Annotated in this window: 38 protein-coding genes and 2 pseudogenes (2 of these 40 running past the window's edge); 30 read left to right on the forward strand and 10 right to left on the reverse strand. The window is 39.9% G+C overall.

Going from position 1 to position 57,671, the window contains the following annotated elements:
- From NSTC745_RS28075 to NSTC745_RS28100, 6 genes are all read left to right on the forward strand, one after another.
- Positions 1-1,071 carry the 3' portion of a M24 family metallopeptidase gene (locus tag NSTC745_RS28075; protein WP_445633917.1) on the forward strand. 18 nt of this gene lie to the left of the window's left edge, so 1,071 of the gene's 1,089 nt are visible here — the last part of the coding sequence; its start codon lies beyond the left edge, outside the window; the stop codon is at positions 1,069-1,071.
- 5 nt (positions 1,072-1,076) lie between these two features.
- The gene (gene galK / locus NSTC745_RS28080; protein WP_445633918.1) at positions 1,077-2,159 is read left to right on the forward strand and encodes a galactokinase; all 1,083 of its coding nucleotides are present in this window, start codon (positions 1,077-1,079) and stop codon (positions 2,157-2,159) included.
- Positions 2,149-2,526 (forward strand): signal peptidase I, encoded by a 378-nt coding sequence (locus tag NSTC745_RS28085; RefSeq protein WP_445633919.1) that lies wholly within the window; start codon positions 2,149-2,151, stop codon positions 2,524-2,526. The genes galK and NSTC745_RS28085 overlap by 11 nt, the downstream gene beginning before the upstream one ends.
- Before the next feature lie 238 nt (positions 2,527-2,764).
- Positions 2,765-3,574 carry a phytanoyl-CoA dioxygenase family protein gene (locus NSTC745_RS28090; protein WP_445633920.1) on the forward strand — a complete coding sequence of 270 codons (810 nt, stop codon included), beginning with the start codon at positions 2,765-2,767 and terminating at the stop codon, positions 3,572-3,574.
- A 505-nt stretch (positions 3,575-4,079) separates the two neighbouring features.
- The gene (locus tag NSTC745_RS28095) at positions 4,080-4,319 is read left to right on the forward strand and encodes a hypothetical protein (RefSeq protein ID WP_445633921.1); all 240 of its coding nucleotides are present in this window, start codon (positions 4,080-4,082) and stop codon (positions 4,317-4,319) included.
- A 263-nt stretch (positions 4,320-4,582) separates the two neighbouring features.
- Complete coding sequence (locus NSTC745_RS28100) at positions 4,583-5,596, forward strand: glycoside hydrolase family 43 protein (RefSeq protein WP_445633922.1); 1,014 nt, start codon at positions 4,583-4,585, stop codon at positions 5,594-5,596.
- Positions 5,597-5,607: 11 nt separating this feature from the next.
- On the opposite strand, the pseudogene NSTC745_RS28105 reads toward NSTC745_RS28100, so the two are convergent.
- Positions 5,608-6,087 (reverse strand): annotated as a pseudogene (locus NSTC745_RS28105) (DUF4383 domain-containing protein).
- 1,270 nt (positions 6,088-7,357) lie between these two features.
- On the opposite strand from NSTC745_RS28105, the gene glf reads away from it, so the two are divergent.
- From glf to NSTC745_RS28140, 7 genes are all read left to right on the forward strand, one after another.
- Entirely contained in the window at positions 7,358-9,796 is a 2,439-nt protein-coding gene (gene glf / locus NSTC745_RS28110) for a UDP-galactopyranose mutase (protein WP_445633923.1), read from the forward strand.
- 217 nt (positions 9,797-10,013) lie between these two features.
- Positions 10,014-12,248: a family 1 glycosylhydrolase gene (locus NSTC745_RS28115; RefSeq protein ID WP_445633924.1), complete on the forward strand. Its 2,235-nt coding sequence runs from the start codon at positions 10,014-10,016 to the stop codon at positions 12,246-12,248.
- A 412-nt stretch (positions 12,249-12,660) separates the two neighbouring features.
- A complete protein-coding gene (gene galE / locus NSTC745_RS28120) occupies positions 12,661-13,650 on the forward strand; it encodes a UDP-glucose 4-epimerase GalE (protein ID WP_445633925.1) in 990 nt (329 codons plus the stop codon).
- A gap of 371 nt (positions 13,651-14,021) precedes the next feature.
- Positions 14,022-15,710 carry a GTPase HflX gene (hflX, locus tag NSTC745_RS28125; RefSeq protein WP_445633926.1) on the forward strand — a complete coding sequence of 563 codons (1,689 nt, stop codon included), beginning with the start codon at positions 14,022-14,024 and terminating at the stop codon, positions 15,708-15,710.
- Between the two features lie 14 nt (positions 15,711-15,724).
- A complete protein-coding gene (locus NSTC745_RS28130; RefSeq protein WP_445633927.1) occupies positions 15,725-16,597 on the forward strand; it encodes an isoaspartyl peptidase/L-asparaginase family protein in 873 nt (290 codons plus the stop codon).
- Positions 16,598-16,787: 190 nt separating this feature from the next.
- Positions 16,788-18,059, forward strand: coding sequence for an ATP-grasp domain-containing protein (locus NSTC745_RS28135; protein WP_445633928.1), 1,272 nt, complete (start codon positions 16,788-16,790; stop codon positions 18,057-18,059).
- Positions 18,060-18,380: 321 nt separating this feature from the next.
- Positions 18,381-18,593 (forward strand): hypothetical protein, encoded by a 213-nt coding sequence (locus tag NSTC745_RS28140; RefSeq protein ID WP_445633929.1) that lies wholly within the window; start codon positions 18,381-18,383, stop codon positions 18,591-18,593.
- A gap of 503 nt (positions 18,594-19,096) precedes the next feature.
- Here the strand turns inward: NSTC745_RS28140 and NSTC745_RS28145 are convergent.
- Positions 19,097-20,554, reverse strand: a complete 1,458-nt coding sequence (locus tag NSTC745_RS28145; RefSeq protein ID WP_445633930.1) for an MFS transporter — start codon at positions 20,552-20,554, stop codon at positions 19,097-19,099.
- 751 nt (positions 20,555-21,305) lie between these two features.
- On the opposite strand from NSTC745_RS28145, the gene NSTC745_RS28150 reads away from it, so the two are divergent.
- The 10 genes and pseudogenes from NSTC745_RS28150 (at position 21,306) to cas5 (ending at position 36,606) form a co-directional block, all read left to right on the forward strand.
- Positions 21,306-21,494 carry a hypothetical protein gene (locus tag NSTC745_RS28150; RefSeq protein WP_445633931.1) on the forward strand — a complete coding sequence of 63 codons (189 nt, stop codon included), beginning with the start codon at positions 21,306-21,308 and terminating at the stop codon, positions 21,492-21,494.
- Positions 21,495-21,725: 231 nt separating this feature from the next.
- Positions 21,726-23,426 carry a beta-carotene ketolase CrtO gene (crtO, locus tag NSTC745_RS28155; protein WP_445633932.1) on the forward strand — a complete coding sequence of 567 codons (1,701 nt, stop codon included), beginning with the start codon at positions 21,726-21,728 and terminating at the stop codon, positions 23,424-23,426.
- A gap of 145 nt (positions 23,427-23,571) precedes the next feature.
- Positions 23,572-23,781, forward strand: coding sequence for a chlorophyll a/b-binding protein (locus tag NSTC745_RS28160; protein ID WP_445633933.1), 210 nt, complete (start codon positions 23,572-23,574; stop codon positions 23,779-23,781).
- A 144-nt stretch (positions 23,782-23,925) separates the two neighbouring features.
- Positions 23,926-24,495, forward strand: a complete 570-nt coding sequence (locus tag NSTC745_RS28165; protein WP_445633934.1) for a hypothetical protein — start codon at positions 23,926-23,928, stop codon at positions 24,493-24,495.
- Between the two features lie 512 nt (positions 24,496-25,007).
- Positions 25,008-25,181 (forward strand): hypothetical protein, encoded by a 174-nt coding sequence (locus tag NSTC745_RS28170; protein WP_445633935.1) that lies wholly within the window; start codon positions 25,008-25,010, stop codon positions 25,179-25,181.
- A gap of 917 nt (positions 25,182-26,098) precedes the next feature.
- Positions 26,099-31,921: pseudogene (locus NSTC745_RS28175) on the forward strand (AAA family ATPase).
- Positions 31,922-32,779: 858 nt separating this feature from the next.
- A complete protein-coding gene (gene cas6 / locus NSTC745_RS28180) occupies positions 32,780-33,442 on the forward strand; it encodes a type I-MYXAN CRISPR-associated protein Cas6/Cmx6 (protein ID WP_445633936.1) in 663 nt (220 codons plus the stop codon).
- Between the two features lie 2 nt (positions 33,443-33,444).
- Positions 33,445-35,022: a type I-MYXAN CRISPR-associated Cas8a1/Cmx1 gene (cas8a1, locus tag NSTC745_RS28185; RefSeq protein WP_445633937.1), complete on the forward strand. Its 1,578-nt coding sequence runs from the start codon at positions 33,445-33,447 to the stop codon at positions 35,020-35,022.
- Entirely contained in the window at positions 35,003-35,971 is a 969-nt protein-coding gene (locus tag NSTC745_RS28190) for a CRISPR-associated protein (protein ID WP_445633938.1), read from the forward strand. The genes cas8a1 and NSTC745_RS28190 overlap by 20 nt, the downstream gene beginning before the upstream one ends.
- Complete coding sequence (gene cas5 / locus NSTC745_RS28195) at positions 35,968-36,606, forward strand: type I-MYXAN CRISPR-associated protein Cas5/Cmx5/DevS (RefSeq protein ID WP_445633939.1); 639 nt, start codon at positions 35,968-35,970, stop codon at positions 36,604-36,606. Before NSTC745_RS28190 ends, cas5 begins: the two co-directional genes overlap by 4 nt.
- 733 nt (positions 36,607-37,339) lie before the next feature.
- Here cas5 and NSTC745_RS28200 read toward each other — a convergent pair.
- The 5 genes from NSTC745_RS28200 to NSTC745_RS28220 all read right to left on the reverse strand — a co-directional run bounded on the left by NSTC745_RS28200 (position 37,340) and on the right by NSTC745_RS28220 (position 48,582).
- On the reverse strand, positions 37,340-40,240 hold the full coding sequence (locus NSTC745_RS28200) for an ATP-binding protein (protein ID WP_445633940.1): 2,901 nt from the start codon (positions 40,238-40,240) through the stop codon (positions 37,340-37,342).
- A gap of 78 nt (positions 40,241-40,318) precedes the next feature.
- A complete protein-coding gene (locus tag NSTC745_RS28205) occupies positions 40,319-43,186 on the reverse strand; it encodes a DUF1156 domain-containing protein (protein ID WP_445633941.1) in 2,868 nt (955 codons plus the stop codon).
- Positions 43,187-43,212: 26 nt separating this feature from the next.
- The gene (locus tag NSTC745_RS28210; protein ID WP_445633942.1) at positions 43,213-43,833 is read right to left on the reverse strand and encodes a hypothetical protein; all 621 of its coding nucleotides are present in this window, start codon (positions 43,831-43,833) and stop codon (positions 43,213-43,215) included.
- A gap of 60 nt (positions 43,834-43,893) precedes the next feature.
- Positions 43,894-45,105, reverse strand: a complete 1,212-nt coding sequence (locus NSTC745_RS28215) for a pentapeptide repeat-containing protein (RefSeq protein WP_445633943.1) — start codon at positions 45,103-45,105, stop codon at positions 43,894-43,896.
- 48 nt (positions 45,106-45,153) lie between these two features.
- Positions 45,154-48,582: a helicase-related protein gene (locus NSTC745_RS28220; protein ID WP_445633944.1), complete on the reverse strand. Its 3,429-nt coding sequence runs from the start codon at positions 48,580-48,582 to the stop codon at positions 45,154-45,156.
- A 191-nt stretch (positions 48,583-48,773) separates the two neighbouring features.
- Between NSTC745_RS28220 and NSTC745_RS28225 the strand changes: the two genes are divergently transcribed.
- The 4 genes from NSTC745_RS28225 to NSTC745_RS28240 all read left to right on the forward strand — a co-directional run bounded on the left by NSTC745_RS28225 (position 48,774) and on the right by NSTC745_RS28240 (position 51,308).
- Entirely contained in the window at positions 48,774-49,148 is a 375-nt protein-coding gene (locus NSTC745_RS28225; protein WP_445633945.1) for a hypothetical protein, read from the forward strand.
- A 120-nt stretch (positions 49,149-49,268) separates the two neighbouring features.
- Positions 49,269-49,580: a hypothetical protein gene (locus NSTC745_RS28230; RefSeq protein ID WP_445633946.1), complete on the forward strand. Its 312-nt coding sequence runs from the start codon at positions 49,269-49,271 to the stop codon at positions 49,578-49,580.
- Positions 49,573-49,857: a helix-turn-helix domain-containing protein gene (locus NSTC745_RS28235; RefSeq protein WP_445633947.1), complete on the forward strand. Its 285-nt coding sequence runs from the start codon at positions 49,573-49,575 to the stop codon at positions 49,855-49,857. Before NSTC745_RS28230 ends, NSTC745_RS28235 begins: the two co-directional genes overlap by 8 nt.
- Positions 49,858-49,961: 104 nt before the next feature.
- Positions 49,962-51,308 (forward strand): hypothetical protein, encoded by a 1,347-nt coding sequence (locus NSTC745_RS28240; protein WP_445633948.1) that lies wholly within the window; start codon positions 49,962-49,964, stop codon positions 51,306-51,308.
- Here the strand turns inward: NSTC745_RS28240 and NSTC745_RS28245 are convergent.
- Positions 51,297-51,521: a hypothetical protein gene (locus tag NSTC745_RS28245; RefSeq protein ID WP_445633949.1), complete on the reverse strand. Its 225-nt coding sequence runs from the start codon at positions 51,519-51,521 to the stop codon at positions 51,297-51,299. The genes NSTC745_RS28240 and NSTC745_RS28245 overlap by 12 nt on opposite strands.
- Before the next feature lie 198 nt (positions 51,522-51,719).
- Here NSTC745_RS28245 and NSTC745_RS28250 point away from each other — a divergent pair, with 198 nt between their 5' ends.
- The gene (locus NSTC745_RS28250) at positions 51,720-53,099 is read left to right on the forward strand and encodes a hypothetical protein (RefSeq protein WP_445633950.1); all 1,380 of its coding nucleotides are present in this window, start codon (positions 51,720-51,722) and stop codon (positions 53,097-53,099) included.
- 50 nt (positions 53,100-53,149) lie between these two features.
- The gene (locus NSTC745_RS28255; protein ID WP_445633951.1) at positions 53,150-53,341 is read left to right on the forward strand and encodes a hypothetical protein; all 192 of its coding nucleotides are present in this window, start codon (positions 53,150-53,152) and stop codon (positions 53,339-53,341) included.
- A 285-nt stretch (positions 53,342-53,626) separates the two neighbouring features.
- On the opposite strand, the gene NSTC745_RS28260 is transcribed toward NSTC745_RS28255, so the two are convergent.
- Positions 53,627-54,616: a TniQ family protein gene (locus NSTC745_RS28260; RefSeq protein ID WP_445633952.1), complete on the reverse strand. Its 990-nt coding sequence runs from the start codon at positions 54,614-54,616 to the stop codon at positions 53,627-53,629.
- A gap of 50 nt (positions 54,617-54,666) precedes the next feature.
- On the reverse strand, positions 54,667-54,927 hold the full coding sequence (locus NSTC745_RS28265) for a helix-turn-helix domain-containing protein (RefSeq protein WP_445633953.1): 261 nt from the start codon (positions 54,925-54,927) through the stop codon (positions 54,667-54,669).
- 173 nt (positions 54,928-55,100) lie between these two features.
- Here NSTC745_RS28265 and NSTC745_RS28270 point away from each other — a divergent pair, with 173 nt between their 5' ends.
- Positions 55,101-57,671, forward strand: the 5' portion of a protein-coding gene (locus tag NSTC745_RS28270; protein WP_445633954.1) for a TnsA endonuclease N-terminal domain-containing protein. 132 nt of this gene lie beyond the right edge of the window; the window shows 2,571 of its 2,703 coding nt (coding positions 1-2,571); its start codon is at positions 55,101-55,103; the stop codon falls past the right edge of the window.

Genomic DNA, 57,671 nt, shown 5'->3' on the forward strand with positions numbered 1-57,671 from the left:
AGGAAGTTGGAGTTAATCGGGGAAACGTTGCGTGAAAACGAAGCCCAAGGGGTGCGCTTGCGGGGGACAGACTGGTTTGCTTGGGCGACGGCTGGCGCTTCTAATACCGTGCTGCTGACTGCTGAAACTGGCGTAGCAGAAGTATTAGTAACTACTGAAGATGCTTGGGTATTAACGGATGAAATTGAAGCCCAGCGTCTTATAGATGAAGAACTGCCTGCTAATTTTAAGGTGTACGTCAACCCTTGGGCTGATTATGCTGCGCGTGAGTCTTTCGTTCGCGATGTAACTGGCGGTGGAAAAGTAATTAGCGATCGCCCCATCTCCAATTTAGAAAACCCTTTACCCCCAAGTCTACAAACTCATAAACGGGTAATGGTGCCAAGCGAGCTAGAGCGATATCGTCAAGTCGGGCAAAAAGCTAGCCTTGCAATGACAGAGGTACTCAAAGCCGCCAAACCAACTTGGACGGAATATCAATTAGCGGGTGCAGGTGCAGAGGCGTTATGGGCGAAAGGCTTACATCCCGCCCTGACATTGGTAGCAGGTGAAAGGCGTTTACCTTTATACCGTCACGCTACAGCTACCAAAGAACAGATTGGACGGCAAGCGATGTTGGTTTTTTGCGCTAGAGGTTACGGTTTGTATGCAAATCTAACTCGATTTGTTTGTTTTAGCCAGCTTTCAGGCGAAGAAGCCGAATTGCATCGCCACGTGCGCGAAGTAGAAGCAGTAGTTTTGAATTTGTCCCAACCCGGAACGACTCTCGACAAAGCTTATCATGCGCTAGGCCAGGCTTACGAACAGCATGGATTTGCCAATGCCATCGGCGAACATCATCAGGGAGGAACCACCGGATATTTAGCGCGAGAAGTTGTGGCAAATCCAACTACTACTGATACTTTGACACAAGGCATTGCTGTTGCGTGGAATCCCAGTTTACCAGGGGCAAAGGTGGAAGATACTTTTGCGATCCTCAAGGATGGAAAGCTGGAAAATCTAACTTTCGATCCAAATTTTCCTCATGTCGAGGTCGAAGGAAGATTGCGCCCTGTACCTTTGTACAATTAAAAATTATGGATTTTCAACAAATATTCAATAAACCATCTGAAACTCAAGCTACCGCACCAGGAAGAGTAAATTTACTAGGCGAACATACAGATTACAACGATGGTTTCGTTCTGCCAACTGCGATTCCTCAATCTACGACGGTACAGCTGGGTTTTAGTAGCGATCGCCACCATCACTTTTACTCGGAAAATCTCAACGAGCAAGTCGCCATTTTAGATATCAATCATACACCGTCTGGATTTGCCAGTTATATTTTTGGCTGTCTTGAGGTTTTGCAAAAAGCAGGATACACAATACCATCGCTTTGTGTATACGTCCAATCATCGGTTCCTATGGGTTCCGGCTTGTCTAGTAGCGCAGCTTTGGAAGTAGCAACGCTACGGGCGGTGCGCCAACTTTTAGACCTTCCCATTGATGATGTTGAAATCGCCAAATTAGCCCAGCAAGCAGAAATTCACTATGCTGGGGTGCAGTGCGGCATCATGGATCAGATGGCTTCTAGCTTGGCGGATACCGAGCATATTTTGTTTTTAGATACCCGTACTTTAGAACGCCGTGTCATGCTTTTGCCTGAGAAAGCAGAGATTTTGGTGATTGATAGCGGCGTACCCCGCACCCTTGCAAGTAGTGGATATAACCAGCGGCGTGCTGAGTGTGAAGAAGCGGCGCGATCGCTAGGAGTTAAGGCACTGCGAGATATTACCGATCCGAAAGTAACAGAAAAACTACCCGAACCTCTACGACGGCGTGCCCGTCATGTGATTACAGAAAATAACCGCGTCTTGGAAGTATTGCAGGGAGTATCATCTCAACGCTTTGGCGAATTGATGAACGCATCCCACGCTAGTTTGAGAGACGATTACGAAGTATCAGTACCCGCACTAGATATTTTAGTAGAACTATTGCAAAAAACTTCCGGAGTTTATGGTGCAAGACTCACAGGTGCCGGTTTTGGCGGTGCTTGTGTGGCTTTGGTTGCGGCTGGTGAAGCCAGAAGAATCGCAACCCATGTCCTCGAACAATACAACCAAGCAGATTACAACGGACGAATTTTGGTTCCTTCTTTGGAGTTAAGCGATGCAGCCTAAAGTTGTTTATGGAAATGCAGCCGTTGAAGGTGTAAATCGTTGGGGCTGGTTCATCGGTCACTTTATCACTCCTGAAGACGATCCGCGTTCCACAGAAATGTTAGAAGTAAAATGGGCTGTTCATAAAGCAGGTGAAAGCAGAACTGATTGGGCAGTCAATAACCAAGCTGCTACGCTTTCAATCCTCATTAACGGAGAATTTCGCCTGCAATTTGAAGATAGAGAAATTTTATTAACTCGTGAAGGCGATTACGTTCTTTGGTGTGCAGGTGTACCCCATTGGTGGGTTGCTGAGTCCGACTGCACGATTGTCACTGTCAGATGGCCTTCAAGACCAGGGGATAGTGTTGCATTGCCTGGGATTTAAGGGCTAATAGGCAAAAAGGGAACAGGTTTAAAGCTAGGTTTTTGTCTGTATTTTAGGCTCAGTTCATTTTATAAATTATGGCTTAACTGCCATAAATAATTTTAATTATTTGTTACGAAGAATTAGTAGAAACCACTCATTTGGAAAATAGTGCGCTACCATCGACGAGCAATAAAAAAATCTCCTAGAGGTCTGATATTAATACGCCTCTAGTTATAAGTTAAAGAGGATAACAAAGATGGTTCAAAGTATAGGCGGTATAGCGAAATATTCGGCTACCGACCTAGACCGCTTAGCTCAAAAACTAAATCAAGACGGAATTTGTATCATTCCCGGTCTTTTTGAGCGAAAATTAATTGAAGAGTGGGCACAAGCTTTTGAAAAGTTATTTAGAGAGCGTCAAAATCAACCAGGTGGTTTAGCTCCTCGTGAAGTTGCCCGCTATTATTTGACATTACCTTGGGTTCCTCCATTCGCTAATGAATTGGTTTTTGCGAACCCAGTAATTATGGGTCTTTTAGAGCGCGTTTTCTATCAAGAATACGTAATGGTTCAGTTGGGAGTTGATGTCCCATTTCAGGGTTCGGATTATCAAGAAACCCATCGAGACTTTCGTCCGTTGTTTAGCGACCAAATAGTAACGCCTCTCTACGCTTTAGCGGTCAATTTCCCATTGGTGGAAGTAACCGCAGAAAACGGCCCGTTCCAAATGGCACGCGGTACCCATGTATTACCGCGTGAAGAGGGATTAAAGAAGGTTGCCAGTGGTGAAATTCCGATGGAATCATTTTATATGCAGCCTGGTGACGTGATGGTGCGATCGCCTTTAGCATTGCACAGAGGTTCCCCAAATCGCACGAATCAGCCAAGACCGATGGTAGTGATGGGCTATGCGATGCATTGGTTACACACACCAAAAGTAGAATTGACTCTCCAACAAGACTACTATGAAAGCCTATCAGTGGAGATAAAACAAATGCTGCGGTGTCAGGTAGTTGAACAGTTGCCTAAAGAAAAAGCTGAAACTTACGTAAATTTCAAGTATTAGGAATTCGCTTTAGTCACTAAGACAGTGTTTTTAAGGTAAATGAGGCACACAGGTAGGGGCAAAACAGCTCTACATTGGTGTCAACTTAACACGAAACCCTGGTGAAAACGTGATGAGCGAGTTCTACTCACTTAGCATCAAGATCCGCGTTACCCCACCCCGGTTTTGCTGGCGCAAAACCTCCCCTCCCCTTGCTAAGGGGAGGGGTTGGGGGTGGGGTAAAATGCCTGTGGGATAAGCGTTTGAGCTTAAGTTGACACCAATGACAGCTGTTTTGCCCCTACGATAACCTGTACCTTCACACATTCCCTTTGTTTATAACAATAGTGAAGTTATATAAATATTAAGCTAAATTGTGTTTTTTATTACTAATTATCAACATTTTATTTAAAAACTTTTCCTAAAAAAGTTATACAAATAGTTCTATCTGAGGGTAGGAAATCTATCAAAAACTGAAAGTTAAAATTGTATCGCAACAACTTTTTAAATAAGGTACAAATTTTTTATGCCGTCAGAAATTCCTGAAGATAATCGCAAAGAAGAAGGTAAATACGATCCTCAAGATAACCCTGGAACCCAAACAACCGTACCAACTACAGAAGAAGGTGATACTCCTCTTGATGAAAGATATCGGATGACTGGTCAAGAATCAGGTACAGACGTTCGTCAAGGTGCTGAACCTGAAGCTGCTGGTGGTACTGTTACCACGCCTGGTCTTCCTAATCAAGGAACGGAATCTCGTTAAAAAGATTCTTGAATTTAATCAAGATAAATCTTCATCTTTGCCATTACAACACTTACTTTTTCTGAAAGTTGCCGCAACTTAACTTAATACTTAGGATCGACCTCTCCAGCTTAAAATTTAACTAAGAATTTTAAGCTGGTCTGCTTGATTTGATAAAACTTTGCTCCCTGAATATATATTTAATTAAGTTTATTTAAGTTAACTTTACTAGTCTAAAATTTATTAGCTTTACTTGTAGCGATCGCAATATTTACGGAATTAAAATGCAAACATATACTAATCCGGTTTACAAAGGTTATTTTGCCGATCCTTTCGTTTGGCAGTACGAAGGAGTATATTATGCGATCGGAACTGGTGCAGCAGAAGCAGAAGGAATGGTAGATGAAATAGCGGACGCAGCAAATATTAAATCCAGTAACAAATGCGTCTTTCCGCTGTTACGTTCTTTTGACTTTGCGAATTGGGATTTTGTTGGTAACGCACTACTGCGGCCAGATCCCGCCCTTGGTGATAATTTTTGGGCGCCGGAAGTTGCTTACTGTGATGGACAGTTTTATCTCTACTACTCTGTAGGACACGAAGACAAGAATCATCAGTTACGTGTGGCTACAAGCGATACGCCGTTAGGGCCTTATCAAGATGTTGGCGAACCGCTTGTAGATCCAAAGTCGTGTCCTTTTGCGATCGATCCCCACCCATTTTGCGATGATGATGGACAGTGGTATTTGTTTTACGCCCACGATTTTCTGGATACGCCGGATGGAGTGCGTGCTGGTACAGCATTAGTTGTAGACAAACTCCAAACCATGACTAAGCTTGCTGGTGAGGGGAAAGTTGTTTTGCGGGCGCGGTCTGATTGGCAAAGGTTTTTAGCCAACCGCTTGATGTACGGTGATATCTATGATTGGCATACTTTAGAAGGCCCCTGCGTCCGCAAGCATGGAGGTAAATATTACTGCTTTTATAGTGGTGGACGCTGGGAAACTGAGAACTACGGAGTCGATTATGGCGTTGCTGATAACGTGATGGGGCCTTACTCCGATGCAGGTAACGAAAACGGCCCGCGGGTGTTAAAGTCTGTTGCGAATTTTGTTAGAGGGCCGGGACATAATTCTATTGTTCTTGGGCCTGATGGTCGCACTGAGTATCTTGTCTACCATGCTTGGACGCAAAATATGGATATGCGGCAAATCTGCTTAGATATACTGATTTGGACGCCAGAAGGGCCCATTTGCCAAGGCCCTAGCTGGACGCCGCAGAACATCACCAACGATTGAATATAGGAATATTAAAGATTTTGCGATACATTAACATTGCTCACTTTTGCTGGTATGACGATACTATAGTAGCCAGCAGCGATCGCTGCTAATGCATTAAGCAAAACATTGGCACCAAACAATGGCATTAAACTGAAAAATGTCTTACCCAATGGCAACAATCCGATGATGGCTAGCAACGCATAAGCAACTGTAAAACCACGATTGAATAAACGTGCAGTGCTACTATTGTTGTAAGAAGTAATTCTTAACAATCCTACAGCGCAGCGTACAAGGTTATGCAAAAAGTTCGTGGGAATTGCACCAAAAATATAACCAAAGCCCGCAGAATAAGCGCCAACGGACTCATCCAGTGGAACAAAAGATTCGTTCGTTCCTGGCAATGAAACCAAAGCTGGTACAAATCCAGCTAAACCTTAAAGTAAATAAATGATGCCGATCGCTAAAGCAATGTAACGCTCTATGATTTTTTCCTGGTTAATGTTTTCCATCTTTTTTATTCTGTGAAATCTGAGATATTTACAAACTATTAGCTGAATCTATTTTTAATATCTAAAAATAGATTGCCTCTAGCTATTTAACTGTCTAAGTACAATATTTCTAATTAACCTTTGACGTTCAATTGCACTTTATAAATAACGTTGATAGTCAAGTTATAGCTAACAGGAAGATCGCGATCCTCTGTCACAAGTTTGAATGTATTATCTGTCAATAATTTTAAGTCTAAGTTTAAGTTTTTTTACCTAAAATCACAATCTAACTTAAAAATTGAATAAGAATACAGAATTCAGCAATCTTGACGCTCGTTCGCACTTGGCGTGCCGTAGGCAAGACTCGGCGAATCGCTGCTCTATCCGCTATTCTGACGCCAATATTGCTGTTCGATAATAAAAAACTTCTTTCTTTTTTCCTATTGCAAAAAGTTAAATATCAATACCTAAATTGAATACATTGCCTATTTTATTTGAGTAATTTTCACAGAAAAGCGATCGCTTCTCTGAGTGTCATCATCAGAAGCGATCGAACGGAGTTTATTAATGCGATAAAAGTATTTTATGCATTATCAAAAGCTTTTTCACCTACCTAAGGCATATCACTGGATTGAAATTTATAATACTTTTTTGCAAAAACACAAAAATTAAATGAAATTACTTTATTTACTACTATGGTTAGTAAAATAATTATTACAAAATTATATATATTAAGTAAGAAATTAACCTAATTTTTTTTATAAACAGGACTTACGCAAAAGATAACGAAAGTAGCGGTAATTCATCAATTACCGCTACACAAGAATAAGCTTTTTGCTCGCATCTTGCGTAAGTTCTAAGAAAGAGAAGGCGGTTTGATAGTTTTCATAACTCAAATAGGATTGCTATATTAATTATTTAAATTTATTATGTATGAAAACGAACAGACAAGAAAGAATTATACTTATAAAATTTCGCTAAAAATAAAAATTTTTGTTACATTACTTAATATTTTTTTGATTTAATTTAGATAAGAATCTAGTACTCAGGACTTAATAAAGAAAGTAATTTTATATTTATTTGGATAGATGATAGAGTAATAAATAAAACAGTATTTTACTGTTAATGCAGCTGCAACAAACGTATTGATTTTAACGATTTGATATAAAAAGACGCCGAAAAAAATATCTTGCAAGCTTTCATCTGGAAGTGAATTTTACCCTGCCTTGAAAATAAAACGTATTAGCGATTGGCTAGTTCAGAATTAAGAATCTAAATAAAGAGTGTATATATGGCAAGTGAAAAAGCGAAAGTCAAAAACAACGGTACCAGCAATATTATTTCGCCAAAGCAGCGTAAAACAAAGCGATCGCAGCTAGACGAAATGCAATCATCAAGTGCATCGCTGCTGAATTTAACTTCGTCTCCTAAAAAAGCTCAATCAACAGAAACCTTTAAAGATACGCCTGATATAGTTTGCTTATCTCACCTGCGTTGGAATTTCGTTTATCAAAGGCCACAACATCTACTTAGTCGTTGCGCTCAAGGAAAGCGAGTCTTTTTTATTGAGGAGCCAATATTCTCAGAAGAACCCTTGAAAAGATTGGATATCAGCGAAGATTCTAGTGGAGTAGTTGTAGTTGTGCCACATCTACCGCAAGGACTGGGTGAAGAAACCATTAACGCAGATTTACAACTACTAATTAATAATTTATTTGCAGAGCATAACATCGAAAAATACATTTGTTGGTATTACACACCAATGGCGATCGCTTTTACCCGCCACTTGCAACCCCAAGCTGTCGTGTACGATTGCATGGATGAGTTGTCTGCATTCAAAGGAGCATCGCCCACTTTAAAAAATTACGAAGCCGAACTATTCCGGCGTGCAGACTTAGTATTTACAGGAGGGCAAAGCCTTTACGAGAGTAAAGTTAACCAACACCCCAACGTTTATGCCTTCCCCAGCAGTGTAGATGTCCCCCACTTCGGCCAAGCCAGACATCTTCAAGAACCAGCAGATCAAGCTCATATTCCCCATCCTCGCCTGGGATTCTTTGGCGTAATTGACGAACGCATGGATATCGAACTGCTTGCTGGTATTGCCGAAGCACGTCCCGACTGGCATTTAGTAATTATTGGGCCAGTTGTCAAAATCGATCCGGCAGCTTTACCACAGCATCAAAATATCCATTATCTCGGTGGCAGAGATTATAAACAGCTACCTGCATATTTAGCCGGGTGGGACTTAGCAATGTTGCCGTTTGCGCGTAATGAGTCAACACGCTTTATTAGCCCTACCAAAACTCCAGAGTATCTTGCCGCAGGAAGGCCTGTAGTATCTACCTCAATTCGCGATGTGGTGCGTCCTTACGGAGAGTCCAAGCTGGTACGAATTGCAGACACGGTTTCTGAATTTGTTGTCGCTGCCGAACAGGCAATGCAAGAAGACATCCCAGCCTCAGAATGGTTGAGTCGAGTAGATAGCTTTTTAGAAAAAATTTCTTGGGATCGTACTTGGGCATCAATGATGAAGTTGATTGACTCCGCCATTGCAGCCCGCGATAGTGAAGACAAAGCTCATTCCAAAGGTGCGGTAGGTAAGCAAGCACCAAATATAATCACTAGAGATTATGTCTTCGATTATTTAGTCGTCGGTGCTGGTTTCTCTGGTAGCGTCATTGCCGAACGTTTGGCAAGTCAGTCTGGTAAGAAAGTGCTGATTGTAGACAAACGCAACCATATCGGCGGCAATGCCTACGACCATTATGACGAACATGGCATTCTCGTTCATAGATACGGCCCCCACATCTTTCACACCAACTCCCGCGAAGTCTTTGAATATCTCTCGCGTTTTACTAAGTGGCGGTCTTACGAACATCGCGTCCTTGCAAGTGTAGACGGGCAACTCGTTCCCATTCCTATCAACCTCGACACGATTAACAAGCTGTATGGGATGAACCTCAATTCATTTGAGGTCGAAGAGTTTTACAAATCCCTTGCCGAACCAGTAGAAAACATCCGCACTAGTGAGGATGTGGTAATAAGTAAAGTTGGTCGAGTACTGTATGAAAAATTTTTCCGAGGTTACACGCGCAAGCAATGGGGACTCGACCCATCGGAACTTGATAGATCGGTAATTGCCAGAATACCTACTCGCACCAATCGCGACGATCGCTATTTTACCGATACTTACCAGGCAATGCCACTGCACGGCTTTACCCGGATGTTCGAGAATATGCTTAATCATCCGAACATCAAGGTAATGCTTAATACCGATTATCAGGAAATTCAAAAAGCCATACCTTGCCGCGAGATGGTTTATACCGGGCCTGTTGACGAATTCTTTGATTATCGTTATGGGAAACTACCATATCGTTCCCTCGATTTCAAGCATGAGACACACAACACCAGCGTGTTTCAACCAGCGCCAGTAATCAATTATCCCAACGAACATCTTTATACTCGCGTGACGGAGTTTAAATACTTAACCGGTCAGGAACACTCTAAAACGAGTATTGTTTACGAGTTTCCGAAAGCTGAGGGAGATCCTTATTATCCCGTACCGCGTCCTGAAAATAACGAAATGTACAAGCAGTATAAGGCATTATCTGATACAACACCAGGAGTATATTTTGTGGGACGGCTAGCAACCTACAAGTACTACAACATGGATCAATGTGTTGCTCAAGCTCTCTCTGTGTACAAACAAATTGGGGTTAAGGCTTAAAGAGAAGAATTCAGAATTCAGAATTCTGAATTCAGTAGTAGCGTATCAAGGCTAAAATAATGCATTAGTAAACTCTTGTGGGGTGGGCAGGAAAGCCCGCCCGGAGGGGTGAGGACACCCATCCTACAACAAAATCTATTGCAACATTTTAGCTTTGACACACCCTACAAAACTCTGTCTTTCTTGATAAATAAAATATCAGCTTGAGTTGTAAATTATGACTTCCGCTTTCAACTCGATGCTCAACACTCCTGAATCAAAACTTCCTTTAGAAGTGTGGGCTGGTGTAGAGTGTACGGTAAATCGTGTGGGCAAAGAGTATTTTGACCAGTTGGAACGCAATGGTCATGCAAGGCGCTTGGATGACCTAGATCTATTCGCACAACTTGGCATACACGCCATCCGTTATCCAGTGCTGTGGGAACGGACAGCGCCGGACGGTTTGGAGAATGCTGATTGGTCGTGGATAGATGAACGGCTGGAACGTTTGCGCGAACTTGGTATTCGTCCGATTGTGGGATTAGTGCATCACGGCAGCGGGCCGCGCGATACTAGCTTGGTAGACCCGGAATTTCCTGAGAAACTAGCGGTGTTTGCTGGTGCGGTTGCAAAACGATATCCTTGGATAACACATTACACACCGATAAACGAGCCACTAACTACAGCACGATTCAGTGGGATGTACGGTCACTGGTATCCTCACGGCCGGGACGATTTGACTTTTGCCCGTGCTTTGTTAGGAGAGTGTAAAGCGATCGCTCTTTCGATGCAAGCAATCCGCCAAGTCAACCCCAACGCTTTGCTGGTACAAACAGAGGATTTAGCCAAGATTTACAGTACGCCCAAACTAGCTTATCAAGCAGAATTTGAAAACGAGCGCCGCTGGTTGAGTTTTGATTTATTATGCGGTCGAGTCAACCCAACTCATTTCATCTGGGATTACTTGCTAAGGTGTGGCATTGATGAGGCTGAATTTGAATTCTTTTTGCAAAATCCTTGTCCGCCTGACATTATCGGTGTCAACCATTATCTGACGAGCGATCGCTTTTTAGATGAAAACCTAGAAAACTATCCCGCTTGGACGCATGGTGGTAATGGTCGGGACAAATATGCAGACGTAGAAGCTGTACGAGTTTGTGCTGAGGGTTTGGCAGGGCCGCGGGCATTGCTCAAAGAGACATGGGAACGCTATAAATTGCCCATTGCCGTCACTGAAGTTCACCTGAGTTGCACCCGTGAGGAGCAGCTACGCTGGCTCAATGAAGTGTGGAATGCAGCCCAAGAATTACGAGACGAGGGTGCAGACATTCGTGCTGTAACTGCTTGGTCGCTTCTGGGCAGCTACGATTGGAATAGTTTAGTCACTCGCTGGGCGGGATATTACGAGCCAGGCGTATTTGATTTACGGTCTCCACGTCCGAGACAAACAGCGATCGCCAAGATGGTGCGAGATTTAGCCACTGGGCATAAACCCAATCATCCATTACTTGACATACCAGGATGGTGGCATAGAAAAGAGCGCCTATTATACCCAGCCGTCAGTTGTCCCTCATCTTCCCCTGCTTCCCCGTTTACTGAGCGCAGTCGAAGTATGCTCCCCCGCCCCCCTGCCTCTTCTCGTCCCTTGGCAATTGTTGGAGCCACGGGAACTTTAGGCAGGGCTTTTGCTCGGTTGTGTCAACTGCGAGGAATTCCATATCGCTTGCTCACACGCAAAGATATGGACATTGCCGATTCTGCTTCCGTCAATAAAGTACTTGCCGAGTTGCGACCGTGGGCAGTTGTGAACGCAGCGGGATACGTGCGGGTGGATGATGCAGAACGCGAACCCGATATTTGCTTAAAGGCGAACGCTGAAGGGCCAGCGATTTTAGCTACTGCTTGCGCTCAACATAACGTCGGACTGCTAACTTTTTCTTCAGATTTGGTATTCGATGGTGCTGAATCTAATCCTTATGTGGAAACTGATACCGTTGCGCCCCTCAACGTATATGGATGTAGCAAAGTTTTGGCCGAAAAACTGGTATTGCGGGCTAATCCGGCATCGCTAGTGATTCGCACCAGCGCATTTTTCGGGCCGTGGGATGACTATAACTTTGTCACCATCGCCCTACGCGAGATGAGTGCTGGAAATACTTTTGTCGCGGCCGAGGATGCGATCGTTTCGCCTACTTATGTACCAGATCTTGTCCACGCCAGCCTCGATTTATTGATTGATGGCGAGAACGGTTTGTGGCATTTGGCAAACAAAAGTGCTGTTGCTTGGGCTGACTTAGCGCGATTGGCAGCAAAAAAAGCAGGTGTGAGTGTGAAAAGTTTGGTTTCTCTACCTACGCAAGAACTTGGTTGGATTGCTACCCGCCCAGTTTACAGCGTTCTCGGTAGCGATCGCGGTGAATTAATGCCACATCTTGACAGTGCTATTTCTCGCTATTTGAAAGAGAGAAGTTAGTACTTATCTGCCCCAGCTACCAATCCACAATCCTTGGCCGCTATGGCGTATTTTCAAATTACTCGTTTAGCTTCCTAATTTTTTAGATCCTCCCAACCCCCCTTAAAAAGCTACCGCGTACACACAAGTTATGAAATCGCTACCAGTCATTGAATTACCCCTCCCTAACCCTAACGCCACTTGCTTCAAGTCGGCAGAGCCGCCCAACGCAGTGGCTCCCCCTTGTAAAGGGGAGGGAACTAGATTTTCCGGTTTCCCCCCTTTATAAGGGGGGATTAAGGGGGGTAATTCAGCTTGTGTGTACGCGGTAGCCTTAAAAAGCAGGGCTAAGAACTCTTAAAGTCCCCTTTAAAAAGGGGGATTTAGGGGGATCTAGACTTTTAAAACACCCCCCAATCCCCAGTCCCCTATTATGTCAACGATTTTAGTAACGGGAGGAGCTGGATACATTGGCTCTCATGCTGTATTAGCTCTGAAAAACGCAGGTTATGAAGTAATTGTTTTAGATAATCTGTCGAACGGACATCGAGAACTTGTAGAAGAAGTTTTGCAAGTTAAATTAATTATTGGAGATATGAGCGATCGCTCTCTTCTCGATGACATCTTTTCAAGTAACAATATAACTGCGGTTATGCATTTTGCTGCTTATATTGCAGTGGGTGAATCTGTTACTGACCCAGCTAAATATTACCAAAATAATGTTGGAGGTACTCTGACACTTTTACAAGCGATGCTTGCAGCTTCAGTTAACAAATTCATCTTTTCTTCTACTTGCGCTCTTTATGGTGTACCAAAGTTTGTTCCTCTGACTGAAGAACACCCGCAAGATCCCATTAGTCCCTATGCTACTAGCAAGTGGATGGTAGAAAGAATTCTATCTGATTTTGATACAGCCTATAATTTCAAATCTGTACGTTTTCGTTACTTTAACGCCGCTGGTGCTGACCCCAATGGATTGCTTGGTGAAGACCACGAACCTGAAACTCATCTCATACCATTAGTATTGTTAGCTGCTTTGGGTAAGCGGGATTCCATTTTGATTTTTGGCACTGATTACCCTACAGAAGATGGTACTTGTATCCGAGATTATATTCACGTTACTGACTTGGCACAAGCCCATATTTTAGGTTTGGAATATTTATTAAAAGGCGGAGAAAGCGAAGTATTTAATCTTGGAAATGGCAACGGTTTTTCAGTCAGAGAAGTAATAGAAACTGCTAAACAAGTAACAGGCAAAGAAATTAAAATAGAAGAACGCGATCGCCGACCAGGTGACCCCCCTATTTTAGTAGGCAGCAGCGACAAAGCAACTAAAGTTTTGCGTTGGCATCCACAATATCCCGACCTGAAAGAAATTATCGCCCATGCTTGGCAGTGGCATCAACAAAGACATAAATTTTGAATTCTGAATTCAGAATTCAGAATTCAGAATTCAAAATCAAGACGCTCGTTCGCCCTTGGTGTGCCGTAGACAAGACACGGCGAATCGCGGCTCTATCCGCCAGTCGTACAAAATACCCAACTGAATTCTGACGACTGACTCCTGAATTCTGTTTGGTAACAATTCTAAATAACTCGATTTAGATATCCGACTCCTTAAAGAAGTCGGATATCTGGATTTTAGGAAAAAATTGTATATCTAAAAACTTGGAATATTAAAACAAGCATTATATAAAAACTAATGTGCTTATTTCGCTTGGTAGATTAAATAAAAATTAAAGGTAGGAGAATATAAAGTACAGAATTAAAATTAGAGTTTGAATTATTAGTGCTATGCAAAATATTTATGGCAACATTCAGGGCATAAAAGCTAGCCAAATCAAACAATTACAACGGCTTTACGAGCAACGGCAACCAGGAGATAGATTAATTACGCCGGAATTTGCCCAAGTTTTAGCCAAGATTAGTACAGACATCCATCACCCAATTTGTTGTTATATCAATCGGCGTGGGGAAGTTATCCGAATTGCTGTAGGAACGCCAAACCAAACTCAAATTCCACCTGAAGAATTACCCCGCCGTAGTGCAGAACGTTTGAGCGGCATTCGTTGTATTGCTACTCAATTTAAATCGGAGTCACCCGATGAAGCGGCGTTGATTGCAATGGTGCGTCAGCGGTTAGATGCTCTTGTAATGTTAAGCGTAATTGATAGCGAAGTAAAAGAAGCTTTTCTAACTTATCTTTTCCCCGATCCAGAAAGTCCTTGGGTAATTTCGCCTCCTTTAAGTTTGGATGACTTAACCGAACAAGAATTTGATGAGTTAGTAATAGAATGGGAAGAACAAATCGTTGATGCGGGAGATGGAATATTTCTATTTCAAGAATTTGTCTCCCAACAAGACAGAGTGCTGTTGGTAGGAGTGCAAACAGAAGACGCATCCGTTCAACGATTTGAAGATGGACTTGCAGAACTGGTGCGTTTAGTCGAAAGTGCTGGAGGAATTGTACTCGATACGATGCGGCAAAAGCGGGAGCGACCCCATCCCCAAACAGTCGTTGGTAAGGGAAAAGTTGAAGAAATCGCTCTTTTAGCTCAAAAACTCAGAGCAAATCTCATTGTTTTTGACCGAGATATTTCTGCATCCCAAGTACGCAATTTAGAACAAGAGATTGGCATCCGAGTTGTAGACCGCACAGAGGTAATTTTAGATATTTTCGCTCAACGCGCCCGCACTCAAGAAGGTAAATTACAAGTAGAACTGGCGCAACTCGAATATATGTTACCTCGCCTACGCGGTCGCGGTCAGGAGATGTCTAGATTAGGTGCGGGGATTGGTACGCGAGGCCCTGGTGAAACAAAACTAGAGACGGAACGACGCACAATTCAACGGCGAATCAATCAGTTACAGCAGGAAGTTAATCAATTACAGGCACATCGCACGCGCATTAGGCAACAACGACAACAGCAAGAAATTCCAGTTGTGGCATTAGTTGGTTATACGAATGCTGGTAAATCGACTTTGTTAAATGTATTAACTAATGCTGAAGTTTACACCGCAGATCAACTATTTGCTACCCTCGACCCAACAACCCGGAAGGTAGTAATTACAGAACCAGAAACACAAGAACGCAGGTCGATTTTGCTTACGGATACTGTAGGGTTTATTCACGAACTCCCACCGCCACTGATGGATGCGTTTCGCGCCACATTGGAGGAAGTCGTTGAGGCAGACGCGATGATTCATGTGGTGGATTTGTCCCATCCAGCTTGGGAAAGCCATATTGCCAGCGTGCTGAAAATACTCGAACAAATGCCTGAAATTCCAGAAGAGAGTTTGATTGCTTTTAACAAAGTTGATCGAGTAGATAGTGAAACATTATCTCAAGTTCAACAACAGTATCCCCAAGCTGTATTTATTTCTGCAACTGAAAGCTTGGGTTTAGAAACTTTAAAAGTGCGATCGCTGCAACTAATTGACGAAAGATTTGAGCCTGTTGCAGTCCCACAAAATTCATACTAACTAAAGGAATTTTTATGACACCAGTAATTATTGTTCATGGCGGAGCAAAAACCATCACAGACGAAAAAGTTGCAGCCAATCATGCAGGTTGCACAGCAGCAGCAGAGGCTGGCTGGGCAGTATTAATCGGTGGAGGTGGTGCCGCAGAAGCTGTTGAAGCAGCAATTCGAGTTCTGGAAGCTGACCCGACATTTAACGCCAGTCTCGGCGCAACTCTCAACAGCGATGGAGAGGTGGAGTTAGACGCAGCAATCATGGAAGGCTCTTTAAGTTGGGGAGCTGTTGCAGCAGTTCAAGGCATACGTCATCCAATCTCGGTTGCACGAAAAATTATGGATGACAAACCCAGGCTCCTAGTAGCGCGGGGTGCAGAACGATTCGCCGCAGACAGCAAAGCTGAGATGTGTAAAAAAGAAGACTTGATAGCCGAGGAGCAATGGCAGCAGTGGAAAGAGGATCGGGACGTGATTGACCGCCCCAACACTGTGGGGTGTGTAGCTTTAGATGCTAGCGGTATCTTAGCTGCCGGCACGTCAACTGGCGGCACTACAAAGCAGCAACAAGGTCGCGTCGGGGACACTGCGGTTGTTGGCTCTGGCTTGTACGCTGATAATAAAATCGGCGCTTGCTCTACAACTGGTGATGGCGAGTCGATTATCCCGGTGGTTTTGGCTAAAACTGCGATCGATTTCTTGAGTGAAGACCGACATCCAAATCAAGCAGCACAGATGGCAATTGACACTCTGATATCTAAGGTTAAAGGCGAAGCTGGGTGCATTCTCTTAGACCCTCAAGGAAGGATTGGCTGGGCGTATAATTCATCACACATGGCAGTTGCTTATATGACCGCAGTACAAGACAAAGTAGCTGCTTTTACTCAAAAATAATTCAGGCCAATTCGTAATACTCGCCTCTAGGGAGAAGCAAGCTAAGCAATTGAGAAAGTAACATCTCATTTGGGTTTTCAACTTTAAATGTGTAGCTTTATTTTTCAAATTGGTGTTACTCAGAAAACCAGGAGACTTGTTACTACTAATAACTGCACTCTCTTATGGATGCGGTTTCTCGGAGGTGTAAATGGATTTAAAATATAACTTTCAATACTTTCAAGGAAATTCTCTTTCTGACCTTTTTGCTGAAGATATCAAAGATGCCTCTTATGGGTTTATTCTAAATTACCCTGCAACTGCTAGTTGGGCTGCTTATCCCAACCAAAAAAAATATTTTCTTCAAGATGGTAGTAGTGAAGCCAGCAAAACCTCCTTTGACAAGATTTGTCAGAAAGAACCTTGGAAAAATCTGGCTGTGTTAGGCGATCGCATTCCAGGAATTGTTATTATTTCGCCGCCAAAGTCGCTAATTGGCTACTGGCAAGAGCATCTCGACTTCAAGCACTCCAATATTGAAATGATGGATTGCTCGACTTATTTGGACGATCTCAGCCAGAGCGATGGCTTTGATAAACTCATCACTCTATTTCCCTTCGATCGCCTTAAACCGGAAAAACACGCTATTGATTCAGACACTCATTACCGCTTACTCAGCAAAGCAACTTTAGACGAATTAGGGGTGCAATGTCCAAAATACAAAACTTACAATCTGCACGCCTATAGTATTGAAGACATTGAGTTACCAGAATTTCCTTACTTAATAAAAACATCCCACGGACTCTCAGGAGAAGGCACTTATATAATCAAAAGTCGTAGCGATTTGAACTACTGCCTTGAGGAAATCAGGAAATATCTCAATATTAAATCCCTCGATACGATTATTGTCTCGGAGTTTGTCAAGAATGAGGTGCAGAATTACTGCGTACAATTTTATGTTAATAAGGCGGGAGAGATAACCCTCATCGGTACTACCAGCCAACTAGTTACTCCAGAAGGTAACTATTTAGGAGGGCTAATTGACTACCGCAATACTGACATGAGCAAGTTCTTTGAAATGATTGCCGCCATTGGTCAATATGCTCACAAACAAGGTTATTTCGGCGTAATTGGGTTCGATGTTTTGGAAGATCGAGACGGACAGTTATATGCGATCGATGCTAATTTCCGAGTCAATGGATCGACTCCTCTATGTTTGCAGCGTCATACCCTACTAGGACTGGGAAAGGAAGTAGCTAAATATTCCAGCGGTTACCGTATGGAAGGAACATTGGATTCGATTTTAGTGACCTTAAAACCAGAACTAGATCGCAAAGACTTGATTATCCTGTCGGCTTTAGAAAAGGTCAAATACGGAAAAATCTACACCGAAATTTATGCGATCGCTACTGGAGAATCTCTACCAGAAATGCAGCATATCGAGCAGAAACTACACGATAAGGGATTACAATGGGCTGCTTAACAACCATCATTGTTCGTATCTGGACTTAAAAACTTTTATTTATTGCCAAAATTTGAGTTAATTGCTTAAATCCTAAGCAACTAACTTATTTTCATCAAATTGAGAAAATATGACAATAAATAACTGAGAATATTACGATTTAAATGTAGATAAATGGTAGAAAGAAAACTAGGTTTTATATATATCCAACCATCTTAACAAGTCAAGATTCGATTTATCAATATATACTTCCTTGTATAGATGTAAAGTCTTAACCAATTTTAAATAATAAAAAATATATAGTTTCAGCTTATTTAAATTTTTTTAATCAGGAGAAGAAGCATGAAATTTCAAATAGAATGCAATGCAGACACAATTAGCCAAATATGTTTAATTTGCCAGGAAAACTTTCAAACCAATGCAGCTAGGTTAATTGTATGCAATGACCAAGGCGAAGGTTATGGAGATTTATGCTCTCAATGTATCGCTAAAGGCGGTAGTTGGGTTCAACATCAACTCCAAAAATTTAGCCAAAAAATACTAGCTTTAAAATGATTTGAAAAAAATTCAAAGAATGATTACATGGTAGGGGCGTACAAATGTGCATTGGTGTCAACTTAAGCTTAAATGCTTGTCCCACAATCGTTTTACCCCACCCCCAACCCCTCCCCTTGCCAAGGGGAGGGGCGGTTTTGCGTCAGCAAAGCCGGGGTGGGGTAACGCGGATCTTGATGGTAAGTGAGATAGCTGAATATCACATTTTTACAAGGGTTTGACGTTAAGTTGACACCAATGACAAATGTGCGCCCCTACTAATTGTCTGTATTCCACGCGTAAAGCCCTAAAAATTTTCAGGAGAATAATATATAGCAGTAGTGACATAGTTTAGGGCATAATGACAAGCTTGAATGCTAGGGATAGTAATACTTTTACCTCCTGCCTTCGGTTCAACTGCTATACATACTGGAAAATTTATAGCCGATTTCAAGTTAATAAACTACATAAAGTAAGTTCTAAAGTTATTTATTAACCTTGTTTTACTCCTAAATTCTGCTGTATTATTCTGCTTCAATCAAATTAGTTGGCTGCTTCATTGGGAATAGGAATCGCATTAGCTGACCCAGTGGTATGGAGCGTTTTTCTTGAACAAAAACCAAGGGTATAAGTGCAGTCATCCGCAGTAAGCCTGAGAGAACAAACAGCCCCAGCAAACCAGCAGCGCTAGGCAGAGTTGCTAAAAAGCCAGCGACAGTAATACCCATTGCTCCAGTGATACCAGCAATTGCACCTGCGATCGCAAAGTAAGTTGATTGATAGCGTAGCGGTGCTATTCCCATCATCATATTGTTGGTACACAAATCAATTGCCGCCCACGTCCCGCCAGATAGTATGTGCAACAACGGTAACCATATCCAAAAAGAAATCTCATCGCTTCTAACCCCCAGCCACAGCAGAGGTGTTATTGCTACTAAGACTCCCACTAATAACAGTAATGGGCGATTTCCAATCCGGTCTGCCAATTTGCCCCACAAAAGCAGCATTAGCATGTTTGCACCAGTTCCTAACCCGTGATAAATCGTTACCACACTAATATCTATATTTAGGTTATCCAGCATATAGAGGTTAAAGAAGGGAGCGCTGACATTAACAGCAAAACACCAGATACTCAGGTAAAGCACAAACCTCAAAAAATTACCATCTTTAAACAAGCTAAAATCTATCCCTTGAGGCTGCGATGCGTCTGAGCGAGCAACTTTTAAAATCTGCGGGTTTATATCACTCATCCATAACTGACAGCCCACGCTGATTAACCCTAGCATGATTCCTAGAACCAACATTACACCGTAACCTTGAAGCTTTCCACCAGGCCAAGCCGATACCGCAAAACCTAGCAACGGCACTCCAACAAGGTTAGTCAAGCCGAGAATGCTATTGCGAAACCCGAAATATCGCCCCCGTAACCGCTGAGGTACTAACACAGCTGACCATCCAAGCCAAGGCGCACGACCAAAAGCTTCAATAATATTAGCTACTAAGAGAATTATCAATGCCAACTGTACTACTTGGCGTCCTGGGATTCGAGATGAACTAACCAACACAATCGCCGGTACGAGAATCAACCACAGCAGCCGCGATGTAACAAAAATACATGCGAAATACCAACGGAAGCTGGTATTCCGGTTTACCAAATACGCTCCCAGTGGTTGAAGCAGATTCACCATCTGAGGGATAGCGGCAAGCAAACCAATTTCAGCCGGCCCAGCGCCTAACTCCAGCAAGAAATTACTGAGCAACGCGCCGCCGATAATACTATAGAAAACGGCAGCAAAGACACTCTCAAAAGTTAATGCCCTGAGACTTTGGCGAATTTCTAGCTTAGGAATTTTTACAGACAGTTTTGGAGTTGGGAAAAGTACCGTCTCCGTTAATGCTCTATCTTCTGAGATTTCTTGAATCGGGACAGGAGGAAGAGAACCAGCTTCTACTGAAATTTCATCTTCTTGATGCTCAACCATATTACCTAATCAATATTAAAGAGTTAATTTGTTATAGCTTCTATAGAAATCTGCTTTGGTTTCTAATTTATCTGCACAGGCAAGCTATAAGCAGCGAGCAACGAAAAAACAGACTTTTTGAGTTCTATTTGGCTTTTAAGAATCAAATATGAATCTTAATATTACCTACTATTAGTAAAACTTATGCAATATTTTTTAATAAGCTCTAATGCTTACAATTCCTTAATTATCGGCAAGGTTAGCCCATAGTAGATATTGGCTATAGGCTGTTTTAGCAAAAAACTAGGATATAGCTCAGTTACATTTCCAATCAAATAAGCCAATCAATTGACATAAACTGAATTCTATATAGGCTTTCCTAGAAGCTTTCTTAATAATAAATATTTTTAGTAATGAATTATATTCTCTTACAAAATAATATTGACAATATCTCAAAATCATTCTTGAGAAATAATACCTTTATATAGGAAGGTTGCAATTTAGTTGATACTAGTACACATAGACATAAATAATTTTGCATTTATATAACCAGTAGTTAGGCTTGGTATTGAAGTTGAACTCCTTTGAGTAGACTTATTTATATAATGTGAAGAGAATTATTAAAATGTGCTATTTGTCTGTTGAACCTGCTAATCTCATACCAATTGCATAAGCCTATAAAGAATTATTTTACTCAAAAGTTCTATCGTTAGGTATCATTTCTTATTTTACTAAATGTGCAACGCTCGCTAGCCGTTGTATCTCACAATTCTTGTGTCGTATTGATGAGCGATCGCGCTTCGATCTGCTAAAAAAAGCAATTACTCAAAATAAAGCATTAGCAGTAATCGATCGTCAAATTGAAACACTAAAAGAGCAACAAAGTCAATATAGCGCAGATAAATATAACGATGAAGAAGAATATCTTTTGAACGTACAGCATCTCAAAGAGCTACAATAAATGGTTACTATAACCCAGGTAAAAAGTGATACTAGCTATAAATAAAACAAAATCTGCAATTGTTTATGGCGGTTCTCGGTTGAATACAATAAAGTGAGTTAAAAAAAATTGCTTCTTGGCTATAAAAATACTACTACTAGATATATAAATATTCTATAACCCACGAAAGATTTAGATATCTTCAGCACTTTTTAATATCAGGGAATATACTTTACTCTCCACGTTGCAGTTATGGAATCGTATGACGTTGTAATAATTGGCGCTGGTCATAATGGCTTAGTTTGTGCAGGTTACCTACTGAAAGCTGGTTACAGCGTCCTGTTATTAGAAGGGCGATCGCTCCCTGGTGGCGGTTGTACAACTGAAGAACTGATGCCAAATGAAGCGCCTGGTTTTAAATTTAATCCTTGCGCGATTAACCATCTGTTTATTTTTTTAGGCCCAGTCATCCAAGAATTGGAACTGCATAAATACGGCTTGGAATATCTTACCTGCGACCCGGTTGCCTTTTGTCCCCATCCTGATGGCAAGTATTTCTTAGCCCATCAATCGATAGAAAAAACTTGTGCCGAAATTGCTCGTTACAGTCAGCGCGATGCTGAAAAATACGCTGAGTATGCAGATTTTTGGCAGCGTTTTATTAAATCGGTAACTCCTTTTTTCAATGCACCACCTAAATCAATTGTTGATATTGCTGGTAATTACAATCTCAATAGCCTGCAAGACTTATTTTCAATTGTCGGAGGTGCTAATACAACCCTCGATCTACTTCGTACCTTACTCAGCAGTGCCACAGATAATATTAACGAGTATTTCGATTCTGAGTTTGTCAAAGCACCTCTGGCTAGACTCTCAGCAGAATTGAGTTCGCCTCCCTCACAAAAAGCCATGTCCTTTGGCGCGATGATGATGATGTTGCGTCATAATCCAGGTATGGCAAGACCGCGTGGTGGTAGTGGCGGACTTGTGGAAGCTTTAGTGAAGATGGTAAAAGCTCAAGGTGGTACGATTCTTACCGACCAAAAGGTAGAAAAAGTCTTGGTAGATAACGGTAAAGCTGTTGGCGTGCGGGTTGCTGGTGGTAAAGAATATCGTGCCAACAAAGGCGTAATCTCAAGTATTGATGCCAAACGCCTATTCCTGCAATTAATGGATAGTAGCGATGTGGATAGTGTTGATGAAAAGTTGCGCGAAAGATTAGATCGTCGCATCGCCAACAACAATGAAACCATCCTCAAAATCGATTGTGCTTTATCTGAACCGTTGCGCTTTGTCCACCACAATCACCAAGATATTTATCTCAAAGGTTCTATTATGATTGCCGATTCCGTCACTCATGTAGAACAAGCTCACAGTCTGATTACTCTCGGCAAAATTCCTGATGAAGACCCATCGATGTATCTCGTCATGCCTACCGGACTCGATCCATCAATGGCACCAGAAGGCAAACACACATTATGGATAGAGTTTTTCGCTCCCTATCAAATTGCTGGTGCAGAGGGTACGGGTTTAAAAGGCACCGGTTGGACGGATGAACTGAAAAACAAAGTTGCAGACAAGGTGATTCATAAACTTGCTCAATATTCGCCGAATCTGGAACATTCAATCATCGCCCGTCATGTAGAAAGTCCGGCTGAGTTGGGAGAACGATTAGGAAGTTACAAAGGTAATTATTACCATATCGATATGACTTTAGAGCAGATGCTTTGCTTCCGTCCGTTGCCGGAATTAGCTAACTACAAAACACCAATTGATAACTTGTATCTTACTGGTGCTGGAACTCATCCCGGTGGTTCAATTTCCGGTTTACCAGGACGCAACTGTGCGCGTGTGTTTTTACATCATGAAGAACCCATTGCCCAGAAAATTAAAGAAGCGGGAGGTTCAATTAAATCTGCTTTTACATCTGTCTTGAGAAGTGAATCAGATTAACAGCCTGTTTGTCTAAAAATTAGTCGAAACTAGACAATATCCTGAGATACTTCCTGTGGCGCTTTCAGATTCCCCAATAGACAGAGAACTGCAACCGTAAGATTAATTAATGTGGGTGTAGTAGAGTTATCCAGGAATATTTGCAATGGCAACCGATACTAACAAAGCAACTCAATTACCTACTGAAGCTAAAGCTTATAACGGTGTCGATCGCAATGCTTGGATTCTGGGATGGAATCCGCAACAAGAACTCTGGAATGGCCGTTTAGCGATGATAGGTTTTGTTGCTTACTTACTTTGGGATTTCGCTGGCTATAGTGTTGTGCGCGATGTACTGCACTGGGTTAACTACTAAGGCTTGAGTAACGATTATCCCCCTTGGGGAAAATCAATTTAATAAACCATTTAGTGGCGTTTTAATACTTAACCCAGTCGCTAACTAAAGCTAAATCTTGGGGTTATAGATGGACGCACTAATACAATTTTGATTGAGGGAAATATGATAACTAAAGACACTATACGTGCAGTAGGAGTATTTGCTAATTCTCAAAACATAGAACAGGCAATCAATGACTTGAAAACTGCGAACTTTCCTCTGGAGAAAGTTTCTGTAATTGTTAAAGATGCAGAGAAAGGCGAGAAATTAGGTGAGGCACAGATAAGCGATCGCATTAATAATCAAGATGTCAATACAACCGGAGCAGTAGGAGATACTCTAACAGCAACTAGTTGGGGTACCTTGTTAGTTGGTTTGAGTAGTTTGGCACTTCCCAGTTTAGGAGCTGTGTTAGCAGCAGGTTCCGTAGGTGTAGCATTGGTTAGCAGTGTGGCGGGTGTTGCAGTGGGAGCCGCAGCAAACCAAAATTTGTTGAAGGCATTAGGCGATTTAGGTATTCCTGAAGACAGAGCTAGGGTTTATAGCGATCGCCTCCAGCAAAGTTATTATTTGGTTATCCTAGAAGGCTCAGAAGAAGAAATTCATCGGGTTGAACCGATATTACGCGATCGGGGTATTGAATATTGGGGCATTTATAATTCCTCCGATACTCAAAACGATAGCGTGAATTAGTGCTTTGCTAAAACAAAAACGTTTTTCACAGGTAGCGAACCGCAGCTAAATGGCTTTAGTATGGGGATTAGGTAACTACTTTTAATATTAGTAGCTATCAAATATTCTCTGAGAAAAAATAACTGAGTCAGCCTAATGTCTGCACAGCAATATACCTGTGAAATTAATCAACTGCTGAAAAGATTTAATGCCTCAATCAAACAGAATTCAGGAGTCAGTCGTTACAATACAGGAAAGGTATTCTGTATGACTTGCGAATGAATAACTGGCGTTTTTGCACACCCAATAAATTTCAACAAAGGTGGTGCAAAAATTCAGTCGCGGGTCTGAATTCCCGACTCATAAATTAGCAATTTGCCGTGTCCGCGAGCGTCTTTATTCTAGCGACTAAATTTTGAGGAATGATTATTCTTCAATTATTTATTTCTACCTTTTTTGTTAATCCCCAAGCTAGATGTACTTTGTAGAATTACAGACAAAACTGTAATAAATCATCAAATGAGATAAGAGCTATGAAAAGTGAAAATGTAACCAATTCCAACAATACCGAGGGAACAACACTTGAGGGTGGAAGTAAAGAAGCTCTCAATCAAAAAACCTCCATACAATTTCTACTTAGCACAACACTAGTAGTTGTAACAATTGTCTTAGTTGCTGCAACTGCTTATTACGGACTCATTCACTAATCCGATTTGTTCAACAGGGCGTTTTTGTTTGTTGATGACATGAAATAGCAGTTGAATAATTTCAGACCTAACATCATGTTCGAGTAATTAGTTATGATTTTGGTAATCATTAGACCCTACCTCTTAATCCCCTCTTGGCAAGCTCTTAGGGTAGCCAAAGCTATGCTTTGGCTCTTTGGAGTTCTTCGGGTTTAGTAAATAATTAACCGGACATGATATAACATCAGCTTTTACAAAATTTATGGTAGTGGTTTTAATTAGCAAAAAATCCTTTTTTAATTAAAGCACTGCCATATTTCTATAAAGACTGTGTAGATATCATACGCGATCGCCACAATTTCCAGCAGATTAACTTACTAGGAATTAATCAAATTGGATTCCCATATAGAATATTGCTATTTTCAAAATCTTTGTACTCTAGAATACGAAATGATTTAATAAAATACCCTTTCTTTAGGTAGAGGATTGTGCAAATTAAGAGAGTTAAATTATTCTAGTCACTAACTGTTTTACACTCTAAAAGCTCCTCAAGCTCCTCAAATTATTTTTATTTGAGGAGCTTCATTAATCCTCAAAGTATGTCTATTCAGCATATTGTATGTAAATTTATTATCAGACGAATTTGCTGCTATTAGCAAATCTCTCGAAGGGCATCCACAAGGCCAAGAGATTTTAGAGAAAATTCAGAAGTATTAATCTCAGCTTTTACGCAAGCTCGAAATAAAGAAGGTTAGTTTTTACTTTAAAAATAAGCTGCGATACCATTTCACGCAAAATTTGTCACAGATGTAAACCCTAAAGGATAGGGAGTATGTCAACACAGCAAATACCATGCTTGACAATTTACCCTTATTCTTAAGTTGTCATTAACGATTTGGGAATACTAAATCCAACAGAAATTGTAAGGATTTAGCTGTATGGTCAGTGCTGTTGTCAGTATTCTCGGATATCGCATCATTGAAGAACTCTACAGTGGTTCTAGAACCCAAGTTTATCGAGCAGTTAGAGAATCCGACTTAGCACCAGTAGCGATTAAATTACTGAAAAATTCTTTTCCTAGCTTCCATGAACTCTTGTCGTTTCGCAATCAGTACACTATTGCGAAAAATCTACATTCACCTTCTATTATTCAAACCTATAGCCTCGAACCCTTCCAAAATGGCTATATCTTAGTTATGGAAGACTTTGGGGGAATTTCTCTCAATGATTATTTTGCCCAAAATCAAAGTATCGCGTTTTTAAAAGAGTTTTTAGTAATAGCGATCGCACTCTGCAACACATTAGATATACTCTACCGCGATCGCATCATTCATAAAGATATTAAACCCAGCAATATATTAATTAATCCCGAAACCAAACAAGTTAAATTAATTGACTTTAGCATTGCATCTTTACTACCACGAGAAACCCAAACCCTAGTCAATCCTAATGTTTTAGAAGGAACGCTAGCTTATATATCTCCAGAACAAACAGGGAGAATGAATCGTGGGATTGATTATCGCACAGATTTCTATTCCATCGGTGTAACTTTTTATGAATTACTTACAGGAGAGTTACCCTTTCAAGCTAGTGACCCAATGGAATTAGTACATTCTCATTTGGCAAAACTCCCAGAAAAGTTAAGTAATCCCAAAATAGAACTTCCTTCAGTTTTGGGTGAGATTGTCATGAAATTGATGGCGAAAAATGCTGAAGATAGATATCAAAGTGCATTAGGATTAAAGTTTGACTTAGAGAATTGTTTACAGCAGCTAGAAGCAACTGGTGAAATTAAATCCTTTGAAATTGCACAGCGCGATGTGTGCGATCGCTTCCTCATCCCTGACAAAATCTATGGACGAGCAGCTGAAGTAGAAACCCTGCTACAAGCCTTTGATAGAGTCAGTCTTGGCGCAACCGAAATGATGCTGGTAGCTGGTTTTTCCGGGATTGGTAAAACCGCCGTTGTCAATGAAGTGCATAAACCAATTGTCAGACAACGCGGCTATTTTATCAAAGGTAAATACGACCAATTTCAACGCAACATTCCCTTCAGTACTTTTGTGCAAGCATTCCGGGATTTAATGGAGCAATTATTAACAGAAAGTGATGTTCAAATTCAGCAGTGGAAAACTAAAATATTAGATGCTGTTGGCGAAAATGGGCAGGTAATTATTGAAGTAATTCCCGAACTTTCAAGAATTATTGGCGAACAACCACCAGCAATAGAGTTATCAGGAACGGCGGCAGAAAATCGCTTTAATTTATTATTCCAAAAGTTTACCCAAGTCTTTACCAGTGCATCACATCCCTTAGTAATATTTTTAGATGACTTGCAATGGGCAGATTCGGCATCGCTGAAGTTAATGCAGCTATTAATGGCTGATACAAGTCATCTTTTCATCATTGGTGCGTACCGCCATAACGAAGTTAATCCAACACATCCATTGATATTGACTTTGAATGAAATTGCTAAATCACAAGCAAAGATTAATACGATTACTTTAGCACCACTGAGTCAAGTGCAAGTAAATAAGTTAGTTGCTGACACACTTAAATGTTCAGAAGATGTATCATGGCATCTTTCTGTATTGATTTATCAAAAAACTAAAGGCAATCCGTTTTTTGCTACACAGTTTCTCAAAGCATTGCATCAAGATGGACTAATTCAATTTGACTTTGAGATAGGCTGTTGGCAATGCAATTTATCAGAAGTGACGGCTCAAGCAGTTACAGATGACGTTGTAACTTTTATGAGTTTGCAACTGCAAAAATTACCGCGATCGACTCAAGATGTCTTGCAGTTAGCGGCTTGTATTGGCAACTCTTTTGATTTAGCAACTTTGGCGATTGTTTCGCAGCAATCGGAAATTGAGATAGCTGCTACTTTGTGGAAAGCTTTGCAAGAAGGGTTGATTTTACCAATTGGTGATGTTTATAAGTTTTATCAACAACAGTCATTAGTCATAGGTCATTTGTCATTAGACAAGAGCGAACAAATGACTAATGACCAAGAACAAATGACCGTTTCTTACAAATTCTTACATGACCGAGTACAGCAAGCAGCTTATTCCCTGATTCCTGATGACCAAAAACACACAACTCATTATCAAATCTGACAACTGCTACTACAACAAATTTCCGCACAAGCCAGAGAAGACCGGATTTTTGAAATCGTCAATCAATTAAATTACGGCACGGCTTTAATTAGCGAACAAACTCAACGAAATGAACTAGCACAACTTAATCTGATTGCATCTCGCAAAGCTAAAAATTCTACCGCCTATCAAGCAGCGCGTGAATATGTCACAGTGGGATTGTCTTTGTTAGGAAAAAATACTTGGCAGCAGCAGTATGAAATGACCCTCGCCTTGTATGAATTAGCGGCAGAAGTAGCACTGCTAAATGGTAACTTTGAAGCAATGGAACAGTTGATTGATACTGTTATTCAACAAGCACATTCTTTATTAGAAAAGGTTAATGTTTATTGCATTAGAATTCAATCGCATATTTTCCAAAGTAAATTGACCTCAGCGATCGCGATCGCCCAACCAGTCTTACAACAGCTTGGTGCCACTTTTCCTGAAACACCCACACCATCAGATCTGCAACAAGAAATCCAAGAGATTGAGGAACTGATTGGAAATAGGCAAATTGCCGATTTGATTAACTTGCCACAGATGCGAGATGCCGAAAAACTCGCTATTCTGAAGATTGCCAATATCATCAGCCCAGCAGCTTACCTCACTGGCTCACCGTTGTACCCATTGCTGAATACTTTGTCTGTTAAACTCTCGATTCAGTACGGTAATACATCGACTTCTACTTTCGGCTATGCAAACTATGGCAATATTCTCTGCAATTTCTTCCAAATCGTAGATACAGGAACACAGTTTGGTTCCCTGGCACTCCAGATCGTCTCAAAACTCGATGCCAAAGCCACTAAAACAGAAGTTTTGATGATTTTGGGGATATTTATTGTACACCGCAAATCTCACATTCAAGAAACACTACCCCTTTTGCAAGAAGGTTACACCAGTGCCTTAGAATTTGGAAACTTGGTACTTGCTGGATATAATGGACACACTTTTTGTCTCAATTCTTTTTGGAGTAATCAATCCCTGGCTACCTTAGAGCAGGATATGAGCGCTTACTGCCATAGTTTGATGCAAATAAATCAATTGACAACCGCAAATTATTGTCGGATTTATTGGCAACCGGTTTTGAATTTGCTGGGTTTTGCAGAACATACTACCCTTTTGTCTGGAAAAGCCCTTGAAGAAACAGAATTTCTCCAGCAGCTACAATCCGCCAATGATGGATATGGATTGTATATTTTCCATTTATATAAATTAATGCTTTGTTTCTTGTTTGGAGAAATTGAGCCAGCGAAAAATCATGCTATTGAAGTCAGGCGCTATTTTATGGCTGGTGCGGGATTAGTCAGCGAACCAGTATTTTATCTTTATGATTCGCTGCTGACTTTGGCACAATTGAATCCAGAATTAGAGGAAACATCAAAAGCATTGCAGAGTGTCACAGAAAACCAAACCCGGTTACAGCAATGGGCGCATCATGCACCTATGAATCACCAGCATAAAGTGGATTTGGTAGAGGCAGAAAAATATCGGGTATTAGGCAAGAATTATGAAGCAGGGGATTATTACGATCGCGCTATTTCTCTTGCTAAAGCCAACAGCTACATCCAAGAAGAAGCCTTAGCTAACGAACTGGCAGCTACATTCTACCTCTACTTGGGTAAAACCAAAGTTGCCGCAGGCTATATGCAAGAAGCTTACTATTGTTACGCCAAATGGGGTGCAAAAGCCAAAGTTGCCGATTTAGAAAAACGCTATCCCCAATTACTTGTCCCGATATTACAGCAAACTCGTTCGACCCTCTCAATTAACGAAACTATCATCCCCTTGGGGACTGTCACCTCCACCAGTGGAGCCACTTCTAGCAGCAGTGTCTCAAATACCTTAGATTTAAAGGCGATTCTCAAAGCTTCTCACACGATCTCCAGTGAAATCGAACTGGAAAAACTGCTTGCATCGTTACTAAGAATCGTCATCGAAAATGCGGGGGCTGATAAATGTGTATTAATGCTGTTACGAGACGATTCGCTACGCGACACCAAAGGTGAACGCTTGTTAATTAAAGGTTCAATTACTCAGGGAACACAGCCAGTTGTGTTGCAGAGAATTCCTGTTGAAGATAGTCAAGATATCCCCCACAAACTAATTTATAAAGTCAAGCACAGCAATCAAACTGTTGTCCTGGTAGATGCGACAGCAGATCGGCTTTTAGCCAACGATCCGTATATTGTGCGTCAACAGCCCAAAAGTATCTTGTGTAGTCCGATTTTGCATCAAGGCAAGTTGATGGGGATTTTGTATCTGGAAAACAGTTTAGTCACAGGGGCGTTTACAAGCGAACGCGTGGAACTCCTGAATCTACTTTGCGCTCAAGCCGCAATTTCTCTAGAAAATGCCCGACTTTATGAGCAAGCCCAACAAATGCTAGCAGAACTGAGTGCCAGCAAAGCCCGCTTTCAGCAGTTGGCGGATAATCTTCCTGGCATAATTTACCAGCTGCGTCTCGCTGTAGATGGTTCTGTTTCAATTCCCTACGTTAGTCCGGGCTGCGCGGCTTTATATGAAGTGCCACCCGAAGATTTCTTGGCAGGCATCACAAATTTTCGGATGCTGGAGCATCCAGACGATCGCTCAACCCTCACCCAAGCGTTCATCCATTCTGCCGAAACTCTCGCGGCTTTTGAGCAGGAATGGCGCATTATTACCACCTCTGGCACTGTGAAATGGGTGCAGGCGGCATCACGACCGGAACGGCAAGCCGACGGCTCGATCGTTTGGGATGGCGTGATGATCGATATTAGCGATCGCAAAGTTGCTGAACTTGCCTTGCAACAAGCGCAATTACAAATAATTCAAAGTGAGAAAATGTCTGCATTGGGTAACTTAGTTGCTGGTGTCGCTCACGAAATGAATAATCCTTTGGGTTTTATTTCTGCCAGTATCAAACAAGCTAAACCCATCTTTGCTGATATTTTTGAACACCTAAAACTCTATCAAGAAACTTTTCCGAATAAGAGTGAAGAAATCGAAGACCATGCTCAAGAAATTGACTTGGAATATAGCTTAGAAGATTTGCCTAAAATGCTCGATTCCATGACTTTGGCGTGCGACAGGTTGAAAAATATCAGCACCAGTTTACGTACTTTCTCTCGTGCCGATCGCGATTACAAAGTGCCATTTAATATTCACGAAGGCATTGAGAGTACAATTTTAATTCTCAAACATCGTTTAAAAGCTAACGAGCAACGTCCAGCAATTGAAATTGTCACTAACTACGGGAATTTACCGCAAATAGAATGTTTTCCTGGGCAATTAAATCAGGTATTTATGAATATTCTTGCCAACGCTATTGATGCTTTAGAGGAGTCGAATCTTGAACGAAGTATGGCAGATATTCAAGCCAATCCTAACCGAATCACTATTACCACTCACCTAGCAAATGATTTCGTGAAGATGAAGATTGCTGATAATGCTAAGGGGATGAGTGAAGATATTAAACAAAAGATATTTGACAATTTGTTTACGACGAAAGCTGTCGGAAAAGGCACGGGGTTGGGATTGGCGATCGCAAAGTCTATCGTCGAAGAAACTCACGGTGGAAAACTAAGTTGCAAATCTGTTCTGGGTGAAGGAACAGAATTTTTAATTCAAATTCCAGTGTAAGTAGCAGCTACACAAACAAAGCCTGCCTCCTGCCGCTCAAAAGCCTTCATTTTGCGCTTTTTCTGTGCAGGCAGACTTGCTTGCAATACTTGTCGGGTTTTGGGGAAAAGGGGAAGGTGGGGCCCCCTCTGGGGATAAGGGGCGGGGGAAAGGGGAAAGAAAAAACCTTTAACCTTTTCCCCAAATCCAATTCCGAGTTAAAAATCCACTGAAGCAGCTCTATTGTGATTGATCCTGGATATCTCCATTACAAACAAGTTCGTGCTGCTTTAAATGAAACATGATGTGAAATTGAAGTGTAAAGCTATTAAACTTAAAAGGGTAGACTTAGTTAGCTTCTTTCTCTACAGATGGAAAATTGGAAGCATAACTTTGCCGCAACGACAAGGTTATGGGTAAAGTCACATAGCTGTGACTTTACCCATAACTTTGCCGCGACTGGAACCATAACTTTGCCGTCAACAATACTATAACCCTCATTCCTGCGTCAGCTAATTGTTGGATGAAATTGACAGTTTAGAACCATAAGTTTGCCGTTAGTCCCAATTGGAAGGATAAGCTTGCCGTGAGTCCAATCAAGCATAGAAAGCAGGAAAGCGCCGGATTTTTTAAAATAGAGCAGAAGCGGTTCACGCTTGTATGGCATAGAGACTTTCGGCTATCGAGCTATTCTGACTAACTACTGGAGTATTAGAAGATTCTTCTTAAGAAGCGAGAACATTGCGAACAATCCTCTAAACTGTATTGCCAGTCTAACCAAAGTAGTTGGCGATGGCAATAAGGGCAATTTTGCACAAGAGTATGTTGATGTATTAAACAAACTCTGACATCTTGAAATTTTTCTCAAAATTTCCATCTATGGCAACCATATTAATTCAAAGTGAGGAATATGTAGACTTAACGTTTAAGCTAAGAGGCGCACCGATTCCTCTTGACAACGGTTATCTTACCTACGCTGCCTTATCCCGTATTTGTCCCCCACTACATGAACTAAACAATGTTGGGATTCATCCGATTGCTGGAATACCGACCAAGAACAATTTGCTTGAACTCACTGCTCAATCTCGTCTAAAAATCCGCATTTATCATCAACAGATTCCTTTAATTTATCCTTATTTAGCGGGTCAAGCTTTTCATATCGGTCAAAATTCTTATCAACTAGATATTCCTGATTACAAACCGTTAATTTCTTCAGAAAGTGTCTATTCCAGATTAGTCCTAATTAAAGGGTTTCAAGACTCTACTAACTTTCTTGAAGCTGTGCAACGCCAGCTGGATAATTTAGAAATACAAGGAAAAATTGAACTTCTTACCCGACAAGATGGAACACCTCAACGAAGACAATTAACCATCAATAAAGAAGGAAAACACTTTAAAGTTAGAGGATTTGGCGTAAAAATCAGCGAACTCAACCCAGAAGATTCCTTAACCTTGCAAGAACAGGGAATTGGCGGGAAACGAAAGATGATGTGTGGAATATTTGTCCCAGCGACTCGCTCCAAGGAAGAAGAGGAAAGCTAATCATGGTTGCTACCCAACCCAAAATTTCCCTATCTCTCGATGCTGCGGATACGACAATAATGCACCGCGTGGGAATGACGGGGCTTTACATGACTTTAAAGCGATTAGAAAAGCAATATCCCTCATCTCGTCAACGGGGAGGGCATATATCATGGTTTTTGACTGCTGATACTATTGAATTCTTCTGGCAAGGAAGTGATTACATTGCACTATCTTGGTTAATTAAGAAGTCTTTTCAAATAGATGATACAGGTTTAATTCATTTAACAGGATTAGACAATGATGGAATAGATTTAAGACAGAAAATTCATATTCATGAGGGAATATGCGCTGTTTTTCTGCGTCTTAATAAGTTTTATCAAGCAGGAAATTTAGTTAGCACTGAACTAACGGTTGAAGAAAAAAAAGTCGAGTATCAATACAAATCCCTAACTTGGTACGCACATCAAACCTTTGCAGAAAAGTTATGCGAGGCAGATACCCAACAACTCAGACAGGATTATGTTCAAATAACCAGTTGGTTGTATTTAGGAGGAATTGTCCGCCATGCTAGGACGCAGAATACTACAAAACTGGAAGAGAAACCTGAATACGCCTTAGCATTATTATTTGTACCAGTAGTTTGTCATTATTGCTTACTTCATATTCCATCAGAAGACTTGAAGGAAAGGAAACCCCATCGCTACCTAGTGGTGATTCCGGAAATCAAGGATTTTGAAGATGCTTCTCAAAGAAGATGGCGATTACAGCAATTAGAAACTAAACAACTTCATGTTAGTAGCCTTGGTGAAGCAGGATTACTTTATTACAGCTTAGATGATATTCAGCCTCAAGGCGACTACTATCAAGCTTGTCAAGTTTGGTTATATGAAAAAATAAATCAAGCTTCTCGTCAAAGAGCATTGATGAGTATAGAAGAAATTAAAATTGATAAAAATACTTTAACCACTTATCAACAGGTTCAAAAATATTTTCAACCTAATTACCAAAAGATTAAACCTAAGCAAATTTTTATTAAAGTGAATCCGATTCGCTCCCTGATTGCTGATAATTTAGTTAAAGGAAGCCCTTGGTGGTCTAAATTTTGGGAAAAATTGGTGATAGAGGATTCAAAAAAATATTTATTTAACCAGTTATTTTCCAATAGAGAAGGATTCATAATCATGGCAGAGAATAGTGAAGAAGATAACCAGTATCTTATTTTTATTAAGGTATTTCAGCAAGCTATGAAGGGTAACTTTGCTAAAATGTATGCCAAAGCAGAGTCAGGAAAAGAACCTCCAATTAAGAAGAAAGTTGAACGGTTAAGGGCAGAGCTAAACTATTGTTATGATGAATTGTCGTTTAAAGAATATTTGTCTGACTTTTTAGTAAGAGGGGGATTAAATAAGTATTTCAATCAGTATCAAGAAGAGATGGCACTACTAATTAAAAAAACACCTTGGCAAGAATTAAGAATTTGGTCATTGTTAGCGATCGCCAGTTATAAACCCAAAGATCAACCCACCAATAAAGATGATAATTCATTCTCAAACAATCAGCAATTAGAAGAAGTGAATTATGAGTCAGAAGAAGAATGACAATAATATTCCCAATTATTATCTTTACGGAACAGTCCTCACTCGTTATGGTTTAGCGTCCTTAAATCATGACATGAGACGAGGAAATAAGACTACTCTGCAAAAAGGTTATTGGTATGATGGAAAGATTCATTCTATTGTAGGTTCGAGTGCAATTCGTTGGGCGTTACGCTTTTATCTTCAAAAGCAAGGTTATTTAGTTAATCGAGTTTGGGATGAGGACGAACATATTAATCGGTTAACAAGTGAAGATTTCGACCCAGAAAAATTTTATGATGATGATATTTTTGGGTTTGCTTTATTAGAGTCTGCTGAAACAGAGGAGGAGACTTCAACAACAAAGAGAAAAAAGAAACAAACAAAAGCCAGCACTTCTAATCAGCGAATGGGTGCTTTAGGGATGAATATGGCTGTTTCGCTAACGCCTTATGATGGTGCAGTCAAGTTAGGGGCAAAAAGTGGCAGAGACAAGGATAGCACATCGCTTCATTTTACAGAATATCATGCAACTCGATATCAATATTATTTTGGAATTAATGCCACTCATCTCAAAGATTTTTCGCGGATTTTACCTTTGATAGATGGGATTATGAATCTGCCGAAAGTAGGAGGGAGTAGTAATATTTTTAATTACCCTTTCTGTCCGGATAGTTTGGTATTGCAATGGACAAATAATTTTGCTTCATATATTTCCTATTGCTTTGAATATTGCGATCCTAAGAGTAAGGAAGCAAAATTTACACAAGAGTTTATAGATGAAGTGGAATGCGGACAAATTGACCCTAGTCAACTATGGATTGGGGGAACAATTGTTAAGGAGTTACAGCAATTGGACAATTTTGATAATTTTCCTTTTAACAAGGCGCATATTTATCGGAATCGAAATGAACTGATTGAAGCTTTGAAAACAGTCATTAAAAGAGATTTGGGGTTAGAAGAATCAAAATGACTGCGCCATTAATTCTCTATTTGGATGTTCCATTTGCGACTTTTCGGGAGTCCCATGCAAGGGAAATGGGAAAAACTTATCCTGTCCCTCCTCCAGCGACAGTGTATGGGATGTTGTTGTCTTTGGTAGGGGAAACGGATGTCTATCGCCACTGTGGAGTAGAATTGGCGATCGCCATGTTATCTATCCCCAAAAAGTCGCGGATTTTGCGTCAAATGAGACGGTTTAAGAATGCTGATTTTAGCCATCCAGAGAATGTTATTCCCGGTTATCAAGAAATTTTGTCTAATGTGAAGTGTTTGATTTGGATTCGTTCTGAGGGGGAGAAGATACAACCAAGTTTAAAGGAGAGGATACAGTTAGCGTTTGACCATCCTGAACTAGTAAGACGATTTGGTTGTTTATTTTTGGGAGAAAGTGACCAGTTGATTAAAACGATTAAACTTGTCTCCCAAGATTATCTAGAGGGGTTGAGACAGTGGGCGATTAGGGATAATCGAGGCAGGTTAACTTTACCCTATTGGGTTGATCATGTGGGGTCAAGAAATACCCGATTTTTGAGGTATCGGATTGAGGAAATGCCAAGCTCACCACCTCCTGATTTGGCATGGACGATGATTCAATCTCCAATTTGACAAGTATCTCTTATGGGAAAGGGAATTTAGAGTAAAAGAATGATGGGAAGGTTTACACGATAAAGGATATGGTAATTTAGGCAAGAAAAAAGGTGCTTGCCGTTTTTGAAAAAGTTTATCGGCACTGGGTTTGAGGGACTGAAGGTAAGGGAAACTTGGTAATTTTTGTGTTTTTGGTTTCTCGATCTAGAAGGTACTTGTAAGATTGTAAATAAAGCTTCTTCAGTTAAGGGTTTTCACCTTTGCTGTGATTCGTGGCTTGATGCCGTTAGGCGTTGCTCAATGTGCATCTTTGCGCTCGATGCCAAGTTTTAGGGATGATTCGTGGCTTTATGCCGTTAGGCGTTGCTCAAACTCACGTTAAGTTATAACAGCTGATTCGTAAAGAAAATCTTAAGGGTACTCAACTTATTGCTAGGTCTGAGTTTCACCGAATAAATGCTGTATTGACTTAAATTACCGAAACCCTTATTAGACAAGTATTTTACTTGAGTTTACAAATTAGCTCTAAACACTGCCGGTAAAAATACTAAAGCAATATCCCAATCTGAATGACGTAGTTCTCAATGTCATTGATATCGATAGATTTTACTTCGATAATTGCTAACCCCAAATCCTTGCTAAGAATTAAAATATCCAAAAAATCTATTGACAAGCACTAATTGACCACAAGTTGAAATACCAAACATTAGTTGGCCAAAAGTTGTAATGCAAAGAGCCCCTAAATCACAACCTACTCCAAATGTGTGGATGCTTGAATATCCATTTCATCAAGTGGTTCCTCAATAGCATTACGTATCCAGTTCAGGTCAAAATTACCCTGTGTATTTGCTTGTACTTCAATTTTGACCGTCATCCCCTCTGCTTTATCGGATAAAGTCTGTAGAACTTCAAATAATTGGAATATTTTCGATTTATCAGTAACAGAAGTTAATTTATAGTAACGCGCAGGTTTTTTACCATCAACAATATCACGCTTAACAGTTCGCTCAATGCTACTTGTCTCTGATTTATACTCTACAGTCTGTTTTTCTTCCCCAACTTTTGGTGTATTGCTACCAGATTCCCTGGAATCATAACTTGAGTTAATAGTATTATCTTCTGATGCATCTGTTGTGATTGTCTCTACTGTTTGTGGAGATGTCACAATACGCAACTTATTTACCAAACTAGGAGACAAGAGATAACCAGCTAAATCCAACTCATCAGCAGGTATGACTTTCTCAAAGCTGAGGAGATTAGGATTTTCTATAACTGGTGTATCACCGCTAATAGTCATTGATGGTACATAACCAATTAAACCTTGTTCAATAGCTTTGAGAATAGATTTTTTAATTCCTTCTACCCCTAACATTTTGGGGAAATTAGGGAAGCGGAAAAAGTAACTAACTAATTCTTCCCCAGTAATGTATTCCTTCTCTGGATTTTCCAACCCAGACAATCTAACTAATTTAGCAGCAGTAGTAGTCTCAAAAACGTAATTTTTTAAAGCATCTAGTACACGTTCTTGGAGATTTTGGCTGGTATTAAGTTGAGATTGCAAATCAATTATTTCCAACCGGACGGGTTTCTCACCGCTATTGTCTGGTAGCGGCAGTAAAATGTAATCATACAAGCGACGGACGGCTGCTACTATTTCACTTGTAGCATCCTTAGCTTTGCTATTGAGTTCATTTAATTCTTCTAAGTCTTCGGCAGAATTCTTTTTCTTGGTTTTCTTCTCAATTAATCCAGATATGGCTAAAGCTGTCCTTGCTCCCTTCCGCGCCTTATCCATTTGTGCTTTGTTGGGGACTACAAAAGCAACTGCATTTTTGAATTCCCGTTTATCATTACCACGATTCTCTAACCAATTTAAGCCATCTGCCAAGACTAAATCCTTACTCTTCTGTGCCCAACTTGGTTCTAAATAGACAATAGTAAACTGGTTGACTTTATCAGGAATAGCAGCAGCATCTTTCGGCCAGATAACTTTACTGCGAGTGTTAGGCAGAGTCTTATTTAATTCATCAGCAATTTTCTGTAACACTTCATCGCTACTAATTTTACTTTCTTCATCGGCAATTAATTTATTTAAATTAGCTTTGGTTTCAAAGCGATACCGTTGGCCAACATAGTGTAAATAAAGTAATTCTTCCCGCAAATCACTTAATGCGGCGGTAATTGTTGTCCTGTCTAACCCTGGTGCAATACAAGCAGAGGTAATTTCTTGTTCCATCACACCTCTATCTTCTCCGCCTCTAGCACCAAAGGAATACATTAAAATGGCAGAAGCGAGACGAGTACCTACTTTTAAATGGGATAATGCCGGAGCATCTGCGGCAATGCGATTATCTACTGTTTTGACTTTAGCTTTCCTACCAGTTAAGTCAGCAATTAAGACAGAACTATAAACTTCTCTCGCGCCAACTTGGGAGAAGAAAGCATTTTTGACAATATCATTATCAAAGGGAATATTCCCCGGACTAATTAACCAAGAATTATCTTTGGCTTCCCATAAAGCATAGGTTGTAGCAGCCAGAAATTGCAATGCACCACGGGTACGTTGATAGCTGGGCAGAGTTCCCCAGCGATAATACATTAAATCAATTAAATCAGGATGAAAAGGATAGCTAGATAAAATTCTTTCTGCTAATAAATCAGCTTGTTGCTGTACTTCTTGTTTTTCCCGATTAGTATCAGCATAACTTTCACGCAATCTGCGGAATAAATCAGCTTGTTGACGTGCTACTTCTTGGATAATTGCTGTATCACCAATATTGGTAAATAACCGTCTTTGGACAACCTGCATTACTTCATCGCCAGAGACAGGTTCTTTTTTGGCGTCAATGCGACTAACCAATTTATCTAAAGCATTGAGTAAACCTTCATTACCAAAAGACTCAGCAACACTTGCTTGTAGGGAATAAACTAAAACAGTTTTGGGTAATTCTCTAACAACTTCTGTGAGTTTTTGAATAAAAGTGAGAACTTGGCGACCAAAGGTAGAATCTCCTACTTGTACCGCCATTGCACTTTCAACAAACACCAGTAATTCATCTATGAGGATGAGGTTAGGTTTATCGCCAAGTATCTTTCGCCAAACATCATTACCAGGAGCAATTTTTTGTTTATCTTCTATTTCTAATAAAGAGTATGCCTCATGCCCACCTAATTGCCATGCCAAATATCCCCAAGGTGTAAAAATCGATGGGCTATCATCAATTTCCATTGCTGTGACCACACTCGCATCAAAGCCAATGAAATGAGCTACTCGGACATCACCAGGATTTGGTAATTCATCTAATTGAGAAATACCTTGCAAAGCACTGCGATTTTTGGTGATGTGATAAAGGCTGATGAGAGAGTGAGTTTTACCTCCACCAAAGGGGGTGCGGAGTTGTAAGACCCTATCCCCTGCATCTCCCCGTAAACCCTTGAGGACATCTGTTAAAAGTTTTTTTAAGGCTGTAGTCAGGTAAGTAGCATTGAAAAAATTTCGTGCGTCTCTGTAAACTGGGGGACATTTAGGGTCTTGGCGCACTACCAAACTCAAACTTGCTGCGTAAATAGCATTATCCAAATTCCCACTGAGAATATCAGGGTGGGGAGTAACTACTTGTGTCCAAGGTTTGAGTTGGTAAGCACTGCTCATAATTTTAGTGGATGATGGCGTGTCAGTAGGAGCTTGTTTCTATTCTAACTTTGCATACTTATTGAGTCTCCCAAAAATCTACTTACGTTGAGTAAATAAATTTTCTTCAACTACTCGTTTCCATGAAGCCAATAAGGTATCTATTTGTTGTTGTTCTTTGGTACGGTTTCCATTCATAACTTCCGTAGCACCTGCTTCTGGTGTTAAAGCACGTCCGGCTAAAGCTTGGGCTACTAGACGTAGTTGTGTAGCATCTGGTTGGGCTAGAGTGATGAAATTAGAAATTTCTTGTGGTTTATTTTCTTGCAGCCACAGCAAGCGATGGAGAATATCAATTAATGTTGGTGCAGATCCAATTGCTTGAGGTTTGACATTAAATTCTTGTTGTTTCTCTGTTTTTTGAATGCCCAAATCTTCATTTACACCACGTTCTGTATAGTCTCGTAATTGCACTTGGTTTTTAATTTTTTTGACTAGAGAAATTTTGCCATCTGTTAACCCACCAGCACCATCTAGTTCTACTCCAACTCCCCGTGCTAAGGTGTTAGCTTCGTCAAATTCTACAATAGCTTCCCCGTATTCGTAGCGTCCTAAGATGTAATATTGGGTGGGTTTATCTACGGCAGAAATACCTTTTTTATCGCATTTGAGGACTTCGGTAAGAATTTCTTCTAAGACTTCTTTTTGTACTTCATCTAAGAATGAATTAGCATTTAATTCGTCACCGTTGGGCAGTTCTACACGGTCATATTGGGTGTAAGCTCGTAAACCAGCACCGATACAAGCAATAACTAAATCTGCACCAGTAACACCTTCTGTGATTAATATTTTTACTCTGTCTCGAATTATTTCTGATAACAACGGACGAACATCTGTTGTGTAATCGCCTATTCTTGTATCTATGCGTTTGCGAGATACTAGGAAGATACTAGAAGCTAGAGATGCGCGAAGACCACGTAATCCTCCTTGCTGTTCAGTATCTAGAGGCCATGCTTCAGTTATGGTAAATTTTGCCCTTCTGAGAGAATCAATTAATGTTGACCATCCTGCTGTTGTTTTGTGAGCGTAGACAACAACCATCATGCCCCCAGGTTTTAACACTCTGCTAGCTTCACAGAATGCTTGGTGCATCATTTCTTCGTAAGCTTGTGCTGCTTTTTTCTTATCACCCCCATGTCGAGAAGGTTCCATGATGGTTTCATTTTTCTTGGGGGTTAGTTGACTAGAAAAATTTTCTGGATACAGATGTCCAAGTGAGCGTTTTAACCACACATAAAAGTAGTCTGAAAGGTCAGCATAGGGAACTGCATCAAAATATGGAGGGTCTGTAATAACCGCATCTATACTGGAATCTGATAAATCTAATCTTTGGCATGGTTGCCTTTTAGCAATTGCAACATTGGCAATATCAGCTAGGTTTCGTACATTTTGAATAGTCAAGTCTAATCCATCAGACCAATTTCCTGAACCAGAGCCAATTGGATTGGATTCAGAGAAATCCCAACACATTGGTAAACGTCCACTAGCTACTGGACTTTGTGTAGTTTCACGAGTTGTGTCCCAAACACCTATACTAGACCCTCGGTTTGTAACTTTTGTAATTCCAAGACTAAGGTAAGTTGCGATAGCTTTCGCCAATCCTTCCTCATAACCCTGCTGCACCATCTCTTGATGCGCTAACTTCACCCACTTGACAAACGTCATCAGCGACAGCAATTGACGGTATGTGAATAAATCCGACCATTTGACTAAACCATAGGGTTGTACTCGAAAACCCAATACCCCATAGTTTGGTAAAGGTTCGTTGGGAATTGTTAAACTGGTCTCTGCACAAAGCTTATTAATTCTATTTTTTAATTCTAATTCATCAGGAATATACGAATTGTAGAATTTACCAGATAGATACGTTTTACCTTGTTCACTTGCATTAGTGCAAACAATCGCCATTAATTGCTGATTAATTCGACTAGCAACCCCCTCTTTTTTGACATAATCAACATCTAACGTAGTTCCACAATGACGACAGGTTGAATTACCGCGAGAACTACCAGCAGCAGGGTCAAAACCTAACGCTTTTTCTGTCGCAGCTTCTACCACTTCAAACTCAACCCTTTTAGTTTCATGGTTAGGAATAACCTTCAAAGCCACATACTTCTTAGCCTTCTTACATAACCAAGTTTGACGTACCAAAGGAACCGCAGCACTACAAGCAGGGTTAGGACATTTCACCGTGCGAGTCCATAAATATGCTACTGGTGTAAGTTGATTTTTTGATTTTTGATTTTTGGGTTTTGATTGATTTTGAGAGAATAGATCTAGCTGTAAACTGCTGTTTTTTGATTCTTTTGTATTCTCATTTTTCAAATCTACATTATCTATTGATGGATATAAATCACCTATTTCTTCCCGTACCTTTTCAATTACCCAGTTTCCCCATTTCTCCACTTCATCCGCTAGCTTCTTACCATACTTTTGCGGATAAACTAGAGTACAAAGCTCAATAATATGTGCTACAGGATTTAGTTCCACTGCGTAGCTTTCACAATCAAGACGCAACGCCTCCAAAGGAATAGCCCCACCACCAGCAAACATATCTAAAACCTTTGGTGCTGGGACTTGGTTTAACGGTGTATTGACTGGTAAATTCAGTCTTTCTCGTTGTGCTTCTAATATTTGATTTTTAGCTTTATTAATAGTGGCTTCCCCTGCTTCCCATTTGCAGAGGTCAATCATTAATTTAGTTAAAGCAGTGCGCTTCTGGTGTGACTCCGGTTCTGCAATTAATGAAGCAAAAACCGCTGCCCTTGCCGCTACTAAAGGTCTTCTTGCCCACCATAAATGTAGGGTAGAAATGTGACCTTTTCTAATAGACTTTTCACGGGCAGATTCAATAGATATTTCTTTTATAGGAATAAAATCTTCTATTAAGCGGCGGTCTTGAGACATAGTTGTAACAGTAATTAAAAAAAATATTATCCGAGTTGGCTTAACCAATGAGAAGCGGCTACTTCATTTGCAATGCTTATCAAGCTTACTATACTTTCCTGTATTTTTGGAAAGAAAATACAAATAGCATATCCTAAGCAATAACCACCTAAAGTAATGCTCCAAAATACACTTGATTTTGTATTAATTTCATCTTTGTATGGAAATTGATTAAAGCTGCGTATCTTCTCAATGCTTTTAGGATATTTTTTATAAATTTGTTCCCAAGAGTACCACATTAATTTTGCTAACGTAACTATATAAATACAAGCTAAAATTGGGTATTCAAGTGTATTTATTTTGGAGGAATAATCAACGTAACATTTACTGTAAAATACTAAAATAGTAATGTAAGGAAGCATTGAAATGGTTGCTTTTAAAGCTTCTGTAACTGATAAATTTCCTATATCCTCAGAACGTAAATAAATAACTCTGAACCCAACCGCAATAATTATTATGTAACCTAAGAACCATTGCCAAGTATTTTCGATAGAAGTTATGTACATACCTACAACCACATAAGAACCTAAAGTTAGTAACAGCCAAAATCTTGGTATGATAATGCAAAGTGATATAATCCAGAAGAAAACTTGAATAATTGTATTCATAATGTCAAATCATGTAAATCTTACTGTTTCAAACTTGTTTCTGTCTCTAAAATATAAAAATTAAGACCAAAGATCCATAAATCTGCAAAATAAACCTTTCGGTTTTTTCTGTTTATCCAAAATAGATTGCCTCACAATTTCTGCAAAAAACTCATCCTCAATTTTTTTGGTTTTTCTTTTTGTAGACTTATTCTTTGAACCTTTAGGCTTGTTTTGAGGTTTTTGTTGGGGTTTTTCCTCTCTAAGCTTTTCTATAGATAAAATACTTATACTATTATCTTTGATTTCAATTCCTTGAATATTAGTTTTATAAAATTTAGTTTTCTTGCTAGATTTAATTTTATTTAGAACACAGCCTGCCAGATTTGCATAGCTTAAATCAGCTTGAATTAAATTAACTTCATCTAAACTTGATTTATTTAATTTAGTATTTACTAAATTAGCTTTAAATAAGTCTGTTGCTGTTATTTTTTCTCGCGCTAAACTTGCTCCTGTTAAATCTGCAAATGCTAAACAAGTATTGCCAAAAGTGACATTGTTAAATTTAGCATTTTTTAGATTAGAATATCTTAAATTAGTTGAGGTTAAATTTACTTTCTTAAGAAGAGTATTAGAAAGATTAGCTCTTTGTAGACTCGTGCTGGATAAATTAACTTGTTTGAACTTAGTTAAGCTAAAATTGGAATCATTAAGATTTACATCTACTAAATTAGAAGTTTTTATTTCCGAGCAAATAATACTTGCTTGATATAAATTAGCATTTGGAAAATTAACTTTTTGGAAATATGAAGTATTTATCTTAGAAAAACTCCAATCACTTTCTTGAAAATCGCTATTATCTAGTTGTAATTCTTGAGCTTCGATTGATTGAAGATTAGCTTTAAATAAATTAGAACTATCTATTATTACATTATTAAAAAATGTTTTTTGTAAATCAGCTTCTTGTAAATTACATCTACGGATAATAATATCAGATAAACTGGCTTCAAGTAATGTAGTTTTTTCTAAATTACATTCTTCTAAAATTAGCTCGGTTAATACTGACTGGTTTAAATTAGTACCTGAAAGATTTACTCGTTTTAGCTGGATATAGCTTTCTCCTGCTGAAAGATTACGTGGTTTTTTGATTTCAATCTCGCTTAAATCAACTCCGCTTAAGTCAATATCTTGGAATAATCTTTGCCCTTCTTCAAGTTGCTGACAAAGTTGTTCTCTAGTTAATTTATTACTAGACTCTTGGTTGTCATAATGTTGAAAATTTTGGTCTTCCATATAGATAATTAATTTTGTAAATATATTGATGAATTACTCAAAAAATATTTAGCTGTTTACTGTTTTTGACAAAGCCTCAGCGTCCACAATATACCGCGTAACTTGCTTAATCTCCTTAGCATTGCTAGCCAACACCTTCGCCGGATTTTGTATCGTTAATAACTGTGGATTATCACTGTTACATCCCCAAACCACATACAACCAATAAGAATCACCTAACTGTTGTGCTTTGCGCCATTCATTGACAGTCAAAGAAATTTCCTGTCCATGCTGCGCCCTTCCCTTCACCTCAATCCGCCGCACAGGTGCAATTCCTGTTACTTCATCAACTGGCCCCACACTCCGAATGTCAAAACCACTCCCATCTTGCTTTTTGCTCACATCCTGTGGTTCCCAACCCCGTTGACGTTCATAGTTGATCGCATACTGCATCGCAAAGGCTTCTACCTCTGGATCATTCCGCATTCCTGGATGCTTGGATACTTCTACAGGTGCGGGATGTACTAAGGCTGTTCCCAAATATGAAACACGTCCAGGACGGATAATTTTTAAATAGTCCAGTTCACCTTGTTTATTTTTATAACGTTCCTGCAAATCTCGTACCTTGTTCTGAGCATTATCCCTAGCCACACGGTAGGTTTCATCCCCTCCTGCTACCTTCCCTGCTAATTTCATTTGGGTACGTTGGGCTTCCCGGATGGCGTTTTCCATCGCCTTTTGTAAATAATCTTGGCGAATTTCTAACTCCCGTTGTCGTTGCGTCCTTTCCAGATCCATTAAAGAACGCTGCACTTTTACCTTTAACCAATTTTCAACTTTTTGTTGTTCCTGGGGCGTAGGGGGATAAATTGCCAAGTCTGATAATAACTGTGCAGGGGCTAAATCATGGAGGCAGTCTGGTGAAATTAGTGCCAGTTCCCCTGTAGACTTTTCAGCAACAGCACACAACCTAGCTCTGAGAACATTATCTTTACCTTTTCGCCCCATACCAGCCACCTGCACTTCAAAAAAGTGAATGCGGTAGGGTTGTTGGGTATCAGCATCAATAAATACTGCGGAGTTTTGTGCTACTTTCTCCCACAACTGGGAATCTAAGCGTTCTGAAAGCGAAGCAAATAAAGGATGTCCCGGTGATAGTAAATCTGCATCTTGATGTACTGGTTGTGACAAATGCTCTTTATAAAATGTCAATTTGAGGTATTCTTTTTCTGGCGTTCCTAGCCTGCGTACTGCCTCTAAATTATTGGAGCGAAATTCTTCTTTGACATAACTGACCCGCCACAAACCATCAGCGCGGTTGTCTAAGTTAATCCGCATAAATTCACAGGCACGTTTAAAGAATTCTTCTACGTAACGGGGCATTAAACGCTGTTCTTCTGAAACGTAATCTTGAGTTTGGGTGCGGCGAATTTGGGATAAATCGACATGGGAAGTTGCTAAAGCCACCCCTGTAGCTTGTTCAAGTGATTCTAATTTTTTGGGGTCGAGACGTTCAATTTGTTCTAAAATTTCATCTTCGTTAGCCTTAGTATAAGTTGCTTCTCTGACTAATTCCTCAAACCGGATATCGTTTAATTGCAACAATTGACCAATGACATCAAAAACCCTGTCTCCCATTGCATTGCGGATTTCTTCTAACTTAGCTAGCAGCTTATCTAAAACTCTACCTTCTACCGTATTTTCTGCTACAAAGTTAAAAACATAGACATCATTAGATTGACCAATACGGTGAATTCTTCCCATGCGTTGCTCTAACCGATTGGGGTTCCAGGGAATGTCATAATTAATCATTAGCCGACAAAACTGTAAATTAATACCTTCCCCTGCGGCTTCGGTTGCAAGACAAATTTGCTTACTTAGTTGAAAATCCTTTTGAGCAGCTTTTCTCGCTAAGACATTCATTCCCCCATGAATTTCACAGGTACTATATCCCCAATCTGTTAAATTCTTTTTTAAATATTCCAGTGTATCCCGATGTTCTGTAAAGATTAATAATCTACCGCTACCATCTTTTATTTCATTAAATCTGGCTTCTTCCAAACTTTCTTTGAGGCGATTTAGCTTAGTTTCAGTACCAATATTAATTACCTGTTCTGTCAGTTTGACTAGCTTTTCTAATTCGCGTAACTCCTCTCGGAGTTGGTCTACTTGTTCTGCAACTGTAGACTCAATGGCTAGTTCTTCTAATTGGTCTTCTTCGCAATCATCACTTTCTACCTCTGGATCTACTATTTTACCTAAATTAATTAACCGTTGTTTTTGCTCTTGTGGCGGGAGTTTATCCAATTCCTCTACTAAATCTGCAAAGCGGCACTTGCGTCTGTCCAAAGAACTATAAATTGCGTTTAAACTACTAGCCAAACGTCTTTGTAAAACTGTCCTGGCTAATGCTACAGCAGCCTGTTTTTTACCTTTGGTCTTACCTAAATATTTATTGATATATTTAGTGACTTGCTCATAAAGATGATGTTCGGCAGCAGATAGCGTAAATGGTACTGTAATTGCAAATCGCTCTTTAAATAATTTATGACCTTGAAAATCTTTTAACTCTTCTTTAATCCGGCGTAAAAACCAAGGACTATCATCTAGACTTAGTAACTGAGGATTAATTTCATCAGAAATAAATTGTTCTGGATCTAGTAAACGCAAGAAGTTATGAAACTGATTGATATCACCTTGGTGAGGAGTAGCCGTTAATAGTAATATTCTTTCAGAAATTTTGGATAACTCTTCTGCTAATTTATAGCGTCCAGTCGGGCGTAAATTATCGCCTTGGGTACGAGCAGAACATTTGTGTGCCTCATCAATAATTACTAAGTCCCAATCTACTTGTAAAATACCCGGCGCTACATCATCGCGTTTCGCAAAATCAATAGAAGCAATGCACTGGCGAAACCTTTCCCAAGGATTACCTGCTAATTGATTCTTGGCTAGGGTTGAATTAATAACTTCAAAAGTTTCCGAGAATTTGCTACGTAATTCATCCTGCCACTGAATTGTCAGGGGTGCTGGTGCAAGAATTAACACGCGGTCAATGGCATTTCGCAGTTTGAGTTCTTTTAGCAACAACCCTGCCATAATAGTTTTACCAGCACCTGGGTCATCAGCAAGGAGAAACCGCAACCTTACCTGGGGCAAAATACGTTCGTAGACTGCTTCTAGCTGGTGAGGGAGGGGACGCACACCACTGAGACTAACGGCAAAGTGGGGGTCGTAAGCGAAGGCAGTTTTAATTCGTACTGACTCAATGAAGAGAAAAAATGCGTTAGCATCAACGGTTGCAGCTGATGTTTGCTGTTGTGAGGTGAGTATCTCTTCAATCTCGGAATTACTCAAAATGGCTTCGCGCAACTCGCCTTCTTGGGTACGAATCGTTAGTAACAAGGTGTCATCAAAAATATCAACCCGTTCAACAGTTACAGCACCAGTAAACTGTCCTGGGATGTGAATCCGTTTGCCAACTAGTTGCTCTACCATTAACTATCTCGACCTAGCTTAGGTTTTTGCTACCATCCTCACTTAGATCTACTATCTCCTAATTTTTTTGATAAAGAGTGATTTTTATCACAAACTAGCAACTATATTTTCGTAGCTTAGAAAGTCAAAACAATAAAGGTACTGTTCTGGTTGTCATTTGTATTTCAAACAAAGCCAACATACGTCAAAATATGATTGCCTTAATCACTTGCCATTTGGCAATCACGATGGCTATGGGTATTGCTCCAAGAATTCCAACTCAGAGACACTGGGATGTATTGAACTCATATCTACAACCCTTAAAAGATTATCCAATGGAACTCGAAGAGTTTCTGAGACATTGGGATGTGTCACGAGAAGAACTGGCTTTTATCTGTGACTGCTCACTAACAACCGTCAATCACTGGTTCTCTCAAGGTGTTGACCAGAGAGTACCAAGCGAAAAACATAAACAGCGCCTAGCATTAGCACACCACATCTGGACAGCAATCCAAACTGAACCAGAGTACCTGCAAAAGCTGCGCGATGTTTATCAACAAAAGCAGCGCAAAAATCCTGCTAAATAAATTGCTTGCCAAATGGCAAGTTTTTATTGCCACTATGGCAAGGTAAAACTTTAATATTATTTATCGGAATTATTGTTGACTTTTACTGTTGTTGGTCAATTCCTATCCAAAAAGATTACTATGCCCGATCTGTTTTCCCAAATACCACCAGTGGCAATGCCAGAGGTTATTCCCAATGAATTACCTCAGCAGAGATTTCATCTCGGTGAGTGGGTGCGTTGGTTTCAAGTACCCAACGGCGATTTTGGCCGCATCATCGGAGTCATATATACCCAACAAGCTAGTTGTATTGCTACTGGGTTACATTACTTGGTTCTTTTAGATGAACGCAGTCCTTCTCGTGACACTTGTACCTGCGACTTCGCTTTCGAGGAAGATATCGAAATTTTAGATAAATTATCTTTGGAAAGGCTTCAAGGCAATCATGTCTGAAGCTCAACAACATCAACAGTTGCTAGAACTGCACAACCAAATGTTCATGTCTCCCCAAGACTTTAGTTACCGTTGGGGATTAGGTTACGAAGAATTAGCAAAAATCTGTGCCATCTCTAAATCGACGGCTTATCACTGGTTAGGTGGACAAGCCAGCCGCCGAGAAGCTGGATTACCTTACCAAAGAATTATGGCTGTGGCTGATTTTCTTCTCGCCAACAGCGAAGTAATTAACCCCCTCTTGGAACAATGGCATAATCCTCAACCGCGAAATTAATTCTTCAGTTTTTGCAAATTGACAAAACTTTTCTCCATCACCTTGACCCACATAAAAAATAGGTAGTAGGGTGCAATTTATCGTCACCAGCCTATTTACTGTTCATGAACTGCTCCACTGATGACTCGTATTACCTGCCCTCGAATATTGAATTAACCGAAAGTCATATCCTAATTTATCGCTTGGCAATCCCTCTCAAAAATGGCATCAGCTACTTACAACAATTTCCCCAGCCAGAATACGAGGGTATTTGCCTGGATGCTTTTGAGCTAGGATTTCTTTGCTTGCAAACTGCTCAAACTCGTCATGGGAATGAATTAATTAAACAACAGATGGAATCTTTACTAGTGGAGTTTCAGCAAGCAGTCAAAATAATTGCTGAGTCTTTTGGGCAGGAATTAATTAATCAAGTCGGGACAGACAATGGACAATTATTAGCTCCACTGCAAACTCAAATTAATCTGACTTCAGCCATCCTCACTGAAAAACTAAATAACGTTAGCACCTTGCTGACACAGGAAATAGACCCCGCTAGGGAAACTTCTGTTGTTGGCCGTTTTCTGAATTCATTACGTCAACTTTTGGATGCTAAACGTTCTGATTCTATTCAAGGAGCATTTAAAGCAGCATTAATAAATGCTACTAAGGAAAATGGTACTTTGGCTGCGGCAGTGAAAAATGTGGTTTCTGAGTCAGTCAAACCGCTAGCGGAACAAGTGGAAAAACTGACTAGGGAAATTCGAGATCAACAGGTAAGACAACAAGTACTTGAGCAGACAACTGCAAGAGGCATAACTTATGAACAATTAGTTGTTGCTGAATTACAACACTGGTCGAAGTTAAGTGGAGCAGAGGTGGAGCATCTTGGTCAGGATGGAGACACTGGCGATATTCTAGTCAAGTTAACAAGTAAATCTCTTGTGGCAATAGAACTGTCAATAGTGATTGAAGTCAGAAGCCGACCGTCAAAACCTTTTGGTCGCCAAGCAATCGCTCAACATTTACAATCTGCAATGGTACGGCGTTCTGCAAATTCGGCAATTTTTTTAAGTTATTCTCGTGAGGGATTAGCGCAGGAAATCGGTGATTGGGCAGAAGGAGTTACTGAATCAGGTTATTGGATCGCCACAACCCATCCATTTTTAATCATTGCTATCCGGTTTTTGGTAATTCAGCAAAGGTTAAATAAATTGCGTACCTTTGAATCAGAACTCGATGTGATTGGTGTTGAACAACAAATTCAGCAAATTCGCACTGCTTTGGGACGAATCAGAACTATAAAAAAATCTCTGACAGAAATTGGCAAGTGTGTGTCTGTTATTAAAGCTGAGGCAGATGCACTAAGTGCAGATATTCAATCAGCACTGAAATCAATTGAGCAAGCCCTGAGTGTTATTCCAGTAGCAGGCTTTACTTTATCACCATTAAAACCAGAAAATTTACAACTTTAATTCCAGACTAAAATTCCCGAACAATATCTGGCTCAATTCCTTAAAATCTGACCCAAACAACTGGGATACACTAATCTTCGCCTTCTCACACACAGGAATAATCAACTTCACCAAATGATAAGGTTGACTTTGATTTTTTGTTGAGGCTATCTTCAACAATTCCACGATTCCCCCTAAATCTTCCAATAACTTCACATCCTTCGCTTCTGACATAAAAGGTCAGCTGAAAGTTGAAGAGTGTGTGCAGTGGAGTTACATAACCTAAGTAGAGAATATTAGGTATGTAACTTTTATGATCCCATGTCTCAACAACAACCGCATTAGTATATGGTAAATAATTTACTTATTGGTGTAGTTATGATAATATATTTGCACAAAAAAATTTAATTATATATATTAGGAATAGCTTCAATGACAGCAGAAGTTTTAATTATTACAAAGATGGCGGTTGCTCTTGCTGCCGATAGTGCTGCAACAATATCTTCGAGAGCATTGGGTAAGGCTAAAACTTATAATTCTGCCAATAAATTATTTGCTCTTTCAAAGAACTATCCTGTTGGTATCATGGTTTATGGTAATTCTCAAATCATGAATGTTCCTTTAGAAATAATTATAAAAATCTATAGAGAGAAGTTAAATAACAAATATTTTAAAAATTTAAATGAATATTATAATGATTTTATAGCTTTTTTAGCAGATTTTTTTACCCCAGATGACCAATTAGAATATGTGCAAAAAGTGACTAACGAAATTTTTGAATTGATTAGAGAAGGAATTCAAAGAGAGGTAATAAAAAAAATTGAAGAAAGTGAACAAGGATTATTAGAAGAAGACGTTGAGCAAATTAATCTTGCAATTTCTGACGAATTAGTAAACCGTTTTTACAAAGAATGGGAAAAACAAGAAATTCTCCCTTTTGCAGAGGGTATAGAAGAGTTCAGGCAAATATTTAATAAACATTACAAAGATTGTATTTTAAAGATACAAGAAAAAGTATTTGATCAACTAAATATAAGTGAAATATCTAAAGCAAAATTAATTGAAATAATTACCTTTTTCTTCTGTAAAAACATCTTTGATAATCCTTCTGGAATAGTTATAGCTGGATTAGGTGAGCAAGATGTGTTTCCTTCTATGTTTTCTTTTGAAGCTGAATGTGTAATTTGTAATAAGTTAAAATATCGAGAATGTGACATATATGAGCAACAAAAAGTAAAAAATGAAGGGGCTAGAGTTTTCGCTTTTGCTCAATCAGATATGGTGAACACATTTGCTTTTGGTATAGATCCAGATTTGGAAGAATTTGCTAATAAGTTTGTAGAAGACAGTTTTAATGAATACTCAAAAACTATTGAACAAACAGTTTTAGATGAAATAGATTTAGTTGATGGATTAGATGAAACAACAATAGAAAACTTGAAGATAGCTTTGAAGGAAACTATTGATGACGTTCATCAAAGGTTTAATATACTTGACAAGTATAGAAAAGAAATGCTAAACTATCAAATTAGTGAACACTATGTACCAATTACCAGTATGGTTCAGCACCTTTCTAAGTCTGAACTTGCAGAAATGGCTGAGGCTCTTGTTAATATAACTTCTTTAAAGAGAAGAGTTTCCATAGAGTTAGAAACAGTAGGTGGCCCTGTAGACGTTGCTGTCATCTCAAAAGGAGATGGTTTTGTTTGGATTAAACGAAAGCATTATTTTGACCAAAAATATAACCCGGATTTTATAATTAATCGCAACAATTTCAATAAAAATAGTGAATTAAATTCTGATCGCGTGTAGTTTATAAAGTATAAGCCATTTGTTTTAATTTTTGTGGAGGTTCTTAAGCTATGGCACTTAAAGATAAGGAGGATACTAGAAAGCGTATTACTGCTGAGGATTGGAAAAGAAAGTATATACCAAAAGATACTTTGATGAAGCAAAAATACGAAGAACTTTCTAAAAACCCAGCAGCTTTAGCTGAATATCTAGTAAAAGAAATCGCCAGAAATGTACGCACTGAAATGTCAACAAATCGTTAAGCTACTTAAATAAATTGGATTCTAGATACCTTCTTACTTGTTTTCAGTACGAAGGTATTTATTTTTTGAATGGCTGTAAAATAAACTCTGTATCCATGCTCCCTTTGTGTTCTAAACTAGAATATTCCATCATCATACTTTCTACTCCTGACAACAATCCCCTGTTTCGTGGCTATTTAATACCACTTAGCAAAAAAGAATCACAAACTGAACCCAATCTAGGAAAGCAATCGTCTTTCCCCTGCCAAACTACTTTAACCATAAATCCTAATTGATACCGAAATTCTACAACTTTAATTCCAGACTAAAATTCCCGAACAATATCTGGCTCAATTCCTTAAAATCTGACCCAAACAACTGGGATACACTAATCTTTGCCTTCTCACACACAGGAATAATCAACTTCACCAAATGATAAGGTTGATTTTGATTTGTTCTTGAGGCTATTCTCAACGATTCTATGATTCCCCCTAAATTTCCCAATAACTTCACATCCTTGCCAATTGCTTGCTCAAACACTAACAAAATCAATTGTAATTTTCGGGTTAACTCGATTGGGATGGGTTTATATCCTAATTGGGGAGTAAGTGCAATTAATTCGCTAATTCCTTGAATATTAAATCGATATTTCTCTATTTCCTCTTCGCCTTTAATTTCCTGTCCTAACCACCCGTAACAACGAGAACAAAATCCCCCAGGTGAAAGCCTAGCCATCACAGGTAAACGCGAACCACAATGAGGACATTCTTCTATTAATCGCTGTTTGTGAATCAAACAAAATTCTACATCCTTAAATGACCATAATAATGGTTCATACATAGTTTTGTTCTCCTGCATCCACTCTTCCCAACAACAAGGACACCAAGCGCGGTATTTCCGAAATAACCCCTTGTCATAAATCATTCCTTTCCATCTTAAAAGAGTCAAAAACCGTAAATCCTGACGCATTGTTAACTCTTCTAAGACAGTGACTAACTTTGCTGTCATTTCTCGCATTCCGTTGATACTCGGTTTAGCATCGCTATTTCCCAATAGGTGACTCAAATTTTTTGCCAATAGCTCAGATTTATCCTCATCTTTGAGGATAAGTGGCGCAATTTCTCCCATAACGAGCTTTTGAGAGGTTAAACAATGTGCCTGCGCTAAGCGATGGAGATAGCTACTAAGACTTTCTGTATACGGAGTTCCCACCGCCACAGGTTTAAGAGAAAATAACCGACTCCGTTGTGGGATTTCTAAAGGTTTTAGGTTCCAATGTTCTGAGTAAATATTCATCCCTCTTGGATTAACCTAAACGCTGGTACTTTAGTTTTAAAAGCCAAATTTCAGGAATTAGTTTCCGATTCACTCTTAACCTCGATGCCGTAATTAACAAAGAGATCGGAGACAGATATCTCCAAAGCTGCCGCTAACTTAACAATATTTTTTAACGAAGGGTTACGCTCTCCGTTTTCGATTCCTGAGATGTAGTTGCGATGAAGCCCTGACTTTTCAGCCAGTTCTTCTTGGGATAAATCTAGCTCTCGCCTTCGCCGCCTAATCGCTTTGCCAAAGCGGTACTCAATACTGGGGTGTTTTTGCGTCACAAAACAATACTGAACCAGTATCGCCGTTAAATCTATCTACTATCAGTGGATTTTTGCACACTATAAGTGTTATAATGTTAAGTAATATAGCAGCGGACAAGCAAGTTCCTAACTTTATGGTCTTATTTTCATAGACTCATAAAATCAAGCGCAAAATGCTTACTAAGGACTATATGAAAGAGCAATTTGAACAATGGGTTGCTCGCCTTCAAATATCCGAGGCAGGGCAGAAAATTATTGAGAAAGTTCGCTCATCTGAGCCATCCCGTCGCGTTGGTGGCGGTAGCAAGAATGTTTCGGGACGCTACCCTAGTCGCAAGATGGGAGTCACTATTCAATTTGAGTCTCATCGGGTTGAACTGCCAATTATCTATCAGTTAGAACACGATGAAGATGTTCTAGAATTCTACGATCAACCACCGCAAATTAAACTTGACTATCAAGCAAGTAACGGACGTAGATTAGGCGTTTTACACACCCCAGATTTCTTTGTCATCCGAACCAATTCGGCTGGTTGGGAAGAGTGTAAAACTGAGCAGGAGTTGAAAAAATTAGCAGAGAAAAACCCCAATCGTTACTTTTACTCTCAAGAAGATAACCAATGGCATTGTCCACCAGGAGAAGTCTATGCTAACCAGTTTGCGCTTTATTACCGCATTCGTTCAGATAGAGAAATAAACTGGGTTGTGCAACGTAATCTACAATTTTTAGAAGATTATTACCGAGCCGAATCCCTAGCAGTGGAAGAAGCGATCGCTCAATCATTACTTGCAGTTGTATCATCTCAACCAGGAATCACTGTAGCAGAATTACTCAATCAGTCAACAAAAGCTAAATCTGACGATATCTACATCTTAATTGCTCAAGAGCAAATCTATTTTGATTTAAATGCTGCACCACTTGCTGAACCAGAAAGATGTCTCGTCTTCCGTGACGAACAAACTGCTAGTGCTTATAGATTAATGGTGGAGCAACCAAGTGTAAATCTTCCGGCTATCTCTCCTGTAATCAATATTGCCACTGGAACGCCTGTTAGTTGGGACGGCAAAGGTTTAAATATCATCCATGTTGGAGAAACAGAGGTAATACTCAGTGGAGAAAATAATCAGTTAATTGAACTCAAAAAAGCCGTATTTGAGAATCTGGTTCGCCAAGGAAAGATCACAAGTCTCCAAACACCAGAAAAAACAGCTATTAGCACAGAATCTTGGCAGCGATTTTATCAAGCTAGCCCTGAAGACCAAGGAGAAGCCCTTGAACGCTACAAAGCTATCGAACCTTACTTAAACGGAAATCCCCCAGAAAACGAAACAGTACCAGCCCGTACCATTCGTGACTGGAAAGCTAAATATTTAACTGCACTTCAAAAATACGGTTGCGGCTACATTGGGCTTTTGTCCCATCGCAGTGTCAAAGGTAATCGTCAGCGCAAGTTGCCCGAAGACACCTTAGCAATTATGGAGAAATTTATTTTAGAAGACTACGAAACTCTGAAACAAAAAAGAATGTGGGAGGTTTATGGGGCTTTAGTTCTAGCTTGCGAACAATCTAGTGTAATTGCTCCGAGCTATAAGGCTTTTACCAAAGAAGTAAAACGCCGTCCTGGTTACGAACAGACTAAAAAACGCCAAGGTCGTCGTGCCGCTTACCAGTATGAATCCTTCTATTGGGAGCTTACCCAAACTACCCCAAGACACGGCGATCGCCCTTTTGAAATTGGACATATAGATCATACTCAGTTAGATGTAAATATAGTTTGCTCTCGTACAGGTCGCGATCTTGACAGACCTTGGGCAACATTTCTTGTAGACGCTTACTCTCGACGATTGCTGGCAGTTTACATAACTTTTGACTCACCCTCATATCGTTCTTGCTTAATGGTGCTAAGAATTTGTGTCAAGCGTCACGGTAGGCTTCCCCAAATAGTAATGGTAGATAACGGTGCTGAGTTTCACAGCGTTTATTTTGAAACACTACTAGCTACTTTTGAATGTACGAAAAAGCAAAGACCTCCAGCCAAAGCTCGTTTTGGTTCGGTTTGTGAACGCCTATTTGGAACTTCCAATACTCAATTTGTCCATAGCTTACTTGGTAATACACAAATAACTCGTAACGTCCGCCAAGTCACCAAATCAGTTAACCCAAAAAATCAAGCTGTATGGACACTTGCCTTACTTTATGAAAATCTTTGTGCTTGGGCTTACGAAGTTTACGATATAGACGAACATCCCGCACTTTTCCAAAGTCCGAGGGATGCGTTTGCTGCGGGTATGGCGATTAGTGGCAGTCGGGTTCACCGTATGATTCCTTACGATCAAAACTTTCAGATTCTTACCTTACCTACAACCTCAGAGGGAAAAGCAAAAGTTCAAATTGGACGCGGCGTAAAAATTAACTCAATCTACTACTGGTCTAATAGTTTTCGCGATCCACAAATTGAAAATACTTCTGTTCCAATCAGATATGACCCGTTTAATATTGGTATCGCTTACGCTTTTGTTCGAGGGCAGTGGGTACAGTGTATCTCTCAATATTATGCAGAACTCCAAGGTCGCTCAGAAAAAGAACTGAAGTTAGCTAGTATCGAGTTACGCAAACGTTCCTCAAATCATGGGCGACAATCTCAAGTTTCAGCTAAGAATCTAGCACAATTTTTAACATCGGTAGAGGCACAAGAAGCTCTACTAAAACAGCGTTCCTATGATGTAGAAGCGAGAGAAGTCTTTAGGATAATTGAAGGCGGA

The sequence above is a fragment of the Nostoc sp. DSM 114161 genome, from assembly GCF_052692665.1.

Coding starts and splice junctions, on each gene's coding strand:
- NSTC745_RS28230 (WP_445633946.1), top strand. CDS start 49,269: ATGCCCGATCTGTTTTCCCAAATACCACCAGTGGCAATGCCAGAGGTT.
- NSTC745_RS28160 (WP_445633933.1), top strand. CDS start 23,572: ATGGCAACCGATACTAACAAAGCAACTCAATTACCTACTGAAGCTAAA.
- cas6 (WP_445633936.1), top strand. CDS start 32,780: ATGGCAACCATATTAATTCAAAGTGAGGAATATGTAGACTTAACGTTT.
- NSTC745_RS28255 (WP_445633951.1), top strand. CDS start 53,150: ATGGCACTTAAAGATAAGGAGGATACTAGAAAGCGTATTACTGCTGAG.
- glf (WP_445633923.1), top strand. CDS start 7,358: ATGGCAAGTGAAAAAGCGAAAGTCAAAAACAACGGTACCAGCAATATT.
- NSTC745_RS28130 (WP_445633927.1), top strand. CDS start 15,725: ATGACACCAGTAATTATTGTTCATGGCGGAGCAAAAACCATCACAGAC.
- NSTC745_RS28140 (WP_445633929.1), top strand. CDS start 18,381: ATGAAATTTCAAATAGAATGCAATGCAGACACAATTAGCCAAATATGT.
- NSTC745_RS28210 (WP_445633942.1), bottom strand. CDS start 43,833: ATGAATACAATTATTCAAGTTTTCTTCTGGATTATATCACTTTGCATT.
- NSTC745_RS28245 (WP_445633949.1), bottom strand. CDS start 51,521: ATGTCAGAAGCGAAGGATGTGAAGTTATTGGAAGATTTAGGGGGAATC.
- NSTC745_RS28085 (WP_445633919.1), top strand. CDS start 2,149: ATGCAGCCTAAAGTTGTTTATGGAAATGCAGCCGTTGAAGGTGTAAAT.
- NSTC745_RS28095 (WP_445633921.1), top strand. CDS start 4,080: ATGCCGTCAGAAATTCCTGAAGATAATCGCAAAGAAGAAGGTAAATAC.
- NSTC745_RS28135 (WP_445633928.1), top strand. CDS start 16,788: ATGGATTTAAAATATAACTTTCAATACTTTCAAGGAAATTCTCTTTCT.
- NSTC745_RS28250 (WP_445633950.1), top strand. CDS start 51,720: ATGACAGCAGAAGTTTTAATTATTACAAAGATGGCGGTTGCTCTTGCT.
- hflX (WP_445633926.1), top strand. CDS start 14,022: ATGCAAAATATTTATGGCAACATTCAGGGCATAAAAGCTAGCCAAATC.
- NSTC745_RS28145 (WP_445633930.1), bottom strand. CDS start 20,554: ATGGTTGAGCATCAAGAAGATGAAATTTCAGTAGAAGCTGGTTCTCTT.
- cas8a1 (WP_445633937.1), top strand. CDS start 33,445: ATGGTTGCTACCCAACCCAAAATTTCCCTATCTCTCGATGCTGCGGAT.
- NSTC745_RS28235 (WP_445633947.1), top strand. CDS start 49,573: ATGTCTGAAGCTCAACAACATCAACAGTTGCTAGAACTGCACAACCAA.
- NSTC745_RS28215 (WP_445633943.1), bottom strand. CDS start 45,105: ATGGAAGACCAAAATTTTCAACATTATGACAACCAAGAGTCTAGTAAT.
- NSTC745_RS28170 (WP_445633935.1), top strand. CDS start 25,008: ATGAAAAGTGAAAATGTAACCAATTCCAACAATACCGAGGGAACAACA.
- galE (WP_445633925.1), top strand. CDS start 12,661: ATGTCAACGATTTTAGTAACGGGAGGAGCTGGATACATTGGCTCTCAT.
- NSTC745_RS28190 (WP_445633938.1), top strand. CDS start 35,003: ATGAGTCAGAAGAAGAATGACAATAATATTCCCAATTATTATCTTTAC.
- cas5 (WP_445633939.1), top strand. CDS start 35,968: ATGACTGCGCCATTAATTCTCTATTTGGATGTTCCATTTGCGACTTTT.
- crtO (WP_445633932.1), top strand. CDS start 21,726: ATGGAATCGTATGACGTTGTAATAATTGGCGCTGGTCATAATGGCTTA.
- NSTC745_RS28165 (WP_445633934.1), top strand. CDS start 23,926: ATGATAACTAAAGACACTATACGTGCAGTAGGAGTATTTGCTAATTCT.
- NSTC745_RS28240 (WP_445633948.1), top strand. CDS start 49,962: ATGAACTGCTCCACTGATGACTCGTATTACCTGCCCTCGAATATTGAA.
- NSTC745_RS28220 (WP_445633944.1), bottom strand. CDS start 48,582: ATGGTAGAGCAACTAGTTGGCAAACGGATTCACATCCCAGGACAGTTT.
- NSTC745_RS28090 (WP_445633920.1), top strand. CDS start 2,765: ATGGTTCAAAGTATAGGCGGTATAGCGAAATATTCGGCTACCGACCTA.
- NSTC745_RS28100 (WP_445633922.1), top strand. CDS start 4,583: ATGCAAACATATACTAATCCGGTTTACAAAGGTTATTTTGCCGATCCT.
- NSTC745_RS28260 (WP_445633952.1), bottom strand. CDS start 54,616: ATGAATATTTACTCAGAACATTGGAACCTAAAACCTTTAGAAATCCCA.
- galK (WP_445633918.1), top strand. CDS start 1,077: ATGGATTTTCAACAAATATTCAATAAACCATCTGAAACTCAAGCTACC.
- NSTC745_RS28115 (WP_445633924.1), top strand. CDS start 10,014: ATGACTTCCGCTTTCAACTCGATGCTCAACACTCCTGAATCAAAACTT.
- NSTC745_RS28200 (WP_445633940.1), bottom strand. CDS start 40,240: ATGAGCAGTGCTTACCAACTCAAACCTTGGACACAAGTAGTTACTCCC.
- NSTC745_RS28225 (WP_445633945.1), top strand. CDS start 48,774: ATGATTGCCTTAATCACTTGCCATTTGGCAATCACGATGGCTATGGGT.
- NSTC745_RS28205 (WP_445633941.1), bottom strand. CDS start 43,186: ATGTCTCAAGACCGCCGCTTAATAGAAGATTTTATTCCTATAAAAGAA.